Consider the following 57,671-nt stretch of genomic DNA (forward strand, 5'->3'; position numbering starts at 1 on the left):
TCGCCATCAGACTCGCTCGAAAGCGAATCCAACCCGCACACATCATCGCATGGTCACTTTGGCGTAGAGCTCACCAGGCCGCCGCCCAGCGCGCGCACTTCAAAACAAAAAGACAACTGTAATGCTAAAGCGTTTTCGAGCGACGTGGGTACCGGTTCGCGTGAAGAAAACGCGTCAAAACAAAGAATCTAGAGCTTCGGTTCTAATTCCATCAGAACCGAAGCTCTAGGTCGAGCCGGAATCGGAGCCGGAGCCATCGCCGGACCCTGAACCAGAGTCATTGCCGCCGTTACCAGTGCTCGGGCGGATCACTCGCTTGATCTGGTCGGTTGTATAGGTCTGGCCACCGATCGAGAGCAGCGGCGGCGTGGCGGTCAGGTCGACCGAATCGACCACGCCCTGGACTTCGGTCGAGATTGCGACGTTGTTGCCGGACGAGTCCTTGCCCGTCGCGGTCAGCGTGTAGCTGCCTGGCGGCCATTGCCTGCCGTCATTGCCCTTGCCATCCCAGACGAAACTGGAGCCGCCCGTCTTCAGCGAAAAATTGCCGGAATAGGCGGTCTGGCCGGTCGAGTCGCTGATCGTGATGGTGGCGTTGGTTTCCTTCGGCGCATTGATGTTCCAGGTCGCCGAGACGTTGAAATTCGCCTTGCTGCCGTCGACCGCAACGGTGTTGCCGACATAGATCAGCGCCTGCGTCGACTGCGCGCTCTTCTCCAGGGCGACGATCGAGCTCAACTGGTCGTTCATCTTGAGCTGCTGCTCGACGCCGGCGAACTGCACGAGTTGCGCGGTGAACTGGTTGGTGTCGAGCGGATCGAGCGGGTTCTGATTCTGCAATTGCGTCGTCAGCAGCGTCAGGAAGGTCTGGAAGTTGTCGGCGATGCCCTTCGTCTGGGTTGACGCCGTGTTGTTGCCCGAGGCCGTTCCGGTCCCGGGTGCCGATACCACCGGCGACGGCATGGATACGTCAGTTGCCATGGTGCGCTCCTTCTAGACCCTTATATCGACGCCGCCGCTCGCGCCGAGCATGCGGCCATAGCTGCGGCCGGCGACGGTCGCCGGCACGCTGTCTTCTTCGCTGACGATCAGGCGATGTGCATTGGGATTGGACTGGTTGCCGCCGTTCTGCCCCGACGACGACTGGTCGCGCAGGCTGAACTGTAATCCGCTATTGCCGGTCGAGAGGCCGGCATTGTCCAGCGCGCGCTGCAGTTGGTTGGCGTCCTGGCGCAACATCTGCAGCGTTTCCGGCCGCTCGACGGTCAGATGCGACGTCACCTGGCCATGGTTGTCGACATGGATGCGCACATCGATGCGCCCGAGCTCGGGTGGATCGAGCCGGATTTCGAAGCGGCTCTTGCCGCTCTTGGCCGAGGCCGCGATCTCCAGCGCGAGGCCGCTGACCGGCACCGCGTTGCCATGGGTTGTTGCCGCGGTCACGGTCAGTTGCGCATTGGCCGACGGCGTTGTGGGCGTGGATGGCATCTGCGGCTGGATCATGGCGGCCGCCTGCGCAGCGTTATCGGATGCAGCGGCCAGCGTTTGCGCGGGGTTCGCGGCGCCCGACTCCACATGGCTTGCGGCGTGCGCAGCCGGCGTCAGCGCGGAATTGCCTGAGGCGTCCGCCTTCACCGCGTCAACAAAGGCGTGCTCGGCTTTCTGCTTGCCGGCGGCCGCTTCTGGCGGGGCGATATCCGGGACAATGCCAGTCGGTGTTTCGGCCGGCGCGGAGTCTGTCGCGTTGTCTTGCGCGCTCGACGTGGGGATGGCGTCCTTTGCGGTCACCGTCGGCTTTGACTGGGTTGTGGCCTTCGTCTGCGGTGTCGGCGAAGGGGCGGCTGCAGACAGCGCGATGCCGATCGCGGTGCCTTCAACTGCCTCCGCGCTATCGGAAACGGCTACGGCTTTGGCGTCCGCCTGCGCTTCGGCCTGGGCATCGGCCTTTACCGCATCGGCCGCTGCGGGCGCTGTACCGGCGACTGAGGCCACAGCCGCGATGGCCGCGGCTGCCGTCGCGAGCGGAGCGGTGGCCGGGTCCGAGACCGGCGGTGTTGCGGGCGCTGCATTGGCGGGGCTGGCGACGACCGCGGAAGCCGTCGCGGCGATCACCGTGGTTGCAGCGGTGCCGTCATCCTGCTTGGACTCATCACCGTCCTTGGCATCGTCCTTGGCCGGGGCATCGTCCTTCGGCTTCGACGACTTTGCCGAATCGGATTTTGGCGTGTCGGACTTCGAATCAGCGTGATCGGGCTTGTCGGCCCGGCCGCTGGAGCCGGCGTCGTTGCGCGCATCGACATCGTTTCGCTCAGGGCGGTCAGGGCCGGCGCCGTCATCGCGCGACCTCGTGTCCAACGCCGGAGCGGGATCATCGTTCCGGCGCGCCGGTGCCGGCGGAGGACGGGAACTGTCGTCGGGCCGATCGTCGCGGGCCGCCGTGTTGCTGTCGACCAGCGCGGCAAAACTGTCATTTCCGGGCGCGGGGCCGGAATCGGGCCGCGCCGACCTCGGCGAATTGGCCTGAAACGACATGCCTGCCAATGCTTCTTGCGCGACCTTGACCACAACCGACCCTCGGGATGGAACTTCAGTTCCCCATCAGCAAGGAGCGGGCCAGCGAGTCCTCGAAAAAATACCATTATATTACAGTATCTTACGAGGAGGGTGCCGGATTTGGAACAATGTCGCGGCGGTTCGCTTTTTGCCCGGCGGCAAGATTTGCCGTCTATATCTCTTCCAAGGACGGCTGATTGCTTCGCGGCGATACGGCCTATATTAGAGGGTGGCTTTTCCTGCGCCCCGACGAGGCAAATCAGCCTTTTTCGGCGATGCTCCAAAGCCTTCTGGGCAAAGTCCGCTTTTAACGCTGGTCGCGGGGGCAACGGCTGCTCGCGATAGAAATCGATGACCTCTTCCATGCGCAACAGTCTCGATCTCGAAGGCCGTCCCGAGGATACGAGGGTCGTGGTCGCCATGTCCGGCGGCGTCGACTCTTCGGTGACGGCTGCGCTCTTGAAGTCGGAAGGCTACGACGTGGTCGGGATCACGCTGCAGCTTTACGACCACGGCGCCGCGACCCATCGCAAGGGCGCCTGCTGCGCCGGCCGCGATATCCACGATGCCCGCAATGTCGCCGAGCGGATCGGCATTCCGCATTACGTGCTCGACTACGAGAGTCGTTTCCGCGAATCGGTGATCGACAATTTCGCCGACAGCTACGCGCTCGGCGAGACGCCGGTGCCGTGCATCGAGTGCAACCGCGCGATCAAGTTTCGCGATCTGCTCGCGACCGCGCGCGAGCTCGGTGCCGCCGTGCTCGCGACCGGGCATTATGTCGCCTCGCGGCGCCTCGCCGACGGATCGCGGGCGATGGTGTGTGCCGCCGACGCCGATCGCGACCAGAGCTATTTCCTGTTCGCGACCACGCGCGAGCAGCTCGACTATTTGCGCTTTCCGCTCGGCGACATGACCAAGCCGCAGGTTCGCGAACTCGCGCGCCGCTTCGGTCTCGAGATCGCCGACAAGCAGGACAGCCAGGACATCTGCTTCGTGCCGACCGGCCGCTACACCGACATCATCAGCCGCCTGAAGCCGAACGCGGTTGCGCCCGGCGACATCGTCGATCTCGACGGCAAGGTGATCGGCCAGCACCAGGGCATCGTTCATTTCACCGTGGGCCAGCGCAAGGGGCTGGGGATCGCGACCGGCGCGCCGCTCTATGTCGTGAGGCTCGATGCGGCGAGCCGCCGTGTCGTCGTCGGCCCGCGCGAGGCGCTGCGCATGGATCGCATTCTCTTGCGCGACGTCAACTGGATCGGCGATGGCGCGCTCGATCGCGTCATCGGCGAGGGCATCGAGCTATTCGTGCGCGTGCGCTCGACGCGCGCGCCGCAGCCGGCCTGGCTGCGCGGGACCGATCGGGGCTACGAGGTCGAGCTCGTCGCCGGCGAAGAGGGCGTATCGCCCGGGCAGGCCTGCGTGTTCTACGACACGCCGTCCGGCCAGGCGCGTGTGCTCGGCGGCGGATTCATCAAGAGCGCAGCCGCGAGGAACGTGGCTGCGATGGCGCGGCCTCTCGCCGAGGCCGTGCGCTGACATAAATTCGGGGCAGGGGGATGGCGGCGGATATCGACCGCGAGGGGGTCGAAAAGGCCTATGGGCGCTGGGCGCCGATCTACGATTTCGTGTTCGGCAAGGTGTTCGATCAGGGCCGGCAATCGACGATCGCGGAAGCCGACCGGATCGGCGGCCGTGTGCTCGATGTCGGCGTCGGCACCGGGCTGTCGCTGGCGGACTATTCGCGGAGCACCAGACTTTGCGGCGTTGATATTTCCGAGCCGATGCTGCGGCGGGCGCAGCAGCGGGTGCGCGCGCTGGGCCTGACCAATGTCGAGACGCTGGCGGTGATGGACGCCAAGAACCTCGCGTTCCCGGATTCATTCTTCGACGCGGTGGTAGCGCAATATGTCATCACGGCGGTGCCGGATCCCGAGGCGACGCTGGATGATTTCATCCGCGTGCTGAAGCCTGGCGGCGAGCTGATCCTGGTCAACCACATCGGCGCCGAAAGCGGGCCGCGGCGCCTGTTCGAACTGGCATTTGCGCCGCTTGCCCGAAGGCTCGGCTGGCGGCCGGAATTTCCATGGGCGCGGCTCGCCAACTGGGCCAGGAAACACGGCGGCGTCACCCTTGCCGAGCGGCGCCCGATGCCGCCGATGGGGCATTTTTCGCTGATCCGCTTCCGCAAATCGTGAATGAGCTCTTGGCTGGTGCGGAACCTCCGCGCGCGCCCGCCGTTTTCTTCGCATGCAGATAAACCAGTCACTTCTCTTTTTCGGTGTGCTGATGGCGGTGTCGGGTGCGGCGGTCGCACAGGCCCCGCCCGCGCCGACGACACCCCCGGCGCAGACCGCGCCGCCCCAGCCGCCACGCGGCGAGAATTGTACGCCGATGCAACGTCCGGCGAACCCCAACGCCACGCCGGACACCACCACCGGCCAGCGATCCGAGCCGCTCGGCGACAAGCTCGCGCGTTCCGACGGCGTCTTGTGCCCGCCCGCGGGGGTCGACCCGGAAATGCACGCGCCGGCCCCGGACGGCGGCAATACACCGGTGATCCCGCCACCCGGCAGCCCCGGCGGCGATCCCTCCGTCCGGCCCAAATAGCCCCCGTTTCGCAGCACCTTGGCAGGGGACTTGGCCGACAGCCTGCTTTGCTTGACAGGCCGTCCGCCCACTCCTTATATGCCGCGCATTCGCGCCGCGGCATTTCCATGCCGCAACGGCGTCGCCGTGGCGGGGTAGCTCAGCTGGTTAGAGCACGGGAATCATAATCCTGGGGTCGGGGGTTCGAGTCCCTCCCCCGCTACCAACGGTCCCCCACCCACAGAACGCTTCACGAACGGCGCGCCCAAGAGTCAGGGACGCGCAACGAGCAACGGCTGGACGTTTTCGCCGCCTGCCATGAGGGGATTCGACGGCTCGAAGTGCTCGCGCAGTTCTCGCCTTTTGACGAGCGAGCGCGCCACAACAAAGGCGTCCTTCAGGCGTTTAGCCTGCCGGATTGCGACATTGAAAAAGGCGTCGCCGAAATAGGTCCACTTGGCTTTGTCCCGGCAGCCGAACGATGGATGGTCGGCATCGGCCGCGGTGATGACCAACGTATCGGGGTTCGCGAGACGAGGGATAAAGAGCCCGGAATAGCAGGCCGAGATGACCACCACCTTGTATCGCATACCGGTCCGCGCCAGCATGCCAGCGAGATTGGACGGCGTGAGCGTTTGCGTAAGCCGCCCCGCTTTGACTGCAAGCCCGTCGGTGGAGCCGTGCGAGGTGAGAATCAAGAACAGAACGTCGTTCTCGGCGTCCATCCCATTGGCCGCTGCCTGCAGGGACCTAGCCAGCCCTTCAATCGTTGCACCTCCGCCCTTCTTCCAATTGTATTGCACGTTGACCGGGCCGCTCCCGAAACGGCCCGCTACGATCCGTGCTGCACCGATTGCCTCGTTTCTAAACACGCCCTGATCGCCGAAAAGGCCGAAGGACACGACGCCCACCTTGCGAGCATCCTCAACGGCGTGCGCCGGCGAAAATGACGGCGCAATGGTCAAAACAAAAGCAATAAGCGGCGCGCCGAATCGGCCGATCCAACGTAGATGCACAGCTTCACCGGGCAATTTCGTTCAACAGGTCACGTGAAAGAGCCCGATCCTCCTGGCGTGCGACCGGTTGAACATCCGGATCGCCTCGGGTGTCGGCCTCAACAGCACCTCGCAGCCCTTCCTTTCGAATAGGCTTCAGCTTGCGGTGACAGGTGCACGTTGCCCATCTGACCGGAACCAATGACGACCTGGTCGCACCCTTTCTCGAAGAGAAACTTTGCCTCGTCTTTTGAAAGCACGTGCGAGGTACCATAGAGGTTCTTTGATAGCTTCTTTTTCCGCTTTACAACTTCGCCGGAAAGACGAACGACCACATCGTACTGATAGGTCGTTCCGTCAATCGTAATCGCGCCGAATGTGGTGCTGTCAATTTTCATCGTGACCTCCTGATCAGACTCCAGGTCCAATTGCACAGTGAGGCGCCTCGACGTCGGCATCATCCTCACTCGTCGCCAACCGTAATCGAGCTTTACGATTTAGCGTTTGCCGCTTCCGCCCTCCGTTGCTCGGCTCTTCCTATGCGCCATGTAACTCAAATATGCCAAGATCAGCTCGAGTTCCTCATCGCTCAGTTCCTCTTCGGCAAACCTGGGCATCCGCTGCTCGGGCCAAACCCGAACCGAGCGCGGATCTCGGATCAGCGCGCGCAAACCGGCATCGGTGAAGTACTCCGTCGGGTTCATCGGCAAATTCAGATCGGGGCCCGCGGACGCCGATCCGGCCTGGTTCATCGTATGGCATGTGAAGCACTTGTTCACGAAGATGGTTTGGCCGTCTCGTGCCGGATGGAGCGCAGGGAGCGTGGGATCAACCGCGAGCGTGGGCCACCGCTTGGCTGGCGCATCCTGCACCGACAAACTGACAACTTGGTAAGGCCACTTCATGATTGGGACGGATGACGCTTGATCGCCGAGCCATACGATATAGAAGGGGCCTGCGCTCTTATCCTTACCTGGAATTGGCGGCCACGGCGTGTCGGCGACCTCGATTGCCAAGTACCCGATGACGCCGCCACTAGCATAGACCAGATCGCGAGGAAGTTGGGTCACGAAGCCGTCTTGTGCCGCCGCTTCCACCACCGCATCGGGCGGAATGGGAACTCCTTCAAGTAACTTCGAGAGCGCCACGGCTCGATACGTCCGAGGAGTACGGTATGCGACATCACGCGAGGTGGTGATGTCGACGACATCCGTTCGGGCAAGCAGCGCGTCCCGATCGAAGATACGGACGCCGCCATCGGCTGACACCGTCAACGTCGGACTGGCTGCCCAAATCGACGTTGGCATTGTGAAGGCAACCAGCGAGAAAGCTAACGTGACCGCGAGCCCGATCGTCGTTGTAGGCATATCCGAAGCGTCCCTCGAACGCGGCAAGGGTAGGCGCACAATGCGACTATCGCAGAGTTACACCTATTCCCAACTCCTCCAAGCCGCGAAGCCCACATCGCATGCTTGGTTTAGAATGAAACGCCGCCAATTCAGACGCTGAAAATGCGCGGCTTCACGACGAAGGAAAAAGCTGTCAGCGCCCGGAATACATCCACAAATAGGATACGTCGATCTTTATAGCCGCATACAGCTCTTCGAAAAAAACCGTCTCGTGAGGACCACTGCGTAAGGGCTCTTGACCAAAAGCACGCCGTCCGAGCAGGCAGCCCTCGCTAAAATACAAAGGCAAACAAGGCGTTGGGAATCCTATTCGGTCGCGCTTTGTGCTAGACTTCCACCAGTCCATACCTTGAACAAAGCGAAATCAAAACAGGAGGATGGGCCGACACTGACAATCAACCAGATCCTACGGTGCAGTCTGCGGTTTCTCAGCGAGGTCAGTTTTGCCTGAGGCCATACGAGGGGATATCCCAGGATAGATGTTCTCGCTCACCTCGAGGAGACGCTCATGACGGCTCCGTCTGAGGAGGGAGAGACGATCATGATCAAGGTGAAGATTAATGGCCAGGAACAGAACTGGGATGGCGATCCCGATCTTTCGCTACTCTGGTTCATCCGTGACGAGGTCGGGCTGACCGGCACCAAGTTCGGCTGTGGCCAGGCGCTGTGCGGCTCATGCACCGTCATCGTCGACAAGCAGGCCGTGCGCGCCTGCATCACCTCCGTGTCCGACGTCGGCGGCCGCGAGGTCACCACCATCGAGGGCCTGCACCCGACCGGCGACCACCCGGTGCAGAAGGCCTGGCGGCAGCTCAACGTGCCGCAATGCGGCTTTTGCCAGACCGGCCAAATTATGCAGGCGGCGGCGTTGTTGATGGACAATCCAAAGCCTTCGCACGACCAGATCCGCGAAGCCATGTCCGGCAACATCTGCCGCTGCGGCTGCTACCAGCGGATCGAAAACGCGGTCCATCTCGCATCGACGGGAGTGTGACATGAATATCCTTACCAATCCCAGCAAGCTTCGCGGTTTCGAGAAGCACATCAAGGTCCAGAACATTTCGCGGCGCAGCATCCTGAAGACCTTGGGGCTGGCCGGCGGGTTCGTGCTCGCCGCACCGGTCATGATGCGGCCGAGCTTTGCCTACGAGACCGGCGCGGGGAAGATGCCGCACGGTACTGTGGTCGACCCGCGCGTCTTCGTCTCGATCGCGCCGGATGGAATGGTCACGATCGTCGCGCACCGTGCCGAGATGGGAACCGGCGTGCGCACCAGCCTGCCCATGATCGTCGCCGAAGAGCTGGAAGCCGACTGGTCGCGCGTTCGCGTCCAGCAGGCGCACGGCGACGAAGTCAAGTTCGGCAACCAGGATACCGACGGCTCGCGTAGCACGCGGCACTATCTGATCCCGATGCGCCAGATCGGCGCCTCGGCCCGCACTATGCTCGAGCAGGCCGCCGCAAAACGTTGGGGCGTGCCGGCAGCCGAGGTAAAGGCCGTCAATCACGAAGTCGTCCACAGCGCGAGCGGACGCAAGCTCGGCTTTGGCGAATTGGCCGCCGATGCGGCCAAGGAGTCGGTGCCGAGCGTTGAAGGCCTGAAGCTGAAGGATCCCAAGGATTTTCGTTACCTGGGCAAGGGCGAGATCAGCATCGTCGACCTCCACGACATCACGACGGGCAAGGCCCAATACGGCGCCGATGTGCGGTTGCCCGGCATGAAATATGCCGTGATCGCCCGCCCGCCGGTGACTGGCGGCAAGGTGGCGTCGTTCGACGGCGCGGAGGCGATGAAGGTTTCCGGCGTCGAGAAGGTGATGGAAGTGAAGGGATGGCCGTGGCCATCGAAATTCCAGCCGCTCGGCGGGGTCGCCGTGATCGCCCGCAACACCGGCGCGGCGATCAAGGGCCGCGACGCGCTGAAGATCACCTGGGAGGACGGCGCCAATGCCAAATATGACTCGGTCGCCTATCGGGCTGAGCTTGAGGAAGCGGCGCGCAAGCCCGGCCTCGTCGTACGCAAGGAAGGTGACGCCGAAGCCACGCTGAAAGGCGCCGACAAGGTGATCGTGGGCGAGTACTATTTGCCCCATCTTGCCCATGTCGCCATGGAGACGCCGGTCGCGGTCGCCAACGTCAAGGGTGACAAGGCGGAAGTCTGGGCCCCCGTGCAGAGCCCGGGCGGAACGCGCGAGGACGTCGCCAAGACGCTCGGCATCCCCGAGGAGAACGTGACCGTCAACGTCACCCTGCTCGGCGGCGGATTCGGGCGCAAGTCGAAGTGCGATTACGCGCTCGAAGCCGCGCTGCTCTCGAAAGAGCTCGGCGCGCCGGTCAAGGTGCAGTGGACGCGGGAGGACGATATCCGCAACGGCTTCCTGCACACCGTCTCCGTGGAGCGCATCGAGGCGGGCCTCGACAAGAGCGGCAAGGTGATCGCCTGGCGGCATCGCAGCGTCGCGCCAAGCATCGCCTCGACCTTTGCGGCCGGCACAGTGCACCAGGCGCCGTTCGAGCTCGGCATGGGGCTGGTCGACATGCCCTTCGAGATCGCCAACATCCAGTGCGAGAACCCGGAAGCGGCCGCGCACAGCCGCATCGGCTGGTTCCGTTCGGTGTCAAACGTCCCGCGCGCCTTCGCGGTGCAGTCGATGGTTGCCGAGATCGCGCAGGCCACCAACCGCGACCCGAAGGACATGCTGCTGGAGCTGATCGGTGCGCCGCGGATCCTCAACCTCACCTCGGTGAAGGATTTATGGAACTATGGCGAGCCCTATGACAGCTATCCGATCGACACCGCGCGGCTGCGCAAGGTGGTCGAGCTGGTCGCCGACAAGGGCGGTTGGGGACGGCAGGTGCCCAAGGGCCACGGCCTTGGTATTGCGGCGCACCGCAGCTTCGTCAGCTATATCGCGACCATCGTTGAGGTGGCTGTCGACGACAAGGGCAAGTTGACGGTGCCACGGGTCGATACCGCCATCGACTGCGGCACCTACGTCAATCCCGAGCGCATCCAGTCGCAGATCGAGGGCGCGGCGATCATGGGGATGAGCCTCGCCAAACATGGCGAGATCACCTTCAAGAACGGCAGGGTGCAGCAGGGCAATTACGACGACTTCCCGGTGATCCGGATCGACGAATCGCCTGCGGTCACCAACGTCTACATCGTGCCGCCCGCCAGCCCCGATACGCCGCCGAGCGGTGTCGGCGAACCCGGCGTGCCGCCGTTCGCGCCGGCGCTGATCAACGCGATCTTCGCCGCGACCGGCAAGCGCATCCGGGCGTTGCCGATCGGCAAGCAATTGGAAGTGTGAGGCGGAACGTAACTTCGCAACAACCGTTTCATCGGTCTGGACAGGAGACGGACCGATGAAACAGATTTCAGCGGCGCTCGCGCTATCGCTACTGTCGGGCGCCTTTCTTTTGAGCGCGCAAGCTGCGAGCGCTCAGACTAACCCGCCGCCGGCCACTGCTACACGGCCGGCAAAAACGCCGAAGGATCAGAGCTCTGTACCAAGCAATGCGCCGAAAGCCACGCGAACCCAAACCACCGGCGAAGGCAGCCGCGATCCGACGGTGAAGGAAATGAACGTGAAGGAGAAAGGCAAGGTCGAACGGATGGGCAAGTAGTTTGGCCCCATGACATTTGGACCTTTTCGCGTGCGGTTCGGTTCCACTGCGCGCGAAACGCTTGAGCGCTTGATCCGGCAAGGTGGGGAGCCGATGAGAGAGGATGACGATTCGAAGAAAAGTCATCACGCTTTAGGCATCAATCAGGACGCCCGGATTGAGCATGCCTTCCGGATCCAATTCGCGCTTGGCTGCCCGCAATGCGGCGGCGAAGAGCGCTGGCCGCTGTCGGTCGTACCAGGGTCTATGATCGCGACCAACGGCATGATGATGGGTGATGGTGCCGCCCGCCGTGATCAGCGCGTCGCTCGCCGCGTTCTTGATGGCCTGCCACTGTTCGAGAAGCGCGCCGTGGCGGCCGCGCGCGTGGAAGGAGAAATAGGGCGCGGGACCGTCCGGGTAGACGTGGGTGAAGCGGCAGGTGACTTCACCCTTGATCCCAGTTGCTTCCAGAATCGCGCATTCGGTTGCTGTTTTGACCTTGTCGTGAAAGCTCTCGAACCGATCCCAGGTGATGGCGCTCTCGAACGTATCGTTGATGAGACCCGCCGGCGTCAGAAATTCGCGCGCATAGGGCATCCGAATAAACGCGTTGCGCCAGATGCCTGCCGCCCCTTGGAGATGCGCGTCCCTGGCTGTCGCGGGCTCCGGCGTCCCGCGGTGGTCGGCGCAGCACTCAAGTGCACGCGCGAACCAGGCGTCCAAAGGATGATCGCCCGATTCGAATGCGAGCACCATGATTGCAGCGCTGCCGTCAGCCGCCCCCGTGTTGAAGGCCTCCTGCGGGTCCAGGATCCGGCAATTGGATGGATAGAGGCCGGCTTGCGCGACCGCACGCACAGCGCACGCGGCATCGAAGAAGGAGGGAAAGCGAACCGATGCGCCAGCGCGGAACTTTGGACGGGGCTGCAATCGCATCCAGGCACGCGAAATCACCCCCAGAATCCCTTCCGAGCCAATGAACATGCGGTCGGGACTCGGTCCGGCACCCGAGCCGGGAAGTCGGCGCGTCTCCAGCACGCCAGCGGGCGTCACAACGCGCAGGCTTTCGACGAAATCGTCGATATGGGTATGAAGACTGGCGAAATGGCCGCCCGATCGTGTCGCAATCCAGCCGCCCAGAGTTGAGTATTCGAAGCTCTGCGGAAAATGCCGTAAGGTGAAGTTGTGGGGCTTGAGCTGGTTTTCCAGGAACGGACCATAGGCGCCAGCTTCGATCGAAGCGACGCGCGATAACGAATCCACTTCGATGACTTTGGAAAGATTGCGCAGATCGAGGCTGACGGCAGCCTTGTGCTTGATGCCGTCAACCCGCGGCTCGACGCCGCCGCACACGCTCGATCCGCCTCCAAAAGGTGTCAGCGAAGCGCCAACAGATCCCGCCCAGTCCATCACAGCGGAAATCTCCGACTCGTTACGCGGATAGGCCACGACGTCGGGCGCACTATCGTAATTGCCAAGCATTGCTCTAACGTAATCCGGATAGGACTTGCCATAGGTGTGCGCGGCACGATCGTAACGTTCGCTCGTGCAGAAGGGCGCGAGGGAGGCCGGTGGCACTATGCGCGGCTCCCGCAAGGAGAGCTCTTCAAGGCCCGGAACAGCGACCGTGTCGAATTCGTCAGTTCCAAATTTGACATGATAGCGGCCGAGGACAAACTTCCGTTCCTCTTCGCTCATGCCTTCGCCTTCGCGCCCCCAACCGTAATGTTTCAGCCTTGTGTCGGTCATGAGCGTTCCTCGTGTTGGTTTCGATAGTTGCTCGGATCGACGAAACAGATCTTCTGAACGCGCGCGCCGCAGATTGAGCTCGGCCGATCGAAACAATACGCCCTCGAGGGGAACGATGAAAGATCGCGCGTTTTACGTCGGCTGTTTCTTCAGCGAACGGGCGACCGCTCGGTTCAGCAAATCGCAGCCTTGCTTCGTGTGGCATGACGAAATTCCGAGCCGCCGTGTTTCGAGCGGAAGGAAATCCCGCAATGCGACAGCGCCTACGCGGCCTCGGCTTACTGAATTGCGGTAGACTGCACAGAGCGGGTGGAATAAGCCTATCCACGCTCGCTTTGAAAGGTGCGCATTTGGTCTCCGAGAACGACCTGGAGGCTGCTCTTGAATTCCTCCGGGCGCGGGCCGCCGGATCGGTCGAGGGCATTTTTGGTCCGGCCTCGATGACATGGAGGATCGACAGGGAGGCCGTCATCTTCCTGGGCGCCGGTCGTGCGTTGCTCCTTCAACTGGCGCATCCCTGGGTTGCCGCGGCCGTGGCCGAGCACTCGCGGACCTTTGCGGATCCGATCGGTCGCTTTCATCGGACCTTTGACGTTATGTTTACAATGGTGTTCGGCTCACTCGACAGCGCCCTTGCTGCTGCAAGGTACCTCCACCGCCGCCATGCCACGATCGTCGGCCGCTTGCCCGAAGCAATCGGTCCCTTCGAGAGTGGCTCAATCTACTGTGCCAACGAGGTCGCAGCGTTGCGCTGGGTTCACGCGACGCTCGTCGAGAGCGCTCTCATCGTACACGACCTGATCTTGCCTCCCCTCACGGTCGAAGAGCGTGAGCGGTATTGGGCCGAAAGCCGGCTGTTTGGGGCGTTGTTCGGGCTGACGTCTACCAACCTACCGGCGGATTGGGCTTCATTCGCTGCCTACAGCACAAGCATGATGCAATCGGATACATTGTCCGTCAGCGCCACCGCACGCGAGCTGGCGGGACAGATCTTTGCCGGCGCACGGCCATGGTTGCGGCCGCCGCAGTGGTACCAGGCCCTGACTGCCCATCTGCTGCCAGACCGATTGCGCGTGGGCTTCGGATTTACCTCTCACGAGCGTGACCGGAAAGCCGCCGAACGTGCGTTTGCACGCATACGACGCATCTATCCCAAAATACCGACTCGCCTTCGGTACGTCGGTCCCTACCAGGAAGCGCAAGCGCGACTACAAGGAAAGCCGCAACTCGACTGGGCAACGCGATGTCTCAACAGGGCCTGGGTCGGACGGCCCCAGCTAGATGACCGCTGGAACAGATGAAGGTGCTCATGCCGACGGCGGTCATGCCGCCATGGCCTTAGCATAAGCGCGTAAGAGCTGAACCTGCTATGGGTTCATGAACTGCCTCATGCGAAGGATTGGATGAGATATCGTAGCGCTTCCGTCGGCCCTGATCTCGACGACATTGGGGCGTGGATCAGTATACTGGCCGGCAAATTGCGACGGGAACGGCCCGACCGGGGCATAAGGAAGACGCGATGAACGATACGATTGGCTACCCCGATCCCGGCCTCGATCTGTCGGACGGCTTCAAGCCGCACACCTTGCACTGGGGCGTGTTCTCGGCGCGTCACAGCGAGGCTGGACTCGAAGTCAGGCCTTATGCGGGGCCTGCCTTGCCGCGGTGCACATCACCGACGGCATCGCTTCCGGTGTTGTCCAGCTACCGACCGGCGCGTGGTACGACCCGATGGATCCGGAGGAAGAGACACCGCTCTGCGTTCACGGCAATCCGAATGTGCTCACCCGCGACATCGGCACCTCATCCTTCGCGCAAGGCTGCACCGGCCATCTCACGACTGTCGAGGTGGAGCGGTTCAACGGCAATCTGCCGCCGATCCGCGCTTTCGATCCGATGTAGCGGACGTGACATGCCCGTTTGTTGGAGGGAACGTTGATGGGTTGGTTCAGTGAGGGCAAGCGGGTGCGGATCACGAACCCGGTGGGCGGACAGTTGCAGGTCGTGGCCTGTTCGCCGTTCCCCGACGCGGCTGGCGAGGCGATTCTTTGTCCCAAGTGCGACATTGACGGGGTGATCACCGCGGAGCGCCTCGCGGCGACTGCGGTGCAGTACAGCAGCTACGAGGTACCTAAGCCGAAGTGGCCCCGCCCTGGGGCGGTGCTCCCCGTCACCGTGGACTTGGCCGATCCGAACCGGTTCAGGATCGAATGGGATCAGGTGCCGACCGGGCCAGAGGCCGCCGAAAGGCTCGCCGAGACTTTACGCGCCCGGCAACTCAGCGAGCGGCTGGCCGACGCGCCCGGCCATCACGCGTTTCCCCGCGTCTGGCGGGAGGTGGAGCATGCCGCGTCGTTGCCGACGCTGGTCAACGGCCTCACTCCGCAGCAGACAGAGATCGCGCTTTCCGGCGGCGCCGCTGCCCTCGGGCTCGAGCCGGCCACGGCGAAAGTGTTGTCCGCGCACGAGGTGGGACCGAGCAGTGCACCAGGCGGGACGTGGGACATCGTCCTCTGGGTGAACCTCCCGAACGGTGGGCAGGGTTGGCAAGCGGTGACCCGCATGTCCTTCAGCAGTTCCCAACGCCGCGAAAAGCGCACCATTGCCGGGTGCGAATTACCCGTCCTGGTCAACCCGGACAACCACAACCGAATCATCGTTGATGTCACGCGCCTCTCCTGAGTGGTGCAACCGGGGCTCACCAGCATCTGCGCTGCGTGCGTAGAAGCTGATTGGCTCAATCGGCGAGCTCACGCTGCGAGCTGAGGTTGAAACACCACATCGGCGTAGTAGTTGGAGGAGCTGAAGGTGTTGGTTGGGAAGAGTCCGGCCGAGTTCGTTCCTCCATAAGCATAGACGCCATTGCCGCCTGACGTAGCGCTGGATGGCGCCGTCAGGGCTCCGCTCGTGAGCGCGTTGGTGAAGAAGTTGCTGGTCGCTGCATACGCGCCGTTTGTGTGATAGGACGCGACATAGGTGGTGTTGGCAGCGATCGAGACCGGCGTCGCCAAGGGCACGGTCTGCCAGCCGCTTGCCGTGGTGTTGGTGAAGGTGGCGCTGGCAAGCTTGGTGCCGGTCGAGGTCCACAGGTCGAGGAGATCGGAGCCGGTATCGCCGGGACTGCGGTAGAACTTGAGCGCGGTGATCTGGCCGGCAGTGGACGAGGTGAACTTCACCCCGACCTCGAGCGGCGAGCGATCATTCAAACTGGTCTGCGTCGGGGTGTTCGATGCGGTGAACAGGCTCACCGTCGTCGACGTCGTGGTCACGGCGATATTGAAACTCTCACTGGCAGAAAGGCCGGCCGGATCGGTGGCCGAAACCTGGACGCCGGCGGTGCCGACATTTGCCGATGTCGGCGTGCCGCTGAAAGTTCGTGTCGCCGCGTTGAACGTCAGCCATGAGGGAAGCGCCGCGCCGTTCGAGCCAGTTGCCGAATAGGTGAGAGCGCCGCCGTCGGGATCATTGAAGGTGCCGGCAGGCAGCGTCAGCGAGAAGGCCGAGCCGACGACCGCATTCTGGTTGGCGGTCTGGGTCACCAGCACCGGCGGCGTGTCGGTCGTCGAGCCAGGCGAGAACACCACGTCGGCGTAGTAGTTGGACGCGCTGAAGCTGCTGGTCGGGAAGATGCCGGCGGTGCTGGTGCCGCCATAGGAGTACACCCCGTTGCCGCCGGACGAGGCGGAGGAGGGCGCCGTCAGCGCGCCGCTCGATACGGCGTTGGTGAAGAAATTGCTGGTGGCCACATACGCGCCGTTCGTGTGATAGGACGCGACATAGGTGGTGTTGGCGGTGATTGAGACTGGCGTCGCCAAGGTCACGGTCTGCCAGCCGCTTGCGGTGGTGTTGGTGAAGGTGGCGCTGGCAAGCTTGGTGCCGGTCGAGGTCCACAGGTCGAGGAGATCGGAGCCGGTATCGCCGGGACTGCGGTAGAACTTGAGCGCGGTGATCTGGCCGGCGGTGGACGAGGTGAACTTTACCCCGACCTCGAGCGGCGAGCCATCATTCAAACTGGTCTGCGTCGGGATGTTCGATGCGGTGAACAGGCTCACCGTCGCGGACGTCGAAGTCACGGCGATATTGAAGGTCTCGCTGGCAGAAAGGCCGGCAGGATCGGTGGCCGAAACCTGGACGGCAAGGGTGCCGACATTTGCCGATGTCGGCGTGCCGCTGAAAGTTCGTGTCGCCGCGTTGAACGTCAGCCATGAGGGAAGCGCAGCGCCGTTCGAGCCGGTCGCCGAATAGGTGAGAGCGCCGCCGTCGGGATCATTGAAGGTGCCGGCAGGCAGCGTCAGCGAGAAGGCCGAGCCGGCAACCGCACTCTGGTTGGGGGTCTGGGTCACGAGCACCGGCGGCGTGTCGGTCGTCGAGCCAGACGAGAACACCACGTCGGCGTAGTAGTTGGACGCGCTGAAGCTGCTGGTCGGGAAGATGCCGGCGGTGCTGGTGCCGCCATAGGAGTAAACCCCGTTGCCGCCGGACGAGGCGGAAGAGGGCGCCGTCAGCGCGCCGCTCGATACGGCGTTGGTGAAGAAATTGCTGGTGGCCACATACGCGCCGTTCGTGTGATAGGACGCGACATAGGTGGTGTTGGCGGTGATTGAGACTGGCGTCGCCAAGGTCACGGTCTGCCAGCCGCTTGCGGTGGTGTTGGTGAAGGTGGCGCTGGCAAGCTTGGTGCCGGTCGAGGTCCACAGGTCGAGAAGATCGGAGCCGGTATCGCCGGGACTGCGGTAGAACTTGAGCGCGGTGATCTGGCCGGCGGTGGACGAGGTGAACTTCACCCCGACCTCGAGCGCGGAGCCATCATTCAAGCTGGTCTGCGTCGGGATGTTCGATGCGGTGAACAGGCTCACCGTCGCGGACGCCGTGGTCACGGCGATATTGAAAGTCTCACTGGCAGAGAGGCCGGCAGGATCGGTGGCCGAAACCTGGACGGCAAGGGTGCCGACATTTGCCGATGTCGGCGTGCCGCTGAAAGTTCGTGTCGCCGCGTTGAACGTCAGCCATGAGGGAAGCGCCGCGCCGTTCAAGCCAGTTGCCGAATAGGTGAGAGCGCCGCCATCGGGATCGTTGAAGGTGCCAGCCAGCGTCAGCGAGAAGGCGGAGCCGACGACCGCATTCTGGTTGGGGGTCTGGGTCACCAGCACCGGCGGCGTCTCGGTCGTCGAGCCAGTATCGTTAAGGACGACATCGACCCAGTAGTTGTCGCCGGAGACAGGGATATTAGTGGGGAAGATACTCCCTGAGGAATAGGCGTAAACGCCATTCAGACCATCAGCCGTTGCGGAAAGAGATCCGTTTGTCGGATTTTGGAGCGTGTCAAAATAGTAAGGCGTATCGGAGTATTGGCCATTGGTCATGTGGTACGAGGCGACATAGGTCGTGCCTGCAACAATGTTCACAGGACTCGAAAAGTTCACCTGCTGCCAGCCACTGGCGGTCTCGTTGGTGGACGTGGCGGTCGCCAGCAGTGTGCCGCTGGCGCTCCAAAGATCAACCACATGGGCGCCGGTGTTCAGGGACCCCTTATAGAAGCGGATCCCGGTGATTTGGCCGTTGGTACTTGACGTGAACTTGAGGCCGACTTCCACGCCCTTTGGGTCACTTACATCAGCCGTAGCAGGCGTGGCGCTGGAGCCAAACAGGTTGAGGGACGAGGACGGTGAAACCGTGTACGACACGCCGGAACCCGGTGTCTCGAGATTTAGGCTGTCATCGACCGCTCGGGTTTCGATGCTGTACGACCCCTTGGCCGGCGCATTGAAAGTGTAGGTCCAACTGACAGTTTGCGTGCCAATTTGACCGCTCGTCACGTGCCACGTCTTTCCACCGTCGGTCGAAATCTGAACGCCGCCAATCACGCCGCCGACGTCAGTCGCGGTACCGCTTACGGTCACGGTTTGGCCTTCGATCACGGACGAGGATGACACGCTGGTGATCTTGGACGTTGGCGCGGTGTGATCGGTCGACTGGCTCGCGATCACCAGACTTGCCTGCAGCGTCTGGGGCTGGACGCCCATGTCCGCAAACACATTCACCATTGCCTGTTGGACGTTCGGGTCAGTGTTTGTCTGATTGCCGTCCGGCGAAGAATCGTGCTGGTTTGACAGGCCCCATGACCAAAAGACGGTGCCCGCCCCGAACACCAACGCGCCGCTGGTGGGATCACGGTACTCGACCAGATTGTGGGTTGCGGTACCGCTTGTGTCGACGTTCCCGAACTCCGTATTGAACGCCGTAGATTCCTGGACTGTCGTCGAAGAGAGGTCGATCAGGCCGGCAGGCATGAAGCCGTTATCGGGAGAGGAGTCCCATTCATATCCCAACAGGCCGCTTTCCAGCGAAGCTGTCTGGCCGGGTGCCGTGGCCGCGACGCTTGTATTGCGCCAGAAACGCAACTGGGTCATGCTGTAGGGAATCTTGATCGTCCCAAGACTCCCGCTCTCATCAACCGAGAACACCGTTCCCGTCAGCGCATTGGACGGCATGGCGGCACCGCCCCAATTGGTGGGGGCCTCAAAGGTGCCCGTCCCCTGCCCGCTAGGGTTGATCAATTGCTCAAAGTGGCTGTCCTTGTAGGTGACCAGCGTGCGATTGGCTGTCTTGCTACTGTCTATGCTCGGTGTGAACTGGGTTTGCCAGAAGATCTCGTTGCCGCTGAGGAACACCAGGTTGACGCCCGTGTTCGCCGCGGCCTGAACATTCGCGACCTGGCTGTCGGTCCAATATTCGTCGTGTCCGGCATCCATGAACACCTTGTGGTTGAGCAGCAACGCGCCATTGGTTGCTGTATCCATGCCGGAGATGTAGCTTACATTGTAGCCGTTTTCTTCCAGCCAGTAGATTGCGGGATCTTCGCCTGCAAACACAGTATCATCTGAATTCGCATACAGTCCTACTCCATCTCGGGTCATGATGGGGCGGTTGTAACTGACCGCGTAGGCCGCGCCGCCCTGGGAAGGACCGTTGCCTCCATATAGGCTGGCGCCGCCCCAACCGTTGTAAGCCTGCCAGGTCTCATCAGACGTCTGAAAGACGATGTCGCTTGTGGAGTTGGGATCCTTGACGACGAACGGAATCTGGAAAACTTGAGTGCCTTGGACGACGTTGGCGACATAAACGCCTGATACGGCCGTGGTCGGAATGGACCATGAATCAGTGACGCTCCAATTGCCGGCGTCGACCTCCCCGGTCGCAGTATTCGTGATCGGTGACGGCTGCGCGATCGATGACGTGCCCTGATGCTGCAGGGTTGTGACGAGACGGGCGCCGTCTCCTCCGTAATACCCCAGTCGATAGATCTGGATTTGATAGTTCGGGCTGCCCGTCAGATTATCGATCTTGAACTGCACCGTGCCGCCGATATTGGTGCTGATTGCGGTCGTGAATCCCTCGAGCTTGGTCGAATCGGCACCGGGAGCAACCTGCCACACGCTCATCGGCGTGCCCGGTAACTCATTCTCCAGCACGATTGGATTCGTGCCAGACGGATCGGCGACAACAGTGCCGCCATGCCCGTCGCTATTCAGAGTCCAGTTCGGGTCCTTTCCAGCGAATAGCAAGGAGACGGTGGTAGAACCGTTGCTGAAGTTTACTGTGCTGGTGTTTGAGGTGATGTCGTACTGAACAGATGTCGACATCGACGATGTGAACGCAAGGTCCTTCAAATCGATGAGCTGATTCGCCGAAAGCGGTGCCCCGGGCGACGAGTTTGCGATCAGACCGTGGAACTGCGCCGAATGATCGAGGACGAGCTCACCGTTTCCTGCATCGAAAGATACGGTTATCCCGGAAAACGATCCGTTTGTCAGTTGTCCGGAAACAGCACCTCCGATCTCGAGGACAGCCTGGTTTGAAACATCCAACGAACCGGTGCCACTGATATTGCCTTTGATGTCTACGTTGGAAATTCGATTTCCATTGAACGGGCCAGCCTGGATGATCCCGTTGTCGACTACGCTGCCTTCGACAGTGAATAGCGTGCCGGGATTGCACGACAAGGTTACGCCTGTACCGACGACCAGGCTATTTATGTCGACATTGCTCGTGCTCGTGACCGTATAAGCTCCTGTCGCATCCATCACCACCTTGTCGGCAAGCCCCGGGACACCGGCACCCCAGTTTGCCGCGACATTCCAGGATCCGCCGGCCGAATTGGTCCAGTGTGTGGTCGTGCTCGAAGGGCCGTTCGCCAACGTGGTGGCCAACAACGTTGGACCCATCATCAGCTCTCGATTCAGGAGGCTCGTCGTTATCGGCGCGGGGGAATTGAGCGTCGACGCGGACGTGGTCGTTGTCGTCAGCGGGTTAGGCAATGTCGTCTGCAGCAGATCGCTCGACGGCAGCGGCCTCAATGTAAGGCTGCCGGAATCCGGAGGAGTGCTCGAGCCGATACGATGGTGGCGTGTCTGGTCGGAGGGCGATGCATTCGTTCCGGTCGAACTAGTTGTGTCTGTTGTCGCCGACTGCGCCAGGATTGCGGGCGCCGCACCGACGATGTCGCTGGGCACAGGAGCTGCCGCCTGATCGAAGACCTGACCGGCCAACCCGGCCGACGGGCCCGATGGCGCCGACGAATCGGGTGGCAGGACGTCGTTGGGATCGACCGCAGCCGAAGCTTGCGTCGAGTTCAGGGACGAAAGACCTGTCTCCAGCAGTAGGGCAAGAGCGAGTGGCGCGACCGAGTTGCTGCCATCAGCGGTATCGGCCTCCGTTGGACTGGCAGTGGGCGTACCGGGACCGACAATCAGCAGAACTTCTCCCATGAATCCGTGGTCCGCGCTGCAATAGCGCAGCAGCGAAATCTGTCCGACCGCGTCGGCGGCCGGGCTGAACGTCAACCCGCATAGTTGTGAAGCAGTGATGATTTGACCGCGGGCGACGGCGGTCGTTCCATCGGCCAAGAACACTGAACCGTTCGAGGGCAGCTCTGTGAGCGCAACAGGTGTGTCCCCGGTCAAGCCGGCAGGGAGGTCGGCAAGCAATGGGATCGGCAGCCGACCGCCGTCTTGGGGAACGTAAATCACCACCCCGTTCCAGGGCGACACGTCTCCGGACAGCAAGGGTGTCGGAGCGAAGCTCAATGCGGCGAGTTCCGCGGCTGTCAACGTGTCGCCAACAGTCACCCGCGTGAAGCGATCGGCTTTGAGGACACCTCCGGCAGTCGGAAGGCCGGCCACCGTGACGGTCAGATCATGAAGGGTATAATTAGTTTCCGCGGACAGAAGCGGCTGCGCCTTCACAGATAAAGCGCTCGGTTTCTGCTTCAGCATGGCAATCACCCTCGAAAAAACGATTTAGTATTATCCGGAGTGACATAATGTCGCAGATTTAATTTATTTAATTTTAACGTCAATTAAATAATTAAAAATATTAATCACAAAAAAGGGATGGCGCTAAAAACACGCAAGATCCAAATGGAACGTCTTGGCGTTAGGGCCGGTCAGCCGTCAAAACGTCTCGGTGATCTTGCTCAGGCGAGGGGGACGATCCGGGTCAAATCCGCAGGCGCGCGCCGTCTGCTCGATCATCCGATAGGCTGGAACGAGCATGGTGATCGGGTCGGTGGCGGGGTCATCCTCGGCCAACCAGGGCAGCGAGCCATGCGGACCGCCGCATAGATGCAGCGCGATCTTTTGCTCGCGCAATTCTTCTGCCAGCGCGTCCACCGTGGCCGCCGTTTCATCCATGAGGCGCATCATGACAACCGGCGTGCGCGATGATAGCGCGGCCCGCGGTCCATGCTGCAGCTCGGCGGCGCTCAGACCAATGGAAGGCAGGCGCAGGATTTCCGAAAGTTTGAGCGCGATCTCCCGCGCCGAGCCTAGGCCGAGGCCCCGCGCCGCCACAAACACGGCTGACGCGTTGGCGAGATCATCGGCAATCCCGGACCAGTCGAGCACCAGTGCGCGGTGCAGGCGCTCGGGCAGCCTGTCGAGGGCTGACCGCAGCGCGTGATCTTCCGCCAGCTCGGCAACAAGTCCGGCGCTAGCGGCCATCGAGCCGATCACGGTCTTGGTCGCGGCTATGGAGTGCTCTCTGCCGGCTTCGATCGGAATGACGAACTCCGCTTCGTCAGCCACCGGCGACGACGTCGCATTGACGATGGCGACGGTGCGGGCGCCCGCTGATCGCGCCGACCTGGTCGCCGCAATAAGATCCGGGCTGCGCCCGGATTGCGAGATCACGATGAACAGCGCATGGCGCAGCATCAAGGGCGTGCGAAATGCCGTGATCACCGAAGGAGCGCTGGCTGAAACGGGAAGGCGAAGCCGCGTCTCGACAAGGTATCTTAAGAAAACCCCGGCATGCCCGGAGCTTCCCCGGCCGCACACGACGCACAGGGGGGCGGAGCCAATCCCAATTCGCTGTGCGATGTCGCGCGTGGCGGCGCGGTTACGAACAATTTTGGCGACAACATCCGCGCTTTCACCGATTTCGCTCGCCATCGCGGATGTTGTCACGGCTCAACCTCTCCGCCTTGCTTGCGCGCCGGCGCTTCCTTGTGATGCCGGTCAACATCCTTGACGAGATCCTTGGCGAGTTCGGCAAACACGCGCCGAAGATTGCCGTCACAGTTTTTCAGAATGGCCTCGGCATCAACCCTGTCGACACCCAACGCCAGAAGGCTTGCCGTCTTGATGTCTCCCTCGGCCTGCTCAAGCGAGCGTGCCGCGTGCGACGGATCACAGTGCGCGATTTGCGCTACCATGGCCTCGGCGCGCCGCTTCAGCTTGGCATTGGTCGGCTGCATGTTCACCATCATGCCGCGATACACCCGGCCAAGGCGCAGCATGATCCCTGAGGAGATCAGGTTGAGCACAACCTTCTGCGCGGTGCCCGCCTTCATCCGCGTAGAGCCGGCGATCAGCTCGCAGCCGGTCTCGATCAAGATCGGAAACTTTGCCGATGCCAGAAGTGCGGTGCCCGGATTGTTGGCGACACCGATTGTCACCGCACCGAAAGAGCCCGCCTGCTGCAGCGCCGCGACCGTGAATGGCGTTGTCCCGCTGGCGGCAACAGCGATCACCACGTCGTGCGGCGTGAGCCGCGCGGCATTGATCTGCGTGACCGCATCATCGACATCGTCCTCCGCGCCCTCGACGCTGGTGACGAACGCGCTGTCTCCGCCGGCGACGATGAAGCGGACACGCTCGTTAGGCCAGGCGAAGGTCGGCATCAGCTCGGCGCCGTCCTGGACCGCCACGCGGCCCGAGGTGCCGGCGCCGACATACACAATGCGTCCGCGATCGCCCAGCGCCGCTTTGGCCGCTTCGGTCGCCGCAGTGATCGCGGGAAGGGCATGGCCAATCGCCGCGACTGCCGCAAGCTGGCCCTCCCACATCGCTTCCATCGCTGACGTCAGCGACCATGCATCAAGATCGGCAAAGCGGGGATCTACTTCTTCGGTGGCCATATAGTTGATCCGTGCGCCATCAAACGCTGAACTTTGAAGCCTGTTCATGGTCAGTTTCTCTCCCGGGCAGGTCAAGCCGCCCTCGCGCCACCAGCAACGCGCCGGCCGCCGCGTCGGCGTCGGGACACCTCAGGCGGGCGCGCAGGTCAGGCGTTAGCCAGGGCGTAATGGCATCTGCGAGCCCGCCCACCAATGAGAGCCGGTCAATTCCTCTCGCCAGGAACAGATCGAGCAGATCACCAATGGCATCGGCCGCGCGTTCGACAATGCGACGGCCGACCGGATCGCCCTGATTGGCGTGCCGTATCACGATCGGCGCGAACGCAGCGTAGTCTGTGGCCCTGGCTTCTTCAGACCAAGCCACGGCCTGATAAGGATCATGATCGAATGCACCCAGCACCTCTGAAAGCAATGGGGTCAGCTCGCTGCGGCGATCCGCGGCCCGCAGCGCCAATCGAACAACCTGCAGGCCGATGTCGGCGCCGCTGCCTTCGTCCGACACGGGAAAGCCGTAACCGCCGAGACGGATTTCGGAGCCGTCGATCAGGCCGACACCCACCGAGCCCGTGCCGGCTACCACGATGGCCCCGTCCGCGCCGCTATGGGCACCGAGACAGGCCGCCAGGCCGTCGCTGATGAAGATGACAGACGCAAAGGGGTGCGCGATCTCGTTGAGCGCCGCTTCCGCGCCCCGGCGACCAAGACCGGCAAGGCCAATTCCAGCGTGCATCCGCGCGAAATCCTCGCGCGTCAGTCCAGTCTGTGCGCCTGCCGCTTCAGTGGCCTCCATAATGGACCGCCAGGCCTTCTCGAAGCCAATCCGCGTCGTGGCAGGCCCCGAGCTCGCTTCACCGAGTACCCTGCCGTTTTCGTCCTCGATCCGGGCACGGCAGCGGGTTCCGCCGCCGTCAATGCCGAGATACGTGGTACCTTTTGTTCCCATGGAAAGTTAACGCGAGGGTTTCGCTCCGGGTCCTCCCAAAGCCCTAGGTGTACATATAAAGTCTTGTACAGGACTCGCCTCACGAGTCCGTGACTGCCGTTCTCGGATCAATACTGATGGGCCACGCCGGGTCTTCCGTCTCTCTCACGATTGCCGCACAGCACATCTTTGATGGTGCCGAGATGCGCGGGCCGGGGTCGGTCAGGATCTCGCAGGGGCGGATTGAAAGCATTACCTTCGGCGAGGCGGAGGCACGCGCCTCCATCCACCTTCCCGCAGACGCGATCCTTGCACCCGGATTCATCGACATCCAGGTGAACGGAGGCGGGGGCGTTCTTCTCAACGACCAGCCAACGGAGGCTGGCGTTCGACGCATCGTTGAGGCGCACCGCAAGCAGGGGACCACGGGCTGCTTGCCGACCCTCATCACCGATCGCAGCGAGGTCATCGAGCGATTGGCTGCAGTCGCCCAGGCTTGTCTGAAGATTCCCGGCGTGCTCGGCTTTCATCTGGAAGGGCCGGCCCTCAACACGTCTCGCAAGGGCATTCATCCGGAAGCCGAGATACGCGTGCCCGATCGGCGCGATCTTGCCGCGATCAAGAGTTTTGGGGGCCGCGGCTGCTCCATTGTGACCTTGGCCCCGGAATGCGTGCCCGCGTCCATGATCGACGAATTGATCGGCGCCGGATTGCGTATCGCGGCCGGCCACAGCGACGCCACCGCGGCCGAAATCGGCCAGGCGGTTGATCACGGTGTCTCGGGCGTGACCCATCTGTTCAATGCCATGTCGCAGTTGAACGCCCGGGAGCCGGGCTTGGTGGGCGCCGCGCTTTGGGATGACCGGCTGTTTGCGGGGATCATCTGCGACGGCATCCACGTTGACCGCGCTGGTTTGCGCGTTGCCTTCCGCTGCAAGGGACGCGATCGATTGATGCTGGTCACTGACGCCATGCCATTGGCTGATACGAACGACCGGCAATTCATGCTGCAGGGAAGGCAGATCACGTTGCACGAAAATCGCCTGACTGGCCCCGATGGCACACTCGCGGGCGCTCACCTCACCATGATCGAAGCGGTGCGCAACGCCGTTGCGCTCGCCGGAATCTCCCTTGTCGATGCCCTCATCATGGCCTCTCGGACGCCAGCTGCATTTCTGGGCCTGGAGTCCGAGCTTGGACGGATCGCGCCCGGATACCGCGCGGACCTTGTCGCCTTCAATCCGAACTTTGAAGTCGTCGGCACATGGATCAGCGGTGTCGGTTCTATGGACGAGACAGGCGAGGCTTCTCACCGAGGTTAGATGCGCAACCATCCCATCATCGTGCAAAAATATGGCGGTGTCTGTCTCGAAACACCGACGAAAATTCGCGCGGTTGCGCGCAGTCTCGCCGAGCTGCATGGCCGTGGTCATCGTGTCGTGGCGATCGTCTCCGCCATGGGCAAGACCACTGACCAGTTGATCCAGATGGCTTATCAGGTAAGCCCTGCTCCCAATCGCCGTGAACTCGACATGCTGCTGACGACCGGTGAGCGCATCAGCATGTCCCTGATGAGCATGGCGCTTTCCGACCTCGGTGTATCAGCGATCAGCTTCACCGGCAGCCAGGCCGGCGTGATGACCGACGACTCCCATTCCTCGGCACGCATTCTGGATGTACGGCCCATTCGCGTGCGTGAGGAACTCGATCGTGGGCGCGTTGTGGTGCTGGCAGGATTTCAGGGCGTGAACCCGGCGACCAGGGAAATCACCACGCTCGGCCGCGGCGGCAGCGACACCACGGCCGTTGCGATGGCCGCGGCGCTGAAAGCCGAACGCTGTGAAATCATCAAAGAGGTCGACGGAATTTGTTCGGCCGATCCGCGCATCGTGTCGGATGCAAAGCCCCTGCGGCGCGTGGACTTCGCATCCCTGTCCGAAATGTGCTTCTGGGGTGCAAAGATCCTGCATTTTCGCAGCGTAGAGCTGGCGCAAAGTCAGGATGTGCCTCTGGTTCTCAAGCAGTGGGGTGGCGTTGAACACAGCACGCAAGTGATGAAAGAGGTTGCAGGCATGGAAAACGGAAAGGTTCTGGCCGTCAACTCGATGGCTCGCATTGAGCATGTGGAAATCGATTCCAAGGATCTCAATCACGGTTTCGAGAAATTCGCGCAGCATCTCAAGCAAAACAGCCTGTCCTGGCCGCAGCTCCTCGCCTCGAGCTTCACCGCGGGAAAGACCAGCATGACCGTGGCTTGTGATTCAGAGTGGCTCGACGCCCTATTGCGCACGCTGGAGCACGCTAAGGATCTGCGCAAGCAGCGCGAGGCTTCAAGCTCGGTGAGTCTCACCTGCTTCGGCGGCGTTTCGTCGGAATTGCCGTTCAGGGCGTTGCAGGTTCTCGGACATCACGGGATTGTCCCCGACAGTTATGTGTTGTCGCCGCATTCGGTCAGTCTGTTTGTGCCTGTGGAGAACCGGGAAGCCGCGGTCAAGGCGTTGCATTCGCTTATCCAGCACACATAAAGCCGAGCGCGAGCTAAGGGGTGAAGCGGTGGCCTGGGTCCGCCGTTTCCGCATCGAGCGTGACGTGATTTGGCAAGACATCGACGACGTAAATCGGACGACCACCTAAAGCCTGAAGCGGGCGGTGCTGCCGTTTGGTGGCTCGGTCACGAACAGCCGGACGCTCGCAAAGCCATTGACATTATAATATCAGCATCGCAGCGACCCGTGTGTACCACGTCCGACATGGGATTGTGACACTGGCTGGCTAGGGTCCGCGACACGCGCTTATGAATTTGGGGGTACGTTTGACGATGAACAGGCCGGTTGTGAGGAACCGGTGGCGATATTTGCGCTGGGTCGTGATCTTCGGTACTGCAATCGCCTTCATCTCCGGCAGCCTCCGCGCGGCCGATCATCGCTTCGTGTTCGACCTCCCGGCGCAACAACTTGCATCCGCGCTGGAGACGTTCAGCGCCGTGACGGGAGTCGTCGTGCTTTATGACGGAAACTTGGCGGTGGGCCGCACCTCGGTCGAGGTGAAAGGCGAACTGCCCTCCGATGTGGCACTTCAACGGTTGCTTAGGGGTAGTGGGCTCGTCGCGCGATACACGGCTGACGAGGCGATCGTCATTGTGCCGGACGCTCCGGAACCGGCGATTGCGCGCTCACCCTCTGCTATCGCCAAGGCGGCGCTGGCGAACCGCGGCAGGGACGAGCAAGGCTATTTCAGCCTGCTGCAGGCTGGCATCGGCCGCGCCCTGTGCAGCACTGCGCGGACCAGACCGGGGGACTACCGCCTTGCCATGAAATTCTGGATCGGCCCGGCTGGCGAGGTGATGCATCCGGTCCTGCTCGGCTCGACGAACGACCCGGACCGGGATGCAGCGATCCTTGACGCGGTGGCTGCCGCCTCGATTGGCGAGCCGCCGCCGGCCGGGCTGGCGCAGCCTTTTACATTTGTGATGCTGCCGCGCTCCTCCGGCATCGTTAACTGCGCCGCCGAGGGGAAAGGGCGGAGCCATGGATAAGCTCCGCGATCCCTCCGACGACAGCGGCGACGCGAAAGAACCCGGCCGCGACGGTATCGGAGACGGCTCCGCCCTGCGGACCCTGTTCGTCAAGCGCTATGCCGATCTCACGCGCCGCCTTGCGCGGCGGCTGGGATCACAGGAATGGGCCGAAGACGCGCTGCACGATACTTATCTGCGGCTTGCGGGAGGCGAAAGCGTCGGAACAATCCGCAATCCGCTGGCCTATCTCTTCCGCATGGCCATCAACACTGCTCTGGACCAGCGTCGCGCCGAACAGCGACGCCTCACGAAGGCCGACATCGACGCCGTGATCAATGTCCCCGATGATGCGCCTGGACCCTTGCAAGTGGTCGAGAACCAACGGGAGATAGTCCGGCTGAGCGACATCATCGCCAAGCTTCCGGCGCGGCGGCGGGAGATACTGTTGGCGGCGCGTGTTGACGGAATGACACGCCGCGAGATCGCCGCGCGCTTCGGGATTTCCGTGAGCATGGTCGAACAGGAACTGCGGGCGGCGCAGGAATATTGCGCCTCGCGCTTCAAACGGAACACGCCCAAATGATGCGGGAGAGCAAAATTTGTTGTGCGGCTTTGCCGGTCGAAAAACGTCTTAGGGATGAACGTCAGCAGCCATGGAGATGGTTCGCCACAGGCCGGCATGGGCCTCGGGTGGAGTTATAGATGGTTCGTCCGGACAATGACGATGCGCTGGATCCGCTGGAACGTGAGGCCTATGCCTGGATCAGGCGTCTGACCTCCGGCGAGGCGACGTCCGCGGACGTGGAGGCGCTGAAGCACTGGCAAAGCCGGAGCGTCGCCCACGCGGAAGCCTTTGCGTCCGCGAGCCGGCTGTGGGGCGCAATGGGGCCGGCCGGTGAGCATCTGCGCAAAGGGCAAAGCGTCGGCAATGCCACCCGTCGTCCATCCGTGCTGACGCGGCGCCATATGATCGGCGGTGCGCTCGCGGCTTCCGTCGCCGGTGCCATGGTGATACGGCCGCCGTTCGGGATGTGGCCCTCCTGGTCCGAATTGCGCGCAGACTATCGCACTCAGGTTGGCGAGCAGCGCCGGATCACGGTGATGGACGGCGTATCGATCCGGATGAACACGCGCACCAGCATTGCCCTCGGCACGAGGGACAGTGGAGCCGGCATCGAACTGGTCGCCGGGGAGGCGTCGATCAGCGTTCCTGCGCCGGTAACACGACCGTTCGTCGTGGAGGCAGGCGGCGGCCGCGCGAGCACGCTCAATGCCAATTTCGAAATCCGCGTTCTCGACACATCGACCTGTGTGACCTGCCTGCGTCAGCAGGTCGACGTCAGCTATGGACAGCGCACGGTGACGCTGCGCGACAAGCAGCAGGTTTCCTACGGCAACGGCGTGTTGGGCGCGGTCGCGGACATCGATCCGGAAGTTGTCTCGGCGTGGACCAACGGCGTGTTGCTGTTCCGCATGACTCCGCTGTCGGACGTGGTGGCCGAGTTGAACCGCTATCGCTCGGGACGCATCGTTCTCCTGAATGCGCAGCTCGGCAGCCGTCCCGTGAACGGCCGCTTCCGCATCGACCGGCCCGACGAGGTGTTGACGCAGATCGAGCAGGCGTTCGGCGTTACCCGCAAGACGCTGCCCGGTGGCGTCGTGCTCCTGAGCTGACGCCGGTAACGGACCCCGGCGGAACTGTCATCAAAACTTCATAACATTCTTCTGTGGGGTCGCGCCTCGGGAAACGTCTCAGCACCGAGGCCCGTGGCTGCGCTCCTGCCGCTGCGGGCTGCTGTTGTCAGAGGTGCCCGCATGTCCATTCGCCCGTCGTCCGTCCGCTCCATCCATATGTCGTCCGGGCGCGCGTTGCGGCGGGGGCTGCTTCTCGCGACGGTCAGCATGGCGGCGTTGTCCGCAGCAGGGTCGGAATCTCTGGCGCGTCCCCTGGGGAGCTATGCACAAGGCTCGTCCGGCGCTGCCGCAGCGGCGGCGCAAGGCGTGATACAGGCCGCACGGCAAGCGCAGGAGTCGATCAACCGCGCGACGCTCGCGATTCAGGCAAGGCAAGCGGCGCAGAACGCGGCGAGGGCGGCGGCGCTCGCAGCAAGGCCAAGTGGTATCCCGGACGGCCTGCAGCCGGGTGGCCTGCAGATCGGGGCGGGGGTGCGGATGCCCGGCGGCGGCATCAATCCAGATCTCTGGCGCGGAGCGGACCTGCCGACCGAGACCGTGAGCGGGGATCGCACCCAAGTGAGGGTCGATCAGACCCAGCAGAAAGCGATCCTGACCTGGGACAGCTTCAACGTCAGCGAGCGCACGGATCTGCGGTTCAATCAGCAGGGTCGCGCCGACTGGTCGGTCCTGAACCGGGTGCTCGATCCGTCAGCGGCGCCGAGCCGCATTCTCGGCACCATCAAGGCCGACGGCGCCGTCTACGTGATCAACCGCAACGGCATCATCTTCGACGGCAGGAGTCAGGTGAATGTCGGCAGCCTGATCGCGTCGTCGCTCGATATTCATGGTGGCGCGATCGAATATCAGGCGGGCGCGACCGAGCAGCAGAAGCTTGCGGCACGCAATCAGCGCTTCATGGACGGTATCTTGGCCGCTAATCCGCCGTCCAACGCAAGCGTGCCGCTGACCTTCTTCGACGGCACGAACATGAACGCGGTTGCCGACCGCACGAAGCCTGGTGAGACCTTCGCGGCATATGATGGCGTGACGGTGGACGCGGGCGCGCAGATCGCCGTCGGCAGTTTCGGTCAGGCGGTGCTGATGGGCCACAACGTGGTCAATCGCGGTCGGATCGATGCGCCCGACGGTCAGGTGCTGATGGCGGCCGGGCGCGGCGTATTGCTGCTCGACGGCACCAAGCGGGATGCGCTCAAGGACGGGTGGGGCGCAGATATCGGTGGTCCGCCGATCCGCGGCTTCCTTGCGGGAGTGGATCGTGGCGGCTTCACCGAAAACTCGGGCCTGATCATCACCGAGCGCGGCAACATCACGCTCACCGGCAAGAACGTCAGCCAGGACGGCGCGCTGATCTCGACGACGGCAGCGGAAGCCGCGGGATCGATCCTGATCCAGGCCCAGTCAGGCATGGTCAGGGGCACGAACCATACCCGGGATCTGACGGGAAATCCGAACAATCCCGCCAGCCTGACTGAGGGTATGTTCCCGAACATAACCGGTGAGGGAGGTGCCGCGGAATTTGGCGAGGGCAGCTACGCGGCCATTCTCCCGGATTTCAGCGGCGAGAAGGTGGTCGGCAATCCCTACAAGCCGTCGACGGTCGACGTCTACGGCAACAGCATTGTGTTCCGGAAAGACGCGGTGTTGTTTGTTCCCGCCGGCGACATGCGTCTTGTTGGCGTGAAGAAAGACGGGCGAAATTCATCAACGCTCAACGACAGCCGGATCTACATCGACTCTGACGCAATCCTCGATGTCTCAGGATTGCGCGACGTCGAGATCGCAATGGAGCAGAACACCATTCGCGCCGAGCTGCGCGCCAACGAACTGCGCGACAACCCGGTGCTGCGTGATGGCAGCCTGCGCGGCACGACCGTCTATTTCGACGCCCGCTACGGTGCCAAGCTGACGGACGGAACGGGCGTTGCCGATCTGTCCGGCTACTACGATCTGATCCCGCGCGATGTCGCCCAGTTCATGACGGTCGGCGGCAAGATCTCGATGGCCGGCATGGAGGTAATTGCCCGCGAAGGATCCGTTATCGACCTGTCGGGCGGCAGCGTCCGCTACCTCGATGGCTACGTGCGCAGCACGCGCCTGATGACGGCAGGCGGCCAGTTGGTGCCGATCGAGCAGGCGCAAGCCGGCGTGGTGTACCTCGGCGTGGAGGGCGATTTCATTCGCAACCATGAACGCTGGGGCATCGTCGAGCGATACGTGTCGCCTTTCGGCAGGACCGGGGCCAGATTCGAAAAAGGATACACCGAAGGCCGCTCGGCAGGATCTCTGTTGCTGAACAACGTCGTCACGGCCAGCTTGGGCGGAGGCGACAACGTTTCCACCGATGCCATTCGTATCTTCGATGGCGAGGTCCGCGCCGATGTCGTCGTCGGCGAGCGCCAGCGCGATGCCTCGACCGGAGCCGGCGTCACCGATGTGACGCGCATCTGGCACGAACGGCCGAGCCTCGGGACGCTGAATATGGGCTCGAACTACAGGATCATCACCTCTCAGTTCGACGCCAATCCGATCGGCGGCAGCATCATCATCGGCAGCGATGGCCCGCGGCTCGGCAAGGACTTTGGTGCCGACACCGCTCTTCTGGACTACACGCACGATCTCGCATCGCTGTACGGCTCCGTACAGGCCTATCAGCATGTGCTGCCAGAAGCATGGTTCGACGGCTCGACTTTCGGCAACGTCACGCTGATATCCGGCGGCGGCAAGAACGGCGTTCTGACGGTCGGCGAAGGCAAGACCGTTGACGTCGGCGCTTTCGGCTCCTTCACGTTCGTCGGCCGGCAGGCCGAGATCGACGGCGCGATCAGGGCGCCGGGCGGAAAGGTGCACGTCGAAGCTCTGCGTTCGACGTCGCCGGCAGGATCGACGTCGATCGCCTGGGATCAGATTCCGGAAATCGAACGTCCGATCATTCATCTGGGCGAATCCGGCGTCATCGACGTTGCCGGGCGCTGGACCAGCGATCGTTCGGGTGCGAGCAACGTGTCGCCAGTCGTCAATGGCGGCAAGGTCGAATTGATCAGTCGCAGCATCATACTGGACAAGGGTTCGCTCATCGACGCAAGTGGCGGCGCGCACTTGTCGAGCAACGGGAAGGTCGAGGCGGGCAATGGCGGGTCGATCCTGATCGATACGGTCACCCCATACATCAGCACGAGCAGCGCCGCAGGCCTCGCGAACGGGCGGCTCGAGATGAACGGCGATATTGTTGCCTATGCGCCAGGCAGAGGTGGCTCGCTCACCATCGATACGCCTGACGACGTGGTCATCAGTGATCACACGGTGTTGTTCGCGGATGGGGTCCTGCCTGCCGGAACGGCCGCGCCGCGGAACATGATGCTGGCGGCGGACTTCACCCTGAAGACGGGTGATGTGCTGCCGGTCGATTTCCAGTACGTGTTGAACAGGCTGGCTGCAGGCGAAAAGGCGCCTGTCGACGTAACCCTGTCAGGTCCCACCACCACCATCGGATCTGGCGGCTTCGTCGTTCCTCCGGGGATGAGATACCGCAAGTTTCCGCTCTCCACCTATTACGGCGCAGGAGAAACCATTCCAGCCGGGACGAGGGTCTACGGCACGCCCACACTGGCGAAAGGCTTCGCGCTTCCGATCAATCTATTCCCGAACGGCAGTGCGATCACCGCCGTGACCTTGACCAAGCCGGCTGGCTCCGTGGCCGACGCACCGCTCACCCTGAAAGCAGGGACGATCATTCCCACTGGCTCCGTTCTCTCCTCCGCGAGCCAGGTCGTTGCACCAAGGGTCCTTGCCGCCGATTTCTTCACCAAGGGGGGCTTTGCAAGCTATACGCTGAGCGGCGCGCGGGGCATGACGGTGACGAGCGGTACCGTCATTGCGCCGACAGTCGATATGCTGATGCTGAACGCCGCTGCAATCCAGGCGCCGAACGGCGCCAGGCTCTACGACCTGCTCAACCAGCAGAACGGCGTCGCGCTGCTCAACTCGTCCGAACGTCCTGCTGGTCTGCGCGACCAAATGGAGCTCACGCTCGGCACCGCGCCGTTCTCGCCGGACGGAACAGCACGGCCCGTGCGCGTCACCGGGGCATATCAGACCTCCGAGTTCGTCACGGTGGCCCGGCATCCGGGCCGGCTGGTGCTGGAGACCGGCGCCGAGATCCTGATGGATGCCAAATCCACAGTCCGGCTCGACTCGCTCGTCGATGTGTTTGTCGATGGTACGATCTCGACACCCGGAGGAACAATTCATCTTGTCCCCAATGGCACGCAATCAACCTATTTGAATGCGAATGTGCGCCTGGGCGCGAATGCCCGCTTGCTCGCAGGCGGCTACCAGGAATCCGTCCCGACAACCTATGGCGAACGCCGTTCGGTCGAGGCGGGCGGCCTGGTTCAGATCGGCGTCCTGCCGGTGAACGGCGACAATCGTGCGACCCAGGGCGCGGTGCTGATCGATCCGCATGCGGTGATCGACGTATCCGGCGTTCATGGCGTTGCGGATCTGGACCGTGGCGGCGCATCGACGCTCTCGAAGTCCGGCAGCCCGTACACTCCGGTCGAAGTCGATGGCGCGGCGGGGGCGATCACCATCTATGCCAATAGCGGCGTGATCGCTGGTGATCTCCGGCTGTCGCCCGGCGGCGCCAGCGGATATGGCGGCACGCTGACAGTCGCCACCGGATTCACCTATCCTCAGCTCTTCGCCATTGTCGTTGCGCAGTCTGCGCCGGCTGGATTTGCGGTCACGCAGAACTCGCTGGCTTCCGGCTATTCGTCGCTGCTCGTGGCCGCGAACGCGGTCAACCGTTCCGGCGCGGATGATCTTTCCCTACTGCCGGCCGAGTTCACCAACAACCGCGGCATCATCTTCGATGGCGACGTCACACTCGCGACGCGCCGTTCGATCACGCTTGCCAGCTATAATCTCAGCACCGGCGCTGGCGTTTCGGCCGTTGCCGGTTCGGTGAACCTGACATCGTCCTACGTGCGTCTGCAGGGCTACAGCTCGGATTACCAGGGTGGCATGTCCGCTCCGTCCGGCACGGACGGGCGGCTGACGATCCATGCCGATCTGATCGATATCAGCGGCGGCACCAAGCTCGGCGGCTTCGGCCAAACATCCTTCGTTGCAACGGGCGATGTCAGGCTTGCCGGCAATTCCGGCGTGGCCGGCACGCTGACGACCGCGGGCTCGCTCCTGTTCGATGCGGCCCAGGTCTACGCCGCGCTCGGTCGGGCCGGGCCGTATCTGGCGGACGATCCGCGCGAGCTCGCGGATACCAATCCGGGCTTCCTCGTCGATGCAGGCCGTTCGATCACGGTGCGCTCGAACGGCCGCGCGGCGCCGGTGCCATTCTCCTATGGCCAGCGACTGACCTTGCGCGCGCCGATCATCGACCAGGGCGGCGTGATCCGCGCGCCGCAGGGACAGATTCGGCTCGAAGCCGGCCAGACGTTGACATTGCGGCCGGGCAGCCTGACCTCCGCGTCGCTCGAAGGGCTCGTTGTTCCCTTCGGCTATCTGACTTCCGATGGTCTGTTCGGCGGGTACCACAAAGCGGGCTATGTGCCGACCAAGTCGGTGAAACTCGCCGGCGCCGATGTCGACGTCCAGCAGGGCGCGGTGGTCGACGTCAGCGGCGGCGGCGATCTCCTCGGCTGGTCGTTTGTCGGCGGCAACGGTGGATCGGTGAACGTCCTCGCCGACACCTCCGTCGAGCGCTACGCGATCCTCCCGAGCCTTGGCGCTGCGCCTGCGCCCACGAGTGACAATGCGCCCGCAGCCGTCGGCGGCACGGCGCCGCTGCAGGACAGCCGGCTGAAGGTGGGCGACACCGTCTATCTTCAGGGCGTCCCGGGCCTCGCGGCGGGTTACTATACGCTGCTTCCCGCACACTACGCGCTGCTTGCCGACGGCATGCTGGTCGAGCCGTTCGGCAGCAGCTCCGCCGCAGCGTATCCTACCGTGAAGTTGGCCGACGGCTCGGTGCTGGCGAGCGGCTATCGTGCGGTCGCCGGCAGCAGCATCCGCGACGCCGGCTTTTCCCGCTTCAAGGTGATGGATGCGGCAACGTGGACGCAGTACAGCCAGTTCAACACCCTGTCGTTCAATACCTCCGCCCATGAACTCGCACAGGCGGCCGAGCTCCCGACGGTGCGAACGCCGCAGGACGCAGGCGTGATCATGCTCGCCGCCGGCAACAGCCTGAACCTCGCAGGCACGGGGCGGTTGGGCGCCAGCGCCGGCGGGCTGCTTGGCAATCTCGACGTCTCGGCGGCGAAGATCGCGCTTGTCAGCGGGGCAACCGCGACGCCGACGGGCGTGCTGCGCCTCGACGCGCATCAATTGGAAAGCTTCGGCGCCGGCAGCGTGCTGATCGGCGGGACGCGCGCCTATGGTGCAACCGGAACCACCGTTACCGTCGGCGCGAGCGAGGTCACCGTCTACAAGAACTCCGAGTTCTCCGCGCCTGAGCTCATCCTCGCGGCGTCGGGAACAGTCGAGGTCCGTAACGGCGCGTCGCTCACGGCACAGGGGGTGGCGTCCGTGGACAGCAATCCGCTGCTATTGAGCGGCAACGGCGCCTTGCTGCGGCTGTCCACAGGAGAGCGCGTCGGCCTCGTGCGCACGGGAAGCAACGGCACCGCAGGCGTGCTCACCGTTGGCGACGACGCGGTGCTGCGGGCTGCGGGCTCGATCTCATTCGACGGTGGCAACGCCATCAACCTGTCCCCTCGTGCGGTCTTTCAGGCCGCGCAGCTCGATCTCGCCTCGGACATCGTCAATCTGGGCGACGTGCCGGCCGGCACCGCGGGGACAACCTTCACCGAAGGCATGCTGGAGCGTTTTGCTGCGGCTTCCGACCTGCTGATCCGCGGACACCATTCGATCAATCTCTACGGCGACTTCCAGCTCGGGCAACACGGCGCAGCCGGGACCGCAGCGCTCAAGGCGCTGACGCTGGATACCGCATTGCTGCAGGGCGTCGGCGCGCCGGCGCGTCGGCCCAGCATCACCGCGCAGACGCTGGCGCTGCGCAACAGCGGCGCTTCGGGGACCTATGCCGGGCCGGATACGGCGGCCGCGCTGAACCTCGACGTTGATCGCCTGCTGCTTGGACCTGGTAATGTCGTACTCGGCGGCTTCCAGGCACTGCAGGGCAGAGCCGGCGAGATCCGTGCGTCTGGAAGCGGCACGTTCAACGTGATTACCGCCGGTGCCGCGGGCACGGGTGGCGTGTCGCTTGCGGTTGGGCGGGTCACGGCGGAGGCTCAATCCGACTATGCGCTCGTGACCACGGGCAGCCTGCAACTGAACAAGGGCGCGTTTGCCGGCGCCGCTGCTGATCTCCCGATTGGCGGCCGCCTGATGCTGCAGGGCACGAGCGTCGTGTTCGACACCCAGGCGATCCTGCCGGCCGGCGTGATCGACATCCGCGCGACCAGCGGAGGATTGGTTGTTGGGTCCTCGGCGATGCTCGACGTCTCCGGCCGCGCCGTGGATTTCCGCGACGTCGTGCGCTTCGCCCCAGGCGGCGGCGTGACGCTTGTGGCGGCTGGCGATCTCTTGCTCGCGCCCGGCTCGGTCATCGACGTGTCGGGATCAGCGCGCGGCGGCGATGCGGGCTGGATCGATCTGACCGCTGCGCGCGCGCAGATTGACGCCGTTCTCCGCAGCAACGTGGCAAGTGGCTACGCCGGCGGCTCCTTCACGCTCGATGCTGATCAACTTGGCAGCACTTTCTCTGACCTGAACGGCAGGCTCAACGCCGGCAACTTCGATCGCGACATCACCGTGCGTTTGCGCGCGCAGGATATTGCGCTTCTGGCCGGCGAGCGTCTTTCGGCGCATCGCGTGATGCTGCGCTCCGATAGCGGCTGGATCGACATCCAGGGCACGATCGCCGCGGCAGGCGACGAGGTGATCGCCGACGGCGGCGACGTGCGTCTGATCGGCGAAAAGGGCGTTCGGCTCCATGCCGGCGCCCGCATCGAGGCCCAGGCCGGGCCGACGGCGGCGGACGGCTATGCGCCGGCCAGCGGCTATGTCGAACTGGCCTCGACCGGAACGCGTAGCGGCCTCACCGACACGAAAGGGATTGATGTCGACGCGCGCGCCGTGATCGACGTGTCCGGTGGCCGTGAGGGCGGCGGCCGCATCCTGATGCGCGCGAACTACGTGCCGGTCGCCGGAGACGATCCGCGCAACGTCTTCCGCGTCGCGGCCGGCAACACCTCAACCTATGTGGGCGCGCGAGAGAAGGTTCTGGTCGGCGTCCACACCTATGACGTGGCTGCTGTCGATGCGGCGTTGGTGACGCAGGCGTTGGCTGACCTGCAAGCCATGCCGGCAAACGCGGTCACGGGCTTCGCCTCGATGGGCGGAGCGCTGTTCCGCAACACCAGCGGCGATCTGACGATCGCTGCCGATATCGATCTCGGAGGGGCCAGCCTGAACCGTCCGAGCTGGATGGGCTTCGAGGCCGGACAGGACATCCTGGTCAATGCCACGATCAGTGACAGCTTCGACAGTGCCGCAAAGGGCGCAGCCCTCAAGTCGGCCGCGCCCGATGCGGGAGTGACCGGGACTTCGTTCAACTTCAACTTCGACAGCGGTCGCGATATCGTTGTCGGCGCGGGCGAGATCATCCGCAGCGGCACCGGCGAGATCCGGATGGATGCGGGACGCGATCTCGTCCTCACCAGCAACACCTCGGTGATCTATACCGCGGGCGTGAAGACGCCGACCAAAGCAGGGTTTGTCGTCGGCGCCAAGCAGGGGGACTATCCGACCGCGGGCGGCAACATCATCCTCAACGCGGGACGGGACATCACGGCACCCATCGTCAGGCAGAGCACGTCCGCCTGGCTCTATCACTACGGCGAGACCAACTGGACCGGCGATCCCGCTGCATCGACCGTCAAGGACCAGACGAGCTGGTCGATCGTGTTCGGCAATTTCGAATCCGGCGTTGGCGCACTCGGCGGCGGTGACGTGCGCGTGCGTGCAGGCCGCGACGGTAGGGACCTCTCGGTCGCAATCCCGACGACGGGACATCTGACCACGCCGACGACACCGCAAGGCCAGGCCGGTCCGGTTGCCACCGCGCAGGACCTTTACATCCGCGGCGGCGGCAATCTCGACGTCCGCACCGGGCGCGATCTTCTCGGCGGCGTGTACATGCTCGGGCGTGGTCATGCGGAACTGAGCGCCGGCGGACGTATCATGGCGAGCGGCGCGCTGGCGCCGCTGCGGACCGGCAACTGGACCGCATCGCCGCCCTACACCACGACCACAGTCAGCATGCTGGTGGGCCTGATGGACGCCACCGCCAGCCTCAGCGCGGTCGGCGGGGTTGCCATCGAAGGGATTTACGATCCCATGCTCATCGGACAGGTGGCCGGCAATCACAACGGCAACGTCGGTTCCGCGTTTATGAGCTTCTCCGAACGCGCGGCCGTCGATGCGGTGTCGGTCGGTGGGGACGTCGTTTACTACGGCAACCCATGGCGGGCTCCCGATCTCAGCCTCGGCGGCGCCTACGAGGTGCAGGTGAAGACCGTCAGCACACCGGATCCGAGGCCGCTGTTGCTGGAGCGGTTGAACCTCCTGCCGCCGACCTTGCGGCTGGCTTCGCTGCAGTCCGATGTCTCGATCGCAGCCAAGGCGCGGACGTTCGGCATCTACGTGCCGATGCTGCTTGCGCCGGGGAAGTCTGGAACGCTCGAGCTTCTTGCCAATGACGATGTTCTGCTCGGTCAGGGGCAGATGATCCGGCTCGACGATACCGGGCTTGCCTATCGTCGCGGTCCGCTGGCGCCGTTCGGCACCGACAACAATGTCTGGCTGAATCTCGGCCTAGGCACTGCGCTGGCGCAGCCGATCGGGGCCAACACCAATTGGGAGCGCGGCTTCGATCTTCTCCACGCCGGCGATGCCGATCCCGTCCGGCTCTATGCGCTGAACGGCACGATCGGCACGATTCTGGGGTGGGGCGTGACCGCGCCGAAGCCGGTCGATGTCTACGCCGGCAAGGACATTCTCTACGGCGCGATCATCGCGCAAAACAACAACCCGTCACAGGTGTCGAGCGTGATCGCCGGGCGGGACATCATCCGTCCCCAGATCGCGTTCCTCGGGCAGGGCTCGTTGTGGGTCGAAGCCGGCCACGACGTCACCTTCAACGCTCACGACAATATCGGAATGCGCGGCGGCATCATGAGCACCGGCAACGTGCTGGTCTCGGGCTTCACCGAAACCCGCGCGAGCACCGACAATCCGAACCTGGCGCTTCCCGACAAGGGCGGCAACATCAATATCATCGCCGGCACCGCCGGCGGCGCGGACTATGCCGGATTCGTCGATCTCTATCTCGATCCACGCAACGCGTCCGATCCAGCGTTCCCGCTGTCTTATCCGACCAATGCGGGCAAGGTAGTGCGGACCTACGAGAAGGAACTGGCCGAGTTCCTCAAGGGCCTCGGTTACGACGACCGTCCGGCGGATGAGCAGCGTGTGCTGTTCGCATCGTTGCCCAGGCTCACCCAGCAGGCCTTCCTGCAGAAGGTGCTGTTCACCGAGCTCAAGGAGACCGGCATCGACTACAACAACGCGGACAGCCTTCGCTTCAAGCAGTACACCCGCGGTTATGCCGCGATCCAACGCCTGTTTCCGGTATCGCCGGACACCATGAGTGCTGGGGTCGGGGGTGATATAACGCTGCGTGGCGGCGTGGTGCAGACCCAGTCTGGCGGCGATATCAGCATCATGGCGCCCTACGGCAAGGTCGCCGTGGGCTATGACAGCGAGATCGCCAAGAATCTCGGATCGGGCGGCGTGGTCACGCGGCGCGGCGGCGACGTCCGCATCATGGCTGACGGCAGCATCGACCTTTACGTCTCTCGCGTCTTCACGTTGCAGGGCGGTGATCTGACGATGTGGACCTCGAACGGCAATATCAGCGCGGGCGCCGGCGCCAAGACATCGGTCTTCAACATTCCGCTGAAGTTCGCGATGGACAACGACGCACACGTCTCTGTCGACGCATTCGGCCTTTCGACCGGCGCGGGCATCGGCGTGCTGGATGCGCTGCAGGGTAGCGGCGATGCGGTGGCGCAGCAGCCTCCGTGGAATCCGCCGGCCGGCACATCGGGCGCCCCGCAGCAGGACACACCGGTGCGCAAGAAGAGCCGCATGGATCTGCTGGCCTTCCGCGGCGAGATCAATGCCGGCGACGCAGGCATTCGGGTGGTCGGCGACTTCAACATCGCTGCGCTCCGCATCGTCAATGCCGCCAACATCAGTGTGTCCGGGGCGGCGACGGGGCTTCCGACCGTGCAGGCGCCGAACATCGCCGGCCTGACCGAAGCCTCCAACGTGGCCGGCTCCGCCGCGCAAACGGCGACCTTGCCAGCAGCAGCGCGCGGCGGCGAGCAGCCTTCGATCATCATGGTCGAATTCCTCGGCTTCGGCGGCGGCGACGGCAGTCCTGAAAACGAAGAGCAGCCAGGCCGCAAAAACAGGCAGAGCTACGACACCAACAGCGTGTTTCAAGTGGTCGGCAACGGCACTCTGACGCCCGAACAGGCGCAGGCCCTTACCGACGAGGAGAGACGGAACTCCGCTCGTTGATCGGCAAATCCGCGGAGATAAGGTATCGCAGCTTCGGGTAGCGTGGCGAAAGGCGGTAGCATAGCCGTCTCGACGCTCACCGACCCGTCTAGAGCATATTCGGTTCTGATTGAATCAGAACCGAAGCTCTAGATTCTTGTTTTGACGCGTTTCCCACCTGAGCTGCTTGCGTCACCAAAACAATGAGCATGCGGCCTGCGGGAATCGGCAGCCAGCGGTGGAAACCCGGCAGGCGCACTCACTTGTCATTGAACAAGGATGCCCTGGTCCCTCGTAGCGCCGAGCGGCCGGGAATATCGTCTGCCGGCTGATCCTAGCGATCTCCATCGTCAATATGCCCGGATTCGATTTGCGACAAGGACGGCCTCGATACTCTCGATGACGCCGGATCGAAAATATTGGCAATGTGGCGAAATGTATTCATGCAATCGATCGTTTTGACGCGTCGAGCCAAACATGGACCGGCTGTTCATCGTTCACGATGTGTCTGCCGCGGCGTCCTGACATCTGAGTGTAACACAGCTTGCCTAATGTCGATCTTCTGTGAAGGTTCTGTGAATGGGGATCGTGTTGACTGGGATTGTGCCAGTATCCGCGCAGTCCCGGCGCTTTTTGTTGTGCGGGACGCTGGTGTTCGTCCTCTCGCTCTGTGCGCAAACGACGGCTGCCCAAGAACGCCGCATTGAATTCAACATCCCTGCCCAAGCGATCGACAAGGCTTTAGACGCCTTCGGCGCCATCGGCGGCGTTCAGATCTTCTATGAAACCGCTCTCACCGCTGGCCGTCAATCGAAGGCGGTCAACGGTGTCTTTGCTCGTGAAACCGCCCTTCGTCTCCTGCTGGAAGGCTCAAACCTGACCGCTCACATCATTGCGGCCGACACGATCACGATTGCGCCGTCCAATGCAACAGACGCTGATCTTCATCAGGCGAAGCGCGCTGCGGTCTCTTACTATGGCTTCATGCAGGCCGGCATCATGAGCGCGCTGTGCCGGAGCGCCACGACGAGGCCGGGCACTTACCGGCTGGCGATGCAGTATTGGATCGACGCCCCGGGGCGGATCACGGAGCTCCGGGTGATCCGATCGTCGGGAGACCAGCAGCGTGACGGTGCGATCGCGCAGGCAATCCGCACCGTCGTCTTTCAACCGCCGCTTGTGGATATCCCGCAGCCTGTCACGCTCGCGATCGAACCGAGCCCGCCTCAAGATCTTGCCGGATGTATGCCCGACCGCGTCGACGCAGAACGGGTGCGATGATGTCGGACACGGTTTGGGCTTCACTGCGGCGAACGTTCTTCGTTCGCTATGACGAGATCAGAATCCGGCTGGCGCGCTCTCTTGGGTCGAAGGAGCTTGCCGACGACGCGCTGCACGACACGTATTTGCGTCTGCATCGCAGCGACGCGATTGGGGTAATCCAGCAGCCCGAATCCTATATTTTCAGGATCGCATTGAACGTTGCGACGGACAAGCGACGCGAAGAGCGGCGACGTGCCTCGCAGGCCGAAGTTCTGGCGTCGATCCGGCCCCAGGATGAAGCGTTGGACCTCTCGCGGGAGCTCGAAGCGCGCTCCGAGGTCGAGGCCTTGAAAAGAGCTTTGGCCGAGTTGCCGCCCCGCCGTCGTGCCATCCTGATCGCAGCCCGCGTTGATGGTTTGAGCCATGAAGTCATCGCCGAGCGATTCAACATCTCTAGCACAATGGTGCAGAAGGAGATACGCCGGGCGGTCAGCCATTGCGTCGAACGGCTTGGGAAAAGTGAATCGCCCTGACGGTGAGCTGTCAAGGAGATGAAACGATATATGAGGAAGAGAACATTCAACCCATGATTTTGAGCCATGATGCGAGCGCAATCTGAAATCCTGCAAGGCGAAGCGCTGGAGCGGCTCATGCATGCGACCTCCGGGCATGCAACCGTCGCCGATCTGCGGGACCTGGAGGCGTGGCGGACGCGGAGCGCGGCGCATGCGGATGCCTATCGTCGGGCGCTGGGAATCTGGGAGTCGCTGGGAACTGCCGCGCGGGAAGCCAAGACCGCGGCAGATCACGTGATGATCGCTGGTCAGGTTCGCGCAGGGGGCAGGCCCGTCGGCCGTCGGGCTTTCCTGATTGGAGGCGCGGCGGCCGCAGCAGCCACGGTCGCCGCCGGGTTCGTTCTGCAGCCGCCGCTGGGCTTATGGCCGTCTTTGCCTGATCTGATGGCCGATTATCGCACCGGCGCGGGTGAAAATCGCGCAGTTGCGTTGGCCGAAGGTCTCTCCATCGAAATGAACACACGCACCAGCATCGTTCGTCGTCCTTCAGATGATGGGGAGGAGCGCATCGAGCTGCTTGCGGGCGAGGCGGCGATCGCTGCTGCACAAAACGCATCGAAGTCCCTGACCGCAATCGCCGCCGACGGGCGCGTGTTTGCGGCAAGAGCGCAAGCTAATCTGCGCAATGATGCCGGCGCAGTGCATGTCACTTGTCTTAGCGGCTCCGTGCAGGTCGAATGTGGTGGCCGTACCGCAACGCTTCGAGCGGGCGAACAACTCGCCTACTCCCCCCAGCTCGTCAGCCCCGTTGCTGTCGTTGATCCAGCGATGATTACGGCCTGGAAACGAGGATTGTTGATCTTCCGCGATGAGCCGCTGGCGCAAGTGCTCGACGAGGTCAACCGCTATTGGCGCGGAAGGATCGTTCTCCTGAACACCGATCTTGGTCACCGCCGTGTCACGGTTCGGATCGAACTGGCGCGTATCGAAGAGGTGGTTTCCTATGTTCGAAGCGTTCTGGGCGCGAAAGTGCGGACGCTGCCCGGCGGCGTCGTGATTCTGACGTAGCACAAACTTCACAAAAAAAATCGGGCGCGATGGTTAGCTGGATGCGCCCGCCTGCGGGACAGAATCGCGCTCATCGTTCGCATTGGAATCAGAATCGCTACTATCGGTCTCGGTTTCCGATCCCTGCCATGAGATGCGGATCGACGTGACGATCATAGTCCTCGGCGCTAACAAAACCGAGTGCCAGCGCAGATTCGCGCGGTGTCGTGGACTCGCTCAACGCCTTGGCGGTGATCTTCGCGACCTTGTCGTAACCGAGGATCGGATTCAGAGCGGTCGCGAGCAGAAGGGCGTTCGACACGTTCCGATCAAGCTGCCGCCGGTCGATGTCCAGCTCATGAATGAGACGCACCGCAAAGGTCCGGCTGCTGTCCGCGAGAATCCGGATCGACTGCAGAATGTTGTAGATCAGCACGGGTTTGGCGACGTTGAGCTCGAAGTTGCCCGACGCGCCCGCTGCCGTGACGGTCGCGTGATTGCCGATCACCTGGAATGCGGCCTGCGTCACCACTTCGGCGATGGTCGGGTTCCGCTTGCCCGGCATGATGGACGAGGTCAGCCCGTCATGCGGGATGACGAGCTCGCCCAGGCCGCAGCGCGGGCCGGAACCCAGAAACCGGATGTCGTTTGCGACTTTGAGAAGGCAGACAGCAAGCGTGTTGAGCGTTCCGGAAACTTCAACCAGAGTGTCGTGTGCGCCCATCCCCTCAAACTTGCTCGAGTTGGATGTGAAGGGCAGGCCGCTCAAAGCGCTCAGTTCATCGCAGAACGTCACATCGAAGTCGGCCGCCGCGTTGAGGCCGGAGCCGACCGCGGTCCCGCCCTGCACGACGACATGGAGGCGAGGCAATGCCCCTTCGATCCGAGAGATGCAGTTGTCGATCTGCGTGTAGAAGGCCTGAAAAGCGTGCCCCATCGTCATGGGAACCGCATCCATCAAATGCGTGCGTCCGATCTTCACGACGTCCGAAAAGGATGCTGCCTTCGCTGCGAGTTCGTCGCGCAGCGTTTTCAAAGCCGGGAGCAGGCGGTCGCGTATCTCCAGCGAGGTGGCGATGTGCATCACGGTTGGAAAGCTGTCGTTGGACGACTGCGAGCAATTGACGTGATCGTTGGGATGGATCGGTGCCTTCGCGCCGAGAGGCTGACCCAGCATTTCGTTGGCGCGGTTGGCAATGACCTCGTTGACGTTCATGTTGGTCTGCGTGCCAGAACCAGTCTGCCAGATCGTCAACGGAAAATGATCGTCAAAGCGGCCCTCCCGTACTTGCACGGCGGCCGCCTCGATCGGCTCGCCGATTGCCCGATCAAGCGCGCCAAGTCGAACGTTGGCACGAGCCGCCGCGATCTTCTGCACGGCAAAAGCGCGAAACAGACACGCGGGAAAACGCTCGTCGCCGACTTCAAATACCCGGAGCGCGCGTTGTGTCTGTGCACCCCAGTAACGATCGGCCGGCACTTCGATGGCGCCAAATGCGTCATATTCGATGCGTGACTGGACCACGTTGGCTGTCCTCCCGTGGAGATCGAAACCGGCAATCAATTTCGCCGCAACAAGTTGAACTGGAGCATTTTCGAGCGAAGTGGACACCGGTTCGCGTGAAGAAAACGCGTCAAAACAAGAATCTAGAGTTTCGGTTCTGATTCAATCAGAACCGAAAATGCCCTAGGGAGTTTCGACGCGCTTCCAGGCGGTCTCGTCGAACTCTCCGGCCAGCTTCGCGACGACCACCGTTGCCACCGTGTTGCCGATGACGTTGCACGTTGCAAGCGCGATCGAGAGAAAGCGGTAGACGCCGAAGATCAGCGCGAGGCCGTCGACCGGCAGAATTCCGGATGCCGTCACGGTCGCGGCGAAGACGACGAAGGAACCACCCGAGACCGTGGCCGCGCCCTTCGATGTCAAAAGCATGATGGCGAGGATTCCGATTTCCTGCTCCCAGCTAAGCGGCACGCCATAGGCATTGGCCAGAAAGATCACGCCCATCGACATGAACAGGGAGGTGCCGTCGAGATTGAAGGCGTATCCGGTCGGCAGGACGAGCCCGACCGTCTGCTTCGAGGCTCCATACGCGGGCAGCTTCTCCAGCAGGCGTGGCAGCACGCTTTCCGAGGAGGCGGTGCCCAGCATGATGATGATTTCCTCGCGGATATAACGCAGCAGCCGGAAGATATTGATGCTGAACATGGCGCAGACTGCGCCGAGAACCACCACGATGAACAAGATGACCAAGGCGTAGAACGTCAGCACGAAGTATGCGAGCGAAATCAGGACGGCTGTTCCATTGGAGCCGACGGCGTAGGCAACGGCGCCGAACGTTCCGATCGGTGCCAGGGCCATGATGATGTGGATGAACTCGAAGAACGCGGTCGAGATCGTGTTCAGTCCGCTCTCGATGGGTGCGCGCTTCTCCGGCGAGAGCGCCATCAGCCCGAAGCCGAAGATCAAGGCGATGACGAGAACCTGAAGCAACTCGCCGCGCGCGAAGGCCCCGACGAAATTGTCCGGGAAGACGTTGAGCAGGAACTGGTCGAATGTCGTGTGCGAGGTTGCCGCGGCCTTCGTCGCGGCTGCGGCGCCTTTGGCTGCTGTTGCCGGCGCAGTGACATGATCGAGGTTCTTGCCGACCCCGGCGAGGTTTCCGAACAGCAGGCCAAGCGCCAGCGCAATCGTCGAGACGATCTCGAAGTAGATCATCGCGATCAGCCCGACCTTGCCGACACGTTTGATGTCTCCGGCCGCGACGACACCGACCACGACCGTGAGAAAAACCAGCGGTGCGACCGCCGTCTTGATCAGCCGCAGGAAGATATCACCGAGGATCTTCAGGGAAGCGCCGAATTCGGGCCACGCAAGACCAACGACGATTCCGACAACCATGCTGACGGCGACCTGGAGACCGAGGTTCTTCCACAGGGCTTTCTTCGTTGGCTTGACAGTCTGTCCGAGAGCGATGTCGTCGCGCTGCGTTGTCGCCATGGCGGCCATGGTGTCCTCCTGGGTCATCTGTTGGGCTGAAGCGGCGCTCTGCGGCGCATTGGTGACGTCGGGTGCGGCGCGTGGGCGATGTCAGCCGCCGCGAGCGGCGTTCGCGCCCGAAATCTCCAAGACGCGATCGACCATCGGGCCGCACAGGCCCAAATAGTTCGCAGGATCGCAATGACGCCGGATCGCATCCTTGCCACCGAGGGCCTCGGCAATCTCCGGCACGTCCGCCAGAATGTCGGCGAGTTGTCCGCCGCCCTCGATGGCCTTGCGGCAGGCGTCATAGACGACGTCGTGCGCTTTTTGCCGCCCGAGCTTTGGTGCGGCGGCCATCATCACAGCCTCCGCAACGATGAGGCCTCGGGTGAGATCGAGATTGTCCAGCATTCGCCGCTCATGGACGACGAGGCCGGCGAGCATGAACTTGGCGTTGGCCAGCGACGAGGCCGTCAGCAGGAAGCTTTCCGGCAGGGACACCCATTCGAGATGCCAGGGGCCGGTAGCCCGCTCGAAATCGTGGATCATGCCGTCCAGCATCGCGGCGACGTGCTGTCGCACGGCCTTCGCCGCCGCGAGCATCAGCTCGCTGGAGATGGGATTGCGCTTCTGCGGCATCGTCGACGAGGCGCCGCGCCCAGGCACGAATGGTTCGGAGACTTCGCCGAATTCCGACGCCGACATCAGCATCACGTCGGTCGCGATCTTCCCCAATGTGCCGGTGATGAGGCCCAGCAGAGTCACCGACTCGGCGATGCCATCCCGGGCGACGTGCCATGTGATCGACGGCTGATGCAGTCCCAGTTCTTCGCAGAACAGTTTCTGCATTTCGAGGCCGGCGGTGCCGACGGAGGCGAGCGTGCCGGCTGCCCCGGAGAATTCGCCAAGCAGGATACGCGGCAGCGCCTGATCGACACGCTCGATATGCCGGTCGATGGAGGACAGCCAAACCGCGGCCTTGTAGCCGAACGTCACTGGAAGCGCTTGCTGGAGATGGGTTCGCCCGGCCATCGGCGTGTCGCGATACTTCCGTGCCATCGTCGCCAGGATGTCACGGACCTCGCGCAGGTCTCGCGCAACGATTTGAAGCGCTGCCCGGATCTGCAGAACGTTGGCCGTGTCCATGATGTCCTGGGTCGTCGCCCCCCAATGAACGTAACGACCAGCTTCACCCGCAGCTTCCGAAAGCTGATGCACAAGCGGAAGGATGGGGTAGCCGACGATCTCGGTTTCGTGGCGCAGCTTTTCGACGTCGATCTTGATGGAGTGCGCAGCCGCCTCGATGGCGTCGGCGGCGGCTTTAGGCACCACGCCCAATCGGGCTTGGGCACGGGCAAGTGCGACTTCGGCTTCGGTATAGCGCGCGATAAGCGCATCGTCGGCGAAGACCGCTCGCATTTCGGCAGTCCCGAACATGTCGCGAAACAAAGCCGAATCGAAAACTGTGCTGCCCATCCGTCGACCCCCTTGGATCATTGTGTTATATTATGTTCGTACATATTAATATGTACGGACATAAAGGATGAGTCAACATCCTTTCTTGACGAATCCCACTCCCATTGGGCTTCCATTGACCGGATAGAACGGAGGCAGGTGTGGAAACGCGGTACGCTTACGTTGCTCGCCTGCTCACGGAGGCAATCGCCGGCGGTCGACATCCCATAGGTTCGGTTCTGCCCAACGAGTTCGAACTGGCCGAACAGTTTGCCGTGAGTCGCTCGACGGTGCGTGCCGCGATGCGCGAACTTCAGGCGTCAGGCCTCGTCAGCCGCAAGAGGAACGCAGGCACCCGCGTCGAAGCGCTGACGCCGCAGCGCAGCGGTGGCGGATTTACCCAGGCGCTCGAATCCATAGAGGCCGTGCAGCGGTTCGGCGTCGAAACCGAACGTCACGTCCAGCGGGTTGCCGAAGTCGTCGCCGATGATGCGCTGGCACGGGATCTCGGATGCCGGCCCGGGCGTCGCTGGCTGCGCATATCGAGCCTCCGCATGATCCCCGGCGATGCAACGAAGACCCCGATCTGCTGGACAGATGTCTACATCGACGACGCTTTTGCACGCGAGGTTCGATCGAGGATGGATGGCCATCGCGACATCTTCGGCACGCTGGTGGAAAAGATATCCGGCCGGCGATTCAGCGAAATTCGTCAGGATATCCGTGCGGTCGGCGTGTCCCATGACATGGCAGAGCCTTTGAAGGCCACGCCGGGCGCGCACGCGCTTGCGATCCGGCGTCAATATCTTTTCAGCTCGAACGAGATGGCTGAAGTATCGCTCAGCATTCACCCGGCCGATCGATACAGCTACACGACAAGGTTGATGCGGAAGGATTCGGAGCGGGAGTGAGGCGGCGCCGCTAGAGCGTTTTCGAGCGAAGTGGACACCGGTTCGCGCGAAGAAAACGCGTCAAAACAAGAATCTAGAGCTTCGGTTCTGATTCAATCAGGACCGAAAATGCTCTAGGAGTTCACTCCCGTGCATTGCGTTGAAACGTTCCCAGCCGGAGATGATTTCAGGCAGTGCCCATAACCACCTGCAGATATTGCGCCAGCTCCGCGCGCCGGAAGGGCTTGCCGAGAACGGGAAACTCGCCCTCTGCCCCATGGCGCGACAACGCGTCTGCCGCATTGCCTGACGTGAGCAAAATCTTGATGCCGCTGCAGAGCTGCTTCGCTTCGCGAGCCAGTTCAACACCGCTGATGCCTCCTGGCATCATGATATCGCTGAATAGCAGATCGAGGCTCTCGTTATCTCTCAGAATCCGGATGGCCTCGGCGCCATCCTGGGCACAGAGGACTTCATAGCCGAGCTCTCTCAGTATTGCTGACGTGACGTCCATGACATCGTGATCATCTTCGACCATGAGAACCCTGCCTGACCCTGCTGCCATGTCCGGGAGTTGGATGATATCCCTCCCCAGATCGGACATTTGGCCGGATCTGGGCAGATAGAGACTGACCGTGGTTCCCAGTCCGACTGAGCTTTCGATGGCGATATGGCCGCCGGATTGCCGGACGAACCCATAAACCATGCTGAGGCCGAGCCCGGTTCCTTTGCCGACCTCCTTCGTGGTGAAAAACGGTTCGAACACCCGATCCAGCGTGTCTTGCGGTATGCCGCAGCCAGTGTCGGTGACGGAGAGCTTGACGTACGATCCGGACGCGACACCGGCAATGGCGTCTTCGTGGAGGGTTATATTTCGTGCCTCGATCTCCAGTCTGCCGCCGTCCGGCATGGCGTCGCGCGCGTTCAGGGCCAGGTTGAGGAGCGCTGTCTCCAGTTGTGCCGGGTCAAGATGGCATGGCCACAGTTGATCATCTGCGACAAGGTTGATCTTGCACCTGTCTCCGAGTGCGCGAAGGATTAGTCCCTGAAAATCCCGAATGAGAGCGTCTATGTGGATGGTCTTCGGGTTCAGCTTCTGCCGTCGGGAAAAGGCGAGAAGCTGCGCGGTCAGGCTTGCACCCCGGTCGGCGGCTTTCCGCGCCGCTACTGCGAGTCTCCGGACGCATTCGTCGTCTGCCGTACGGCTCTCGATAAGTTCGAGATTGCCCGAAATCACCATCAGCAAATTGTTGAAGTCGTGGGCAACGCCCCCCGTGAGCTGGCCGACAGCCTCCATCTTTTGGCTCTGATGGAGTTGTTCTTCCATCAAGCGCCGTGCCTCGACGGCGTGCTTCTGTTCGGTGATGTCTCGAAACAGGATGACGATGCCTTCGCCGGACGGGAATGCATTGACCGCGTACCAGACATCTCGAAAGAACGTTTCGACAGACGCGGAATTCTGTTCCGACATCGCCGTATGTGCTCGGGCCGAGAGGTTCTTGTCGGTCCAATCCGGAAAGATCTCACACAGATTCATACCGATGAGGTCATATCCTACAGCGAGCTGCGCCTTTGCCCTCTCGTTCAGATAAGTGATGTACCATTCCGTATCGACGATAAGGACGCAGTCGGTCGTGCTCTCGAATATCGTCGTGATCCGAGCCGCTGCCTGCTCGGCTTTCTCCTTGGCATCGTGCAGCTCGTGTTCGCGGTTCGCGAGCGCATCGGCCATGGTGTTGAATGCGTCGGCGACCCGGGTAATCTCTGATCCTTTGTCCCGGATATGCACTCGGCCCGCGTAGTCGCCAAGTCGCCATTGGTTGGCCGCATCAACCATTTGTCCCAGCGGATGCTGGATGAACCGACGGGCACCAAACCAGGTCAAGGCCAATACGACCGACGTGCCCAGGACAATCAGGAGGATGCCTAGCCGCGTACGACGTTGGATCTGACTGAAGGCCAGCGTCTTGTCGACGCCGAAGGTGACAAAAATCTCTCCGGCGTCTGCTTGCAGCGCTGTGTAGCCTACGATCCGCTCCACGCCGTCAATGTCGCGCGCGGTTGTTGTGCCCGAGTGATCCGAGTGCAAGTAATGGTCACCGGGTATCCTCCGGCCGACGAACTGGTCGTTACCGGGATAGCGTGCGAGGTACGTGCCGTTGCGGTCTCTAATGGCGAGGGCGGCGCCGGGGGGCGGGCCCTTCTGCGCGAGATAATGAGCCAGCCAATCGAGGCTGAGGGCGGCTATTACGACGCCGCCCATGTGGCCATCGTCGTCGTAGAATGGCAGCGCAAAGTGGAGGACGTTGCGGCCGGTCGCTCGGCCGTGCGCGAACTCTCCGACCGTAAACTTGCCGGTTTTCAGGACGTTGGCGAAGTAGGCGCGCCCGGCGGCGGTCGATGGCTTATAGTCGCTGGTCGAGTCGCAGAACGAATCGCCGTTCATGTCGACCACGATAAAATTAATGAATCCCGGATAGCGCTCCTTGATTCTGGAGAGGTAAGCCTCGCATCCGCGGGCGTCCTTCGCCTTTACCGCGGGAAGTTCCGAGAGTGCGATCAATGCCTGGCGAATTCCTTGGATGATCTGCTGCTGCTCGGCGGCGGCGAGCTTGGCAAGACCAAGCGCCAGCTCTTGCACTTCCATTTGGTGCGAGAAACGGAGGTCAAACTCATTGTACAACTGGATTGCGATTCCAGGCAGAAGCGCAAACGCCACCAGGGCAAACAGCCGCAACAATAAAGCCACCGCCTAGTTTCCAAGACGAGAAATCTGACGTGGCAGGCTGTAGAGCTCTGGCGCGCGAGGACGGCGCAGGGCGTCACGCCCACAGCACACCCTGGCTTCGCGATCGCTGTAATCGGTCCGGTCGACCAGCGGACGTCGTGCGTATCGCCTTCGTGTCATCTCTTACCCGTCTGCTGTTCCAATTGGGCAGGGCAGTACATAGGCTTTGTTACGATGCGATTTCGGCGTTTAGCGTTTTGTCACCGTGGCGACATATTTGTCGCGCCAACAACTAACGCCGCGTTCTCTGTTACAGTTGCAACGGAGCGCCGCTGGGATGAGCCGGATACTCGAAATAGAATGATATCGGCCTAACTGGACGGCAGGCATTAATGGCGTCGATTGCGTATCGCGGCGGTAGGAGATTTGTTGTCTGGTGCACCGCTTAGTCTGGCCGCAGCGCGGATCGCATTCCAGGAACTTGCTCGGCGCGACGGAGCGGCAGATCCCGAACGTGCTCAGCGGGCGGCGGATCGATGTTATGCCAGTCAAGATTATGCAGAGGGTCGGGCGGCTCAGCGAGAGAAGCGCAAGCCAGTCTTTCGTGGAAACGAGCCTGTTGCGATCGAGTCAATGTTTGGCGTAACCGGCAATCTCCTGCGTGCTCGTGTATTCGCCTGGCCTGCTTTCGATCAATCGCAGGAACGGGGTGCTGCGCGCCTCGCAACCACCTATTCTTGCGATATTGGCGCTGGCGAGCCGGAAAGAGTCGCCTTAGCTAATCCGTCGGCCACAAGTGGCGAAGGCCGCCGCCAGCGATGTACAGAGCAAGAAAGTAATACAGAATGTAGAGGTTATAGGTCTGGCCGTTGCCCGTGTAGAGCATTCGGATGCGTTCCGCAGACGCCGTGGTGGCGGTGGCCAGTCCGCCCCAGAGGCCCTGGGCCCATGGAGGCGTCAGTATTGTGAAGACAGTCTTGAGGCCTTGGTAAAGGCTCGATCGCATGGCACCGATTTCGACATGCGCGATGGCTGCCCACCAGCCGCTTCGTAGCAGCAACCAGAACAGTCCGAGCAATATTGCAGACACGATCACCGCAAACGCCATGACAGGCACCGGATTCCAGTAGCCGTAAATCATCTCCAGCGACATGCCTTGCCACACCAGCGTCGATGCGAATTGCGGGTCGATCGCTTCGGAGATCGGGGTGATCAGCAGTTTCGGGAAAAACGACATCAGGAAAATGCCGGCGACCAGCAGAATCTGCGGTATCAGCAGGGTGATCGGCGCCTCTGTCAGGGCGTCATGCGCAGCCTTGCGGGGGCCGAGAAAGATCGCCTGGATGAAGCGCGCCATGTACACAAAGCCGACAAAAGTCGCCAGCAGAGTCATCAGCGCCGGCCCGTACCAGCCCTTCTCAATCATTGCGCTCAGCAGCAGCCATTTGCCGCCGAAGCCGGCGAGTGGCGGCAGACCGGACATCGCGACAATCGCGATCGCAGCCGTTGTGAATGTGACGGGCATGACACCGGCAAGTCCGCCGAGTTCGACAATCAGCCGCTTCCCCGTTCGCAGGATGATCGCGGCAGCGACGAGGAACAGGATGCCTTTCACCAGGAGATGGTTGGCAACGAGATACAGTGCCGTCACCCAGCCAAGATGGCTCATCAGTGCGATCGCTGCCACGATGTAGCCAAGCTGGCTCATGCTGGAATAGGCCAGCATGCGCTTCAGGTCGTCCTGGCGCGCCGCAAGCATGGCGCCGGCCAGCGTGGTCAGCATGCCGATCCAGCCCATGACAAGTGCGAGATTCAAGCTCACTTCGGAGCGGATCGCGACATAGGTCCCGACCAGCAGCCCGAAGATTGACACCTTGCTGATGACGGCCGAGAGCAGGGCGGACACGTCGTCATCGGCTTCCGCGTAGGCGCCCGGTAGCCAGACGTGGACGCCGACGGCGCCGGCCTTGATCAGCAGGCCGATGGCCAACAGCACAAAGACCGGCGCGCTATCCGGACCCGCGACGCGCAGCGCCGACAGCGACACGCTGTCGGTCTGCGCCTGTAGTACAGCGAACGCGCACAGCAGGAAGAAGGCCGCGGCCAGCGAGAACAGCAGATATTGTAGCGCATGTGACGCGGCCTCGGTCCTTCGCAGGATCAGGAAATAGGAGGACAGCGTGATCAGTTCCCAGATGAAAATGAATTCGAGGCTTGTCATGGCGCGCGGCAGCGCCGGCAATGACAGCAGCATGACGGCAAGCAGCGGATAGAAGCCGGGACGGGGATCCGCGCGGGCGAGGCAGGCGATCGACACGACAAGGCCGCCAGCGAGAAGGAGCATCGCGAACAGAAAGTTGATGCCGGACAAGCTGAGAATGAGCGAGGTGCCACCAGCGGACACTAGAATGAGCACGATCAAACATTGCATGCCGCTCGGCAGGCGAGCCAGCATGTACAATACAAGTCCTGCAGCAAGCGGCATGTACGCCCACGGAGCGGCAAGGCCGGCAAGCTCGCCGGCGAGGTACCCGCTCGCGACAAGAAGAAGAGCCATTCCGAAGATCGGAAACAGATCACTCTGGCCCTGCGGCTCTGCGTCTATCTCGGCGGGAGAGTGAAGAGCCAAGCTGAACCAGCGGAACATGTAGGCCGCTTCCAGAAGCGAGCCGACCAGGACAATGGCGATCCAGACGTAGAGATCGCCGGCTGCCAAGGTCATGATGAGCTGCCATTTCGCCCAGAATCCCGGGAATGGCGGCAATCCTGAGATCGCGACGATCAGTATGCCGAAGACCAGGATCGCTCCCGGGCGTCGGGCGAGGACCGCCCAATCTTGCAGGCGTTCCTTGCCCACGTAACCGGCCAACCAGAAAAGCCCGACCTTGGCGAACAGGTGATTGATGAATAGCCCGCCCACCACCAAGAACATCGCGTCGCCGGCCTTGAGTTGGTAGAGCAGGGGCGCGGCGATCGTCAGCAGCGCCATCTGGCCGATCGAAGAATAGCCGAGAAGGCGCTGCGCTCTCGTCTGCTGGAGACCGATGAGGTTTGAGAAGACGAACGTAATCGCCCCCAGGACGGCGATGAGTTCGAGCTGGTCCTCGAACAGCGGCAGCAACTTGAGCAGGCCGAAAAAGACGCCCGCCGAAACACCGCCCGAGATGATCGCGGCAACGTCGCTGCGCGCGGTCTCATAGACATCGAGGCCCCAGCCGTTCGCGGGGAAGGGCTTCAGCTCCAGCAGCAGGCACGCCAGCAGGAAGATGAGTGCGGCGAAGCCGATCGGGCCTGTGATCGAGCTGCGGTTTGCGATCAGTTCGTCGATGTTCAGGATGCCAGTGGCGGCATAGAGCAGCAAGGTGCCGATCAGGAAGAAGGTCGAGGCCAGGACCGTTGCCATGAGAAACTTGAACGTCGCCGACAAAGCCTCGGGCGCGTCCCGCAGGCCGAGCAATGCATAGGTTGCGATCGAGACGATCTCCAGGAATACGAACAGATTGAAGAGGTCGCGAGTCATCAGCATGCCCTGGATGCCCATGACCAGCAGCAGGTAAAGCAGCAGTGTCCCGTACCCTTCGCGCACGACATAGGCGGCGCCGAAAAGCGCGACGAGATTGACGCCGAAGGCGAAGATACTTTCGGCGAGCCCCATGCGCAGATTGATCGCATAAGGCGGCTTCGCGCCTCCGGTCAGGATCTCAATGGGGGCGGCGCCGTTCAGAAGGACGAACAGCGCGTAGCCTGAGATCAGCGTCATCGCCGCGAGCGCAAGGACAAAGGCGGCGGCTACCCAGGATTTGCCGAGACGATAGAAGAGTGGGATCAGGAAGCCGCCACCCAGGCCCACAATGAAAATGTTGAGCGGGTGGAGGACGCTCTCTACCATTTCGACTCCGTGAAGGCGTCGATTGACAGCGTTCTTTTGGCCTCATACAGCCGGATCGCATAGGCCAGCATAACCGCCGTCACGGCCATACCAATGACGATGGCGGTGACGGCGAGTGCAGATGGTATCGGATCGACTGCGCGTGAGGCCGCTTCCGACAAACTCAGCGCGTGGTCGATGATCGGCGCCGTGCCATTCGCCACATAGCCGATTGCAACGATGACGATGTGGGCGCCGGTTCCCATCAGGGAAAATCCGATGACGATCCGCAGGATATTGCGGTGTGTGAGCATGCCCCAAAGTCCGATCAGGATCAGGAGAAGGCCCGTTGTCAGAACGATGCTCGAGATCATCGGACGGTTTCCTTCGTATGAGGCGTCAGGGCCGGAACCTTTCGAGAATGACGCTCAGCTCGCAGCCCACCTTGATGCCCAGAAGCGCCGACAGGATCGGAATGGCACCGGCGCTGAAGAAGGCGCCGAACTGCCCAAGCGGGAGGATCCGGTTGTCCAGGAACCCGCCCGCGGCGATCAGTCCCGCGATGCCCGTCAGCACAAACAAAGCGCCTGCCACGGACTCGGTGATGCCAAGGAATTCGGGATTCGGCTGGTACTGCGGATAGGTCAGCAGCATCAGCAGAACGCCGGAAGCTATGACGGCGCCGCCCTGAAAACCGCCGCCTGCGGTCAGGTGCCCGTTCATGATGATATAGGCTGCGAAGATGGAAATGAGCGGAACGAGGATCTGCGTGCCAGTCTGCACGATCTCCGACGGTGGCCGGGCTCCCTCAAAGCGATCCTCGAGGGGCCCGCTGCGCGGCGGGCG

35 protein-coding genes, 1 tRNA gene and 3 pseudogenes (1 of these 39 running past the window's edge) are annotated in these 57,671 nt (G+C 62.5%); 22 read left to right on the forward strand and 17 right to left on the reverse strand.

Features of this window, described 5'->3' with window-relative positions:
• Window positions 1–192: pseudogene (locus tag ACZYOF_RS14800) on the forward strand (hypothetical protein); the annotation flags it as partial.
• A gap of 33 nt (window positions 193–225) precedes the next feature.
• Here ACZYOF_RS14800 and ACZYOF_RS14805 read toward each other — a convergent pair.
• On the reverse strand, window positions 226–981 hold the full coding sequence (locus ACZYOF_RS14805) for a flagellar hook assembly protein FlgD (protein WP_130580308.1): 756 nt from the start codon (window positions 979–981) through the stop codon (window positions 226–228).
• Between the two features lie 12 nt (window positions 982–993).
• The gene (locus tag ACZYOF_RS14810; RefSeq protein WP_463716211.1) at window positions 994–2,565 is read right to left on the reverse strand and encodes a flagellar hook-length control protein FliK; all 1,572 of its coding nucleotides are present in this window, start codon (window positions 2,563–2,565) and stop codon (window positions 994–996) included.
• Window positions 2,566–2,916: 351 nt separating this feature from the next.
• Between ACZYOF_RS14810 and mnmA the strand changes: the two genes are divergently transcribed.
• The 4 genes from mnmA to ACZYOF_RS14830 all read left to right on the forward strand — a co-directional run bounded on the left by mnmA (window position 2,917) and on the right by ACZYOF_RS14830 (window position 5,371).
• Window positions 2,917–4,095 carry a tRNA 2-thiouridine(34) synthase MnmA gene (mnmA, locus tag ACZYOF_RS14815; protein ID WP_282530702.1) on the forward strand — a complete coding sequence of 393 codons (1,179 nt, stop codon included), beginning with the start codon at window positions 2,917–2,919 and terminating at the stop codon, window positions 4,093–4,095.
• A 20-nt stretch (window positions 4,096–4,115) separates the two neighbouring features.
• Entirely contained in the window at window positions 4,116–4,754 is a 639-nt protein-coding gene (locus tag ACZYOF_RS14820; RefSeq protein ID WP_130580310.1) for a class I SAM-dependent methyltransferase, read from the forward strand.
• Window positions 4,755–4,806: 52 nt separating this feature from the next.
• Complete coding sequence (locus tag ACZYOF_RS14825) at window positions 4,807–5,166, forward strand: hypothetical protein (RefSeq protein WP_463716212.1); 360 nt, start codon at window positions 4,807–4,809, stop codon at window positions 5,164–5,166.
• 128 nt (window positions 5,167–5,294) lie between these two features.
• Window positions 5,295–5,371, forward strand: a tRNA-Met gene (locus ACZYOF_RS14830).
• Window positions 5,372–5,417: 46 nt separating this feature from the next.
• Here the strand turns inward: ACZYOF_RS14830 and ACZYOF_RS14835 are convergent.
• From ACZYOF_RS14835 to ACZYOF_RS14845, 3 genes are all read right to left on the reverse strand, one after another.
• Window positions 5,418–6,176 carry a C13 family peptidase gene (locus tag ACZYOF_RS14835; protein WP_463716213.1) on the reverse strand — a complete coding sequence of 253 codons (759 nt, stop codon included), beginning with the start codon at window positions 6,174–6,176 and terminating at the stop codon, window positions 5,418–5,420.
• A gap of 83 nt (window positions 6,177–6,259) precedes the next feature.
• Window positions 6,260–6,538: an Mth938-like domain-containing protein gene (locus tag ACZYOF_RS14840; protein WP_463716214.1), complete on the reverse strand. Its 279-nt coding sequence runs from the start codon at window positions 6,536–6,538 to the stop codon at window positions 6,260–6,262.
• A gap of 99 nt (window positions 6,539–6,637) precedes the next feature.
• Window positions 6,638–7,507 (reverse strand): c-type cytochrome, encoded by an 870-nt coding sequence (locus ACZYOF_RS14845; RefSeq protein WP_463716215.1) that lies wholly within the window; start codon window positions 7,505–7,507, stop codon window positions 6,638–6,640.
• A 583-nt stretch (window positions 7,508–8,090) separates the two neighbouring features.
• Here ACZYOF_RS14845 and ACZYOF_RS14850 point away from each other — a divergent pair.
• Genes ACZYOF_RS14850 through ACZYOF_RS14860 form a run of 3 tightly spaced genes read left to right on the forward strand, consistent with a single transcriptional unit; the run spans window position 8,091 to window position 11,179 of the window.
• A complete protein-coding gene (locus tag ACZYOF_RS14850; RefSeq protein ID WP_282530701.1) occupies window positions 8,091–8,543 on the forward strand; it encodes a (2Fe-2S)-binding protein in 453 nt (150 codons plus the stop codon).
• A gap of 1 nt (window position 8,544) precedes the next feature.
• Window positions 8,545–10,863, forward strand: coding sequence for a xanthine dehydrogenase family protein molybdopterin-binding subunit (locus ACZYOF_RS14855; protein ID WP_463716216.1), 2,319 nt, complete (start codon window positions 8,545–8,547; stop codon window positions 10,861–10,863).
• Window positions 10,864–10,918: 55 nt separating this feature from the next.
• Window positions 10,919–11,179 carry a hypothetical protein gene (locus ACZYOF_RS14860; protein ID WP_394568618.1) on the forward strand — a complete coding sequence of 87 codons (261 nt, stop codon included), beginning with the start codon at window positions 10,919–10,921 and terminating at the stop codon, window positions 11,177–11,179.
• Window positions 11,180–11,311: 132 nt separating this feature from the next.
• Here the strand turns inward: ACZYOF_RS14860 and ACZYOF_RS14865 are convergent, their stop codons facing one another.
• On the reverse strand, window positions 11,312–12,910 hold the full coding sequence (locus ACZYOF_RS14865; RefSeq protein ID WP_463716217.1) for an FAD-binding oxidoreductase: 1,599 nt from the start codon (window positions 12,908–12,910) through the stop codon (window positions 11,312–11,314).
• A 350-nt stretch (window positions 12,911–13,260) separates the two neighbouring features.
• Between ACZYOF_RS14865 and ACZYOF_RS14870 the strand changes: the two genes are divergently transcribed.
• The 3 genes and pseudogenes from ACZYOF_RS14870 to ACZYOF_RS14880 all read left to right on the forward strand — a co-directional run bounded on the left by ACZYOF_RS14870 (window position 13,261) and on the right by ACZYOF_RS14880 (window position 15,592).
• Complete coding sequence (locus ACZYOF_RS14870) at window positions 13,261–14,211, forward strand: oxygenase MpaB family protein (RefSeq protein ID WP_130583857.1); 951 nt, start codon at window positions 13,261–13,263, stop codon at window positions 14,209–14,211.
• Window positions 14,212–14,557: 346 nt separating this feature from the next.
• A pseudogene (locus ACZYOF_RS14875) lies at window positions 14,558–14,812 on the forward strand (molybdopterin dinucleotide binding domain-containing protein); the annotation flags it as partial.
• A 36-nt stretch (window positions 14,813–14,848) separates the two neighbouring features.
• Window positions 14,849–15,592 carry a hypothetical protein gene (locus ACZYOF_RS14880; protein ID WP_463716218.1) on the forward strand — a complete coding sequence of 248 codons (744 nt, stop codon included), beginning with the start codon at window positions 14,849–14,851 and terminating at the stop codon, window positions 15,590–15,592.
• Between the two features lie 68 nt (window positions 15,593–15,660).
• Here ACZYOF_RS14880 and ACZYOF_RS14885 read toward each other — a convergent pair whose 3' ends face one another.
• From ACZYOF_RS14885 to ACZYOF_RS14900, 4 genes are all read right to left on the reverse strand, one after another.
• Complete coding sequence (locus ACZYOF_RS14885; protein WP_463716219.1) at window positions 15,661–22,185, reverse strand: DUF4082 domain-containing protein; 6,525 nt, start codon at window positions 22,183–22,185, stop codon at window positions 15,661–15,663.
• Window positions 22,186–22,362: 177 nt separating this feature from the next.
• Window positions 22,363–23,361 carry an SIS domain-containing protein gene (locus ACZYOF_RS14890; RefSeq protein WP_130579735.1) on the reverse strand — a complete coding sequence of 333 codons (999 nt, stop codon included), beginning with the start codon at window positions 23,359–23,361 and terminating at the stop codon, window positions 22,363–22,365.
• Between the two features lie 11 nt (window positions 23,362–23,372).
• Window positions 23,373–24,329 carry an N-acetylmuramic acid 6-phosphate etherase gene (locus ACZYOF_RS14895; RefSeq protein ID WP_130579736.1) on the reverse strand — a complete coding sequence of 319 codons (957 nt, stop codon included), beginning with the start codon at window positions 24,327–24,329 and terminating at the stop codon, window positions 23,373–23,375.
• A gap of 19 nt (window positions 24,330–24,348) precedes the next feature.
• Window positions 24,349–25,272 (reverse strand): glucosamine kinase nucleotide-binding domain-containing protein, encoded by a 924-nt coding sequence (locus tag ACZYOF_RS14900; protein WP_463716220.1) that lies wholly within the window; start codon window positions 25,270–25,272, stop codon window positions 24,349–24,351.
• A gap of 116 nt (window positions 25,273–25,388) precedes the next feature.
• Between ACZYOF_RS14900 and nagA the strand changes: the two genes are divergently transcribed.
• The 10 genes and pseudogenes from nagA to ACZYOF_RS14950 all read left to right on the forward strand — a co-directional run bounded on the left by nagA (window position 25,389) and on the right by ACZYOF_RS14950 (window position 44,922).
• Entirely contained in the window at window positions 25,389–26,573 is a 1,185-nt protein-coding gene (gene nagA / locus ACZYOF_RS14905; RefSeq protein WP_463716221.1) for an N-acetylglucosamine-6-phosphate deacetylase, read from the forward strand.
• Complete coding sequence (locus ACZYOF_RS14910) at window positions 26,574–27,776, forward strand: aspartate kinase (protein WP_463716222.1); 1,203 nt, start codon at window positions 26,574–26,576, stop codon at window positions 27,774–27,776. It abuts the gene before it with no gap.
• A 329-nt stretch (window positions 27,777–28,105) separates the two neighbouring features.
• The gene (locus ACZYOF_RS14915; RefSeq protein WP_463716223.1) at window positions 28,106–28,786 is read left to right on the forward strand and encodes a TonB-dependent outer membrane receptor; all 681 of its coding nucleotides are present in this window, start codon (window positions 28,106–28,108) and stop codon (window positions 28,784–28,786) included.
• The gene (locus tag ACZYOF_RS14920) at window positions 28,779–29,351 is read left to right on the forward strand and encodes an RNA polymerase sigma factor (protein WP_463716224.1); all 573 of its coding nucleotides are present in this window, start codon (window positions 28,779–28,781) and stop codon (window positions 29,349–29,351) included. The genes ACZYOF_RS14915 and ACZYOF_RS14920 overlap by 8 nt, the downstream gene beginning before the upstream one ends.
• A gap of 119 nt (window positions 29,352–29,470) precedes the next feature.
• Window positions 29,471–30,442 (forward strand): FecR family protein, encoded by a 972-nt coding sequence (locus ACZYOF_RS14925; RefSeq protein ID WP_463716225.1) that lies wholly within the window; start codon window positions 29,471–29,473, stop codon window positions 30,440–30,442.
• Between the two features lie 141 nt (window positions 30,443–30,583).
• Window positions 30,584–42,097 carry a filamentous haemagglutinin family protein gene (locus ACZYOF_RS14930; RefSeq protein WP_463716226.1) on the forward strand — a complete coding sequence of 3,838 codons (11,514 nt, stop codon included), beginning with the start codon at window positions 30,584–30,586 and terminating at the stop codon, window positions 42,095–42,097.
• Window positions 42,098–42,655: 558 nt separating this feature from the next.
• Window positions 42,656–43,357 carry a TonB family protein gene (locus tag ACZYOF_RS14935; protein WP_463716227.1) on the forward strand — a complete coding sequence of 234 codons (702 nt, stop codon included), beginning with the start codon at window positions 42,656–42,658 and terminating at the stop codon, window positions 43,355–43,357.
• Window positions 43,357–43,872, forward strand: coding sequence for an RNA polymerase sigma factor (locus ACZYOF_RS14940; RefSeq protein WP_463716228.1), 516 nt, complete (start codon window positions 43,357–43,359; stop codon window positions 43,870–43,872). Before ACZYOF_RS14935 ends, ACZYOF_RS14940 begins: the two co-directional genes overlap by 1 nt.
• A gap of 69 nt (window positions 43,873–43,941) precedes the next feature.
• Window positions 43,942–44,076, forward strand: a pseudogene (locus tag ACZYOF_RS14945) (DUF4880 domain-containing protein); the annotation flags it as partial.
• Window positions 44,077–44,151: 75 nt separating this feature from the next.
• On the forward strand, window positions 44,152–44,922 hold the full coding sequence (locus ACZYOF_RS14950) for a FecR family protein (protein WP_165421180.1): 771 nt from the start codon (window positions 44,152–44,154) through the stop codon (window positions 44,920–44,922).
• A 100-nt stretch (window positions 44,923–45,022) separates the two neighbouring features.
• Here ACZYOF_RS14950 and ACZYOF_RS14955 read toward each other — a convergent pair whose 3' ends face one another.
• The 3 genes from ACZYOF_RS14955 to ACZYOF_RS14965 form a co-directional block, all read right to left on the reverse strand.
• Window positions 45,023–46,426, reverse strand: coding sequence for a class II fumarate hydratase (locus ACZYOF_RS14955; RefSeq protein WP_463716229.1), 1,404 nt, complete (start codon window positions 46,424–46,426; stop codon window positions 45,023–45,025).
• A gap of 162 nt (window positions 46,427–46,588) precedes the next feature.
• A complete protein-coding gene (locus tag ACZYOF_RS14960; protein WP_463716230.1) occupies window positions 46,589–47,911 on the reverse strand; it encodes a cation:dicarboxylate symporter family transporter in 1,323 nt (440 codons plus the stop codon).
• Between the two features lie 81 nt (window positions 47,912–47,992).
• Complete coding sequence (locus ACZYOF_RS14965) at window positions 47,993–49,360, reverse strand: class-II fumarase/aspartase family protein (RefSeq protein ID WP_463716231.1); 1,368 nt, start codon at window positions 49,358–49,360, stop codon at window positions 47,993–47,995.
• Window positions 49,361–49,500: 140 nt separating this feature from the next.
• On the opposite strand from ACZYOF_RS14965, the gene ACZYOF_RS14970 reads away from it, so the two are divergent.
• Window positions 49,501–50,250 (forward strand): GntR family transcriptional regulator, encoded by a 750-nt coding sequence (locus tag ACZYOF_RS14970; protein ID WP_130579777.1) that lies wholly within the window; start codon window positions 49,501–49,503, stop codon window positions 50,248–50,250.
• 166 nt (window positions 50,251–50,416) lie between these two features.
• On the opposite strand, the gene ACZYOF_RS14975 is transcribed toward ACZYOF_RS14970, so the two are convergent.
• The 4 genes from ACZYOF_RS14975 to mbhE form a co-directional block, all read right to left on the reverse strand.
• Window positions 50,417–52,978: an ATP-binding protein gene (locus ACZYOF_RS14975; RefSeq protein ID WP_463716232.1), complete on the reverse strand. Its 2,562-nt coding sequence runs from the start codon at window positions 52,976–52,978 to the stop codon at window positions 50,417–50,419.
• A gap of 757 nt (window positions 52,979–53,735) precedes the next feature.
• A complete protein-coding gene (locus ACZYOF_RS14980) occupies window positions 53,736–56,846 on the reverse strand; it encodes a complex I subunit 5 family protein (RefSeq protein WP_463716233.1) in 3,111 nt (1,036 codons plus the stop codon).
• Window positions 56,840–57,199 carry a sodium:proton antiporter gene (locus tag ACZYOF_RS14985; protein ID WP_282531064.1) on the reverse strand — a complete coding sequence of 120 codons (360 nt, stop codon included), beginning with the start codon at window positions 57,197–57,199 and terminating at the stop codon, window positions 56,840–56,842. Before ACZYOF_RS14985 ends, ACZYOF_RS14980 begins: the two co-directional genes overlap by 7 nt.
• 25 nt (window positions 57,200–57,224) lie before the next feature.
• Window positions 57,225–57,671 carry the 3' portion of a hydrogen gas-evolving membrane-bound hydrogenase subunit E gene (mbhE, locus tag ACZYOF_RS14990; protein ID WP_463716234.1) on the reverse strand. The gene runs 255 nt beyond the window's last position, so the window shows 447 of its 702 coding nt (coding positions 256–702); its start codon lies beyond the right edge, outside the window — the gene reads right to left on this strand; its stop codon occupies window positions 57,225–57,227.

The sequence above is a fragment of the Bradyrhizobium sp. LeoA1Lang genome (assembly GCF_055413685.1).

Bases quoted from the DNA above. Each gene is read 5' to 3' on its own strand.
- ACZYOF_RS14895 (WP_130579736.1), bottom strand. From the start codon at position 24,329: ATGGCCACCGAAGAAGTAGATCCCCGCTTTGCCGATCTTGATGCATGG.
- ACZYOF_RS14820 (WP_130580310.1), top strand. From the start codon at position 4,116: ATGGCGGCGGATATCGACCGCGAGGGGGTCGAAAAGGCCTATGGGCGC.
- ACZYOF_RS14950 (WP_165421180.1), top strand. From the start codon at position 44,152: ATGATCGCTGGTCAGGTTCGCGCAGGGGGCAGGCCCGTCGGCCGTCGG.
- ACZYOF_RS14960 (WP_463716230.1), bottom strand. From the start codon at position 47,911: ATGGCCGCCATGGCGACAACGCAGCGCGACGACATCGCTCTCGGACAG.
- ACZYOF_RS14880 (WP_463716218.1), top strand. From the start codon at position 14,849: ATGGGTTGGTTCAGTGAGGGCAAGCGGGTGCGGATCACGAACCCGGTG.
- ACZYOF_RS14805 (WP_130580308.1), bottom strand. From the start codon at position 981: ATGGCAACTGACGTATCCATGCCGTCGCCGGTGGTATCGGCACCCGGG.
- mnmA (WP_282530702.1), top strand. From the start codon at position 2,917: ATGCGCAACAGTCTCGATCTCGAAGGCCGTCCCGAGGATACGAGGGTC.
- ACZYOF_RS14980 (WP_463716233.1), bottom strand. From the start codon at position 56,846: ATGGTAGAGAGCGTCCTCCACCCGCTCAACATTTTCATTGTGGGCCTG.
- ACZYOF_RS14965 (WP_463716231.1), bottom strand. From the start codon at position 49,360: ATGGGCAGCACAGTTTTCGATTCGGCTTTGTTTCGCGACATGTTCGGG.
- ACZYOF_RS14925 (WP_463716225.1), top strand. From the start codon at position 29,471: ATGGTTCGTCCGGACAATGACGATGCGCTGGATCCGCTGGAACGTGAG.
- ACZYOF_RS14890 (WP_130579735.1), bottom strand. From the start codon at position 23,361: ATGGCGAGCGAAATCGGTGAAAGCGCGGATGTTGTCGCCAAAATTGTT.
- ACZYOF_RS14860 (WP_394568618.1), top strand. From the start codon at position 10,919: ATGAAACAGATTTCAGCGGCGCTCGCGCTATCGCTACTGTCGGGCGCC.
- ACZYOF_RS14930 (WP_463716226.1), top strand. From the start codon at position 30,584: ATGTCCATTCGCCCGTCGTCCGTCCGCTCCATCCATATGTCGTCCGGG.
- ACZYOF_RS14865 (WP_463716217.1), bottom strand. From the start codon at position 12,910: ATGACCGACACAAGGCTGAAACATTACGGTTGGGGGCGCGAAGGCGAA.
- ACZYOF_RS14985 (WP_282531064.1), bottom strand. From the start codon at position 57,199: ATGATCTCGAGCATCGTTCTGACAACGGGCCTTCTCCTGATCCTGATC.
- ACZYOF_RS14940 (WP_463716228.1), top strand. From the start codon at position 43,357: ATGTCGGACACGGTTTGGGCTTCACTGCGGCGAACGTTCTTCGTTCGC.
- ACZYOF_RS14910 (WP_463716222.1), top strand. From the start codon at position 26,574: ATGCGCAACCATCCCATCATCGTGCAAAAATATGGCGGTGTCTGTCTC.
- ACZYOF_RS14885 (WP_463716219.1), bottom strand. From the start codon at position 22,185: ATGCTGAAGCAGAAACCGAGCGCTTTATCTGTGAAGGCGCAGCCGCTT.
- ACZYOF_RS14935 (WP_463716227.1), top strand. From the start codon at position 42,656: ATGGGGATCGTGTTGACTGGGATTGTGCCAGTATCCGCGCAGTCCCGG.
- ACZYOF_RS14920 (WP_463716224.1), top strand. From the start codon at position 28,779: ATGGATAAGCTCCGCGATCCCTCCGACGACAGCGGCGACGCGAAAGAA.
- ACZYOF_RS14900 (WP_463716220.1), bottom strand. From the start codon at position 25,272: ATGGGAACAAAAGGTACCACGTATCTCGGCATTGACGGCGGCGGAACC.
- nagA (WP_463716221.1), top strand. From the start codon at position 25,389: ATGGGCCACGCCGGGTCTTCCGTCTCTCTCACGATTGCCGCACAGCAC.
- ACZYOF_RS14845 (WP_463716215.1), bottom strand. From the start codon at position 7,507: ATGCCTACAACGACGATCGGGCTCGCGGTCACGTTAGCTTTCTCGCTG.
- ACZYOF_RS14840 (WP_463716214.1), bottom strand. From the start codon at position 6,538: ATGAAAATTGACAGCACCACATTCGGCGCGATTACGATTGACGGAACG.
- ACZYOF_RS14855 (WP_463716216.1), top strand. From the start codon at position 8,545: ATGAATATCCTTACCAATCCCAGCAAGCTTCGCGGTTTCGAGAAGCAC.
- ACZYOF_RS14850 (WP_282530701.1), top strand. From the start codon at position 8,091: ATGATCAAGGTGAAGATTAATGGCCAGGAACAGAACTGGGATGGCGAT.
- ACZYOF_RS14825 (WP_463716212.1), top strand. From the start codon at position 4,807: ATGCAGATAAACCAGTCACTTCTCTTTTTCGGTGTGCTGATGGCGGTG.